The sequence below is a fragment of the Pseudoalteromonas sp. SR41-1 genome, assembly GCF_014164015.1.
Taxonomy (GTDB): Bacteria; Pseudomonadota; Gammaproteobacteria; order Enterobacterales; family Alteromonadaceae; genus Pseudoalteromonas; species Pseudoalteromonas distincta.
The window spans coordinates 1-57671 of record NZ_JACJEK010000013.1 but is presented as its reverse complement, the minus strand read 5'-3'; the positions used below and the strand labels follow the sequence as shown (position 1 = coordinate 57671).

Genomic DNA, 57671 nt, shown 5'->3' with positions numbered 1-57671 from the left:
GGCTGTAAAATAACGTAAAAAATAATGGCAAAGGCCATTGCGCTTTAACGTTGCTAGTTTATGCTGAGAATATGATGGAAAAAATCAATTATATAAATTCACTGACGGGTTTGCTGGGCGATCAATTTATTGAAAATAGCCACAGCATTGGTCAGTTAATCTATTGGCATAAATGCAGTGGCGATCACATTCAAGTACGTGAGCACGAGCCGTTACGCTGGTTACTGATTAACGACACTCTTCAATCTGTTATTGATTTAAATAACCCGGATTTATTACTTTTTCCACATTTATTATGCCTAGGTAAGCATTGGCAGGCTCTTAAGCCGCCACAAAAAGTGTTAGAACTAGGCCTCGGCGGCGGAGCAATTCGTAATTATTTACAATACAAATACCCTAAAGCACAAATAACATCGGTTGAAAAAAACGCCGATATTATTGATTGCTATACCCAATTTTTTTCGTCAAATAAAAATGAGCAACTGCTTTGCGCCGATGCGCAACAGATTTTAAAAAGTGCGCAAAATATTGATTGGATTATTTTAGATTTGTTTAGCCAGATAGATGCACCTCGATTTTTATTTGAAGAGGCATTTTATAAAAAAATTTACTCGGCTTTAAATAACAACGGTGTGCTATTTATTAACTTTTTATCGCAGCATGAGTCGCAATTAAAGCAACTTCAGCAGCTATTACTCGATGTATTTGGTTGTAATGTTAGCCCGCAAAAAATTACGGGCTATGTAAATCATATTGTCGTGGTAACCAAAAACTTAAACAGATAAGTTAAACGTAACGGGCCCATCGTTACACAAGCTTACTTGCATATCGGCACCAAACTCACCGGTGGCTATTGTAAGCCCCAACTCTTTAGCTTGAGCAACAAAGTACTCGTAAAGCTCATTAGCTTGGCTTGGCGTTGCCGCAGATGAAAAGCTAGGGCGCATACCCTTTTTAGTATCAGCCGCTAGCGTAAATTGCGAAACCACCAGTAACTCACCTTTAATATCTTTAAGGCTTAAGTTCATTTTGTCGTTTTCGTCAGTAAAAATACGATAATTACTTACCTTATGTAAAAGCTTATCGGCCGTTTGCGTATCGTCGTGTTTTTCAACGCCCAGCAACAACAATATACCTTGGCTAATTTCACCTACTACTTGGTTGTTAATTTCTACTTTGGCATGCTTTACGCGTTGTATTAAACCTTGCATTTAAACTGTGTCCTTTACTGCTGGTTCATCATCTTCTAGTTCAAGTTCTGGTGTTTCTGGAATATCATTTGGGCTAATACACGCAGTAAATTCAGCGCCAAGCAAAACAACGACCCACGATAAATACACCCATACAAACAAAATAGGAATGGTTGCTACTGCGCCGTAAATAACTTCGTACGAAGGAAAATGGCTAATATAAAGTGCAAACCCTTTTTTAGTCAGCTCAAATAAAAGTGCCGCAAAAAAAGCGCCAGGTATTGCCGCTCTGAACGATACACGCGTATTAGGCACTAAGGTGTAGAGCATAATAAAGCCCACCATCGAAATCCCATACGGCAATAACTTTAACAAAAACCCGCTAAACCCAGGAATACCCTGATCAGCAAACGATACCAAAGATACAATATAAGAGGTAACACCAATACTCGCTCCGAGTAATACAGGCCCTAAGCTCAAAACCATCCAGTACACAGCAAATGAGATCATCATTGGGCGTTTTTTCTTAATTCGCCAAATTCGATTTAGTGTGGCATCTACATTACGTATTAACAGCAAGGCTATTGCAGCTAAAAAGCCAATACCTACCGCCGTCATTTGATTAGCGTTACCGGCAAAGGAGCTAATATGCTCTCTAATAACATCGGTAGAGGTAGGGACAAAGTTGGTAAACAAAAAGCTCTCAATTTCCATGCGAGTAGATTCAAAGCCCGGAAAAGCTGAAAATATAGCAACACCCACCGCAATTAATGGCACTAAAGAAAGAAGGGTTACGTAAGCAAGGTAACCTGCATTAACCGTTATCTGATCGTCTATACAACGATTAAAATACTGCATCCACCAACCAGGCTGCTGGCGTATAAAGGACTTAACTTGCTGTTTGTAATGTGAGAGCTTATCATTCATACAATTGACTTGTGCTTATATAGTTTTGATTATAATAACAATCAGCGCCATAATTTACAGCACTAACGCTCGTAAACAGGAATTCAAATGAAAAAACAAACATTACTCAGTGTTTCAATGCTTGTAGTAACACTTACTTTAACTGGCTGCCAATCAGCTTATTATTCTGCGATGGAAAAAGTGGGTGTTCACAAACGCGATATTCTTATTGACCGCGTAGAAGAAACCAAAGACTCTCAACAAGAGTCACAAGAAGAATTTAAATCGGCATTAGAGCGCTTAACGACTCTAATTGATTTTAATGGTGGCGAACTACAAGACACTTACAATCAATTAAACGACGATTACGAGTCGAGCTTAAATGCCGCTAACGAAGTGTCAACTAACATCAATAAAGTAGAAGACGTGGCAGAAGCTCTGTTTGATGAGTGGAGCGATGAGCTAGAGCAATACAAAAGCGCATCACTTAAGCGTGAAAGCAGCAAAAAGCTAACCGCAACTAAGCGTCAATTTGATCAGCTATTACGCTCAATGCGCAGCGCAGAGAGTAAAATGGAGCCAGTATTAACCTCGCTTCATGATAACGTTTTATACTTAAAGCATAACTTAAATGCACAAGCGGTATCGGCTATTAAAGGTGAATTCACTAACCTTAAGCGCGATATTCAATTGTTGATGAACGACATGAACAAATCGATTGCCGATTCAAATAAATTTATTGAACAAATGAACAGCGCTGGCTAGTCATTTATTACTTTAACAAGCCTGCTTAATTGCAGGCTTTTTTATGTTAAAGGGAATGCTAAAAGGGATTTACAATGAAACGCTTTTTAATCGCAGCAATACTCTTATGTATATTAACGGCCTGCGGTGCACCTAATAATATTAATCGTATTACCAGCTCTGACTCAGTTGTTGTTATTAATGATAAGAACGGTCGTTATAAAAATTTATACACAGGTGAAAAAACATATCCCACTACCTGTACTGAAAACTGCTACCCAGCTCACCCAGACTTACTATGCAAAACCGGCAGCGAAAACTGCCAGTACCAAGGCCAGCAAACTAAACCACAACTTAGCACTGGCTATACCGTACGCTGGCTTGGTCACGCTAGTTTTGTTATTAACACTCCAAATGGTCAAAGTGTGCTGTTTGATCCGGTAAAAAATCAGTTTGATTCTCCAGTGGCACTTGGCTTTAAACTCGGCGGTGGCATTTATCGTAAAGCAGGCGCTTGGCCTAGTGAGCAAGCACTCGAAAATATTGATGCGGTAATGTATTCGCATATTCATTACGATCATTTTAATAAAGCCGACATACAAAGCATTGGCAATAAACCTCGCTATTTAACACCACTCGGGATGGCCGACAACTTCCCTACCGGCGGTTTTAACATTAGCGAAATGCCGTGGTACTCAACAACCAACATTGACGACTTAGTTATTAACGCCGTGCCAGCTCATCATTTTAGCGCTCGCGTATTAGTGCCCTTTATTTACGAAGATAACAATAAAGACTTATGGAATGGCTGGCTGCTTGAACAAAACGGTAGCACCTTATTTTTTGCAGGCGATACAGGCTACTCAAAACATTTTAAAGACATACAGCAAAAATATGGCGATATAGATGTATGCTTAATCCCAATCGCTTCTTACTACAGTAAAGAAAGTGGTAAATTTTATCGTTACGTTCACACCACACCAGAAGACGCGCTCAACGCAGCACAAGAGCTTAACTGCAAAGTAATGATACCGTGGGGATACGGTAACTCAAGTTGGAAAATGGGCGACCACAGCAGTCATTCAGCCTTACTTCGCTTATTGCATATGTACAATAAAATGGATTCAAAAGTGCCGCTGTATATTTTAAACGAAGGCGAAAGTATTTCACTGTAACTATTTACTTGGCTGTTTTAAGATTGTTATTACATTAAGACAAATCGACAATAAAATTGAGAGATTAATGAAGAAATTAGCACTCGCCTTAAGCTTTTTATTAAGCACGCCAGCAATGGCTATTGATGTTGAACATACATCAACTCCAATTACTATTGATGGCGTATCAGAAAGCGCATGGGATAAAGCCGCTTGGCACGACATGCCTTATCTAATGGATGGCACACTGCCATCAAACGATGCCGACTTTAAAGGGCGTTATCGTTTATTGTGGGATCAAAACTATTTATACCTACAAGCCGATATTGTGGATGATGTTCTAATAGATACACACGCAGATCCAACCTATAAATATTGGGATGACGATGCGCTTGAAGTATTTATTGATAGCGATGCATCGGGCGGTAATCATCAATTTAATCACACCGCTTTGGCGTACCATATTGGCCTTGATAACCAAGCTGCCGATTACGGACCTGATAAAAAAGCCCATTTGTATACTGACCACCTAGTTAGTAACTGGAAGCGCAACACCACCGCGCCCTTTAACATTACCTGGGAAGTAGCAATAAAACTCTACCCTAATGATTATAAAGAAGGGGCTAAAAACACGCCACTTACACTTAGCGAAAAGCAAGTAATCGGGTTTATGTTAGCGTATTGCGATAACGATGGCAGTGACGTGCGCGAGCACTTTATGGGCTCACACGAAGTACAACCAGTAAATGGCGACAGAAATCGTGGTTTTATAGATGCCGACGTATTTGGCAAAATAACCCTACTTCCTAAAAAGTAAGTTACTACCAATAAAATAATTGAACATGTATGTTGGGTTGAGCGAAGCGAGACCCAACGACCCCCCACCAAAAAACACAGATACTTTGCATTATCGGCTGTTTCAGCTCTCTCTCTCTTTCTTCTCCTTGTGCAAAAGATCTTTAAGTAAATTATTCACAAAGAGGTTAAGAGGCGCTGCGCTTTTAGAGGTAAATATATTATGGAAATTCCATCTCAAAACAGTAGTCATATAATTTTTAACTAAATACTTTCAACTGACGACTATAGCTAACAGCTCTTATTTTCATCCACAAAAAAGCCGCTGTATTTTGCAATACAGCGGCTTTTAAAATCATTATTCTAAATTAATAGATTATGACTTAGGTGCACGACCCGCACGTTTACGTTCGTTTTCTGTAAGGTGTTTCTTACGGATACGAATGTTTAGTGGAGTAACTTCAACTAGCTCGTCATCATCGATGAACTCAAGCGCTTGCTCAAGTGAGTAGTTAAGGTGCGGAGAAAGCGTTTGCGCTTCATCAGTACCAGATGCACGTACGTTAGTTAACTGCTTGCCTTTAAGGGCGTTAACTGTAAGGTCGTTATCACGGTTATGAATACCGATAACCATACCTTCGTATACTTCAACACCGTGACCGATGAATAAACGGCCGCGCTCTTGTAAGTTGAATAATGCGTTAGTAAGTGCTTTACCAGTTGCGTTTGCAATCATTACGCCGTTCTTACGAACACCGATAGCGCCACCTTTATGAGGACCATAATGATCGAACGTATGGTACATAAGACCAGAACCCGAAGTAAGCGTCATGAAATCAGTTTGGAAACCAATTAAACCACGGCTTGGGATCATGAAGTCTAAACGCATACGGCCTTTGCCATCTGGAGTCATGTTAGTAAGTTCACCTTTACGTAGGCCAACTTGTTCCATAACAGAACCTTGATGCTCTTCTTGACAGTCAATAGTCACTGTTTCAAACGGTTCTTCTAGAACGCCATCTACAGTACGTAAGATAACTTCTGGACGAGAAACTGAAAGCTCGTAACCTTCACGACGCATGTTTTCAATTAAGATACCTAGGTGTAATTCACCACGACCAGAAACACGGAAGCTATCTGGGCTAGCAGTATCTTCAACGCGAAGTGCTACGTTGTGTACTAATTCTTTGTCTAAACGCTCACGGATATTACGTGACGTTACAAACTTACCTTCTTTACCACAGAAAGGTGAGTTATTTACAGAGAATGTCATTGTTACAGTTGGCTCATCAACACTTAGTGGTGGTAATGCTTCAACGTTTCCTGGGAAACAAACTGTATCAGAAATCTTAAGCTCACCAATACCTGTTACAGTTACGATGTTACCAGCGTAAGCTCTATCAGTTTCGATACGCTCAAGACCTAGGTAGCTTTGTACTGCACCAATTTTACCATTACGTGTAGTGCCATCAGCACTGATAATAGTAACTTGTTGGTTAGGAGCAACAGAACCACGTTTAATACGACCAATACCAACTACACCAACATAAGAGTTGTAATCTAGTTGAGAAATTTGCATTTGGAAGTCACCTTCAGGATCTGCATCCGGTGGTGATACTTCTTCAACGATCATCTTGAACATAGGTTCCATGTTGTCTGATGGTTCGTCTAAATCTAGTGTTGCCCAACCGTTGATTGCTGAAGCGTAGATTACTTTAAAGTCTAACTGTTCGTCAGTCGCGCCAAGGTTGTCGAATAAATCAAAGATTTGATCCATAACCCAATCTGGACGAGCGCCTGGCTTATCAATTTTATTGATAACGACGATTGGCTTTAAGCCTTGCGCGAATGCTTTTTGCGTAACGAAACGCGTTTGCGGCATTGGACCTTCTTGAGCATCAACAAGTAATAATACTGAGTCAGCCATCGAAAGTACGCGTTCAACTTCACCACCGAAATCGGCGTGTCCCGGGGTATCTACGATATTGATATGGTAGTCATTCCAAGAAATGGCTGTGTTTTTAGCCAAAATGGTAATACCACGTTCTTTCTCAATGTCGTTTGAGTCCATCACGCGCTCTTCGTTACCGCCGCGTGTTTCTAATGTACCTGATTGCTCAAGTAGTTTGTCAACCAGTGTTGTTTTACCATGGTCAACGTGCGCGATAATCGCTATATTTCTTAACTGTTCGATGCTCATATATTTACTCAGAGAAATTAAATTCTCATTGATCCTGCAAGATCTACGCACTCATCCACGCTTTCGCGAGATGTCCCAGCATAGGATTTAAAAGGGCGCATATTATCCCTCATTAATGACATGGATGAAAGTTTATCCAATATAAATTTCAAAACTTTCTCAATACTTTTACTAAGTATCTGTTTTATATATGACAATTATATGAATTAAATTTCAAATTTTTTTTGAAAAACAGCCTTTTTGGCTATTTTGCTGATCTTTTTGGTACTCTTTTGCATTTAGGTTATGCTATTTCCGAGCGATTAAATTAGCAGCAAATTGTGCCCTGTAAATTTTGCACCAAAAAGGAAAATTTACGCACCAATATAGTGCGTTTGTACATTCCATTTTGATGCAACGATATTTTTTTAATTTATAAACAGCTAGTTATAAAAATGGCACAAAATCAGCTTAGTAAATCCCAAAGCAATTATGCAGCAATAACAAAACCCAATAGTTGGAGGACACATGTCACAATCGGTTTTAGATTTTATTAAAGAAAATGACGTTAAGTTCATTGATTTACGCTTTACTGACACTAAGGGTAAAGAACAACATGTATCTATTCCTCATCACCAAGTTGATGAAGACTTTTTTGAAGACGGTAAAATGTTTGACGGTTCTTCAATTGCAGGCTGGAAAGGCATAAACGAATCAGACATGGTATTAATGCCAGTTGCTGAATCAATCAAACTAGACCCTTTCACTGAAGAATCAACATTAATCGTACGTTGTGACGTAGTAGAGCCTTCTACGCTTCAAGGTTATGAGCGCGACCCGCGTTCTGTTGCTAAGCGTGCTGAAGATTACATGCGCTCTACAGGTATTGCAGATACAGTTTTATTTGGCCCTGAGCCAGAGTTTTTCGTATTTGACGACGTTAAATACAAATCAGATATGTCTGGTTCTATGTACAAAATTGACTCTAAGCAAGCTGCTTGGAACTCAGATAAAGAATATGCAGATGGCAACACAGGTCACCGTCCAGGTATTAAAGGCGGTTACTTCCCAGTTGCTCCTGTTGATGACTTCCAAGATTGGCGTTCAGCTACGTGTCTAGTTCTAGAAGAAATGGGCCAAGTAGTAGAAGCACATCACCACGAAGTTGCAACAGCAGGTCAAAACGAGATTGCTACTCGCTTTAATACAATGGTATTAAAAGCGGATGAAATTCAAGAAATGAAATATGTTATCCATAACATGGCTCACTTATACGGTAAAACAGCAACGTTTATGCCTAAGCCAGTTGTTGGTGATAACGGTTCTGGTATGCATTGTCACCAGTCACTTGCTAAAGATGGTGTAAACCTTTTTGCTGGTGATAAGTACGGCGGCCTTTCTGAAGATGCGCTTTACTACATTGGCGGTATCATCAAGCATGCTAAAGCAATTAACGCTTTTGCAAATGCCTCTACTAACTCGTACAAACGTTTAGTACCAGGTTTTGAAGCACCAGTTATGCTTGCATACTCTGCACGTAACCGTTCTGCATCAATCCGTATCCCAGTGGTTCCATCTGAAAAAGGTCGTCGTATTGAAGTACGCTTCCCAGATCCAACAGCTAACCCATACCTTGCTTTCTCAGCAATGCTTATGGCTGGCCTTGATGGTATCAAAAACAAGATCCACCCTGGCGATGCTATGGATAAAGATTTATATGACTTACCAGCTGAAGAAGCAGCAGAAATCCCAACTGTTGCAGCATCACTTGACGAAGCACTATCTGCACTTAGCGCAGACCGTGAATTCTTAACTCAAGGTGGTGTATTCACTGACGACTTAATCGATGCTTACATCGAACTTAAATCTAAAGAAGTTGAAAAGCTTAACATGACAACTCACCCAGTTGAGTTTGAAATGTACTACAGCTGTTAATTTAGCTGTATAAAATATGTGTGTTCTCAAGCCCGCTTTGCGGGCTTTTTTAATGGTAAAATTAATCAATCTCCACTAAAGTTAAGTTACCGACAAAAATGCAGGGCTGCAGAGTGAACAACAAGATTTTATTACTATTAATTGCTTTAGGATTAAGCAATTATGGTTACGCTGGTGAAACAAAGATATACGCTTGGAAAGATAAAAATGGCGTATTAGTGTTCTCTGACACCCCTCATAAAGGTGCTAAAGAGGTAAAGCTTACCAGCCAAGATCTTAATATGCCTGCAACAAATACTGACATTTTTGACGAGCAACCCCAGCCCCAACAAGCGGCCTTTAGTATTGCCATTTCCTCACCTGATCATAACCAGACTATTCGTGAAAATACCGGCACTGTTTATGTTACTAGCCGAATAAAACCACGCTTTGAAACTGGTTTTACTATACAACTTTTTATTGATGGCAAAGCACATGGCCCAGCCAGTGACAGTTCAACCTTTGCAATAAGAGATGTAGAACGTGGTGAGCACACACTACAATTAAAGCTTTTTAATAGTAAAAACCAAGTTATTGCTATAAGTGAGCCCTGCATATTTTTTATGCACCGAAAAGGGCTAAACCTAAGTAACTAAATTGGGGCATTACTAAACGTGCAGCAGTGTATTTTACTATATAACTTGCTTGTAAATATCCACGCACTAAAATGGTGCAGCTATGATTAATAATAAAAACTTTAGCCCTGAGCTACTCGATGCTATTTGGCAAAATCAAACAACCGCTATCATGTTGCTTGATAAAAACTTCACCGTTGTCTATGCCAATACCAGTACTAGCGAACTGCTTGGCCTTGGTAACAAGCGCCTATTAGATCAGCCTTTCGATAGTCTTTTTAATTACCATTCAATCGATTTGCAGCGTATAGAACAATACTCATTAGTTGAAGGTGTAGATTGCCAGCAGCACAGAGCTGACGTGGTTTTTAGCGATTCTCGCCATGCAAAAGTAGCCGTAAGTACACGACAAATTAAGTTTGATGGCTCACTTTATATTTTATTTGAGTGGCGCCAAACTGATGACGAAATTAAGCACGACCAAGCGTCTAATCAAATGCATCAATACCAAGCAGCCCGAAATCTAATTAGAGGCTTAGCTCACGAAATTAAAAATCCTTTAGGTGGAATTCGCGGAGCGGCGCAGTTATTGCAGTATGAGGTTGATCAACAAGAAAGAGACCAATGTGCTGAACTTATCATTGAGCAAGCTGACCGATTACGCGAATTAGTAGATAGGCTTTTAGGGCCAAATCAGCTTCCGCAAAAATCGTATGGCAATATACATCAATCACTTGAATCAGTTGCACGACTAAGTACGTTAGATAATTGTTCTAACATTAGCTTGGTTAAGGATTACGACCCAAGCATTCCTGATGTATACATTGATCAAGGTAAAATTCAGCAAGTAGTATTAAACATTGTTCGAAATGCTCAGCAGGCGCTTGTAGATGGCGGTGAAATAACAATAAAAACCCGCATTAATCATCAACATCGTCGCCCAGGTAAAGCACCTAAAAAAGCCTTGTTGATCCAAATATCTGATAACGGACCAGGTATTGATCCCAGTGTACGTGAAACACTGTTCTACCCTATGATCACCAATAAAGAAGATGGCTCAGGGTTAGGACTCTCAATAGCGCAAACGCTGATAGATCAACATGATGGCTATATAGAATGTGATAGCTGGCCTGGACATACTGAATTTAATATCTATCTGCCCTTTGCAGATTAATGTTTGGAGTTTGCATGAAAACAGTTTGGCTTGTAGATGATGATGCTTCTATTCGATTTGTACTTGAAAAAGCACTAACCCGTGCAGGGTTTAACGCAGAAAGCTTTGCTAATGCGCAAGATGTATTAAGCGCATTAAAGTTTAGTCAACCTACTGTTTTAGTTTCGGACGTACGAATGCCTGGTATGGATGGCATGGCGTTGCTTGAGCTTATAGCAGAGCAAAACCCTGGGCTGCCAGTTATTATAATGACTGCCCACTCAGATTTGGACTCTGCAGTTAATGCATTCCAAAAAGGTGCTTTTGAATACCTAGCTAAGCCGTTTGATTTAAACGAAGCAGTGGCGCTAGTCGAGAGCGCATGCAGAGCAAATTCCACTAAAAAAACTAAGCGAAAGCAAGCTCCACCAAAAAGCGCCCACATTATTGGTGAAGCACCCGCTATGCAAGAAGTGTTTAGAGCGATAGGTAAACTATCGGCCTCTAGCATGAGCGTATTAATAAATGGTGAATCTGGCACAGGTAAAGAACTTGTCGCCAGCGCCCTGCACAACCATAGCCCACGTAAAGAAAATCAATTTATTGCACTTAACATGGCGGCCATTCCAAAAGAGCTTGTTGAGTCAGAGTTATTTGGCCACGAAAAAGGCGCGTTTACGGGCGCCGATAGCGTACGTAAAGGCCGCTTTGAGCAAGCCAATGGCGGTACACTATTTTTAGATGAAATTGGTGATATGCCACTTGATGTGCAAACACGTTTATTACGCGTTCTTGCCGATGGTGAGTTTTATCGCGTTGGTGGCCATCAAAGTATAAAAGTGGACGTACGCATTATTGCAGCTACGCACCAAAACCTTGAAGATTTAGTTAAACAAGGCAAGTTTAGGGATGATTTATTTCATCGTCTTAATGTTGTGCGCCTACGTTTACCCGCTCTTCGAGAGCGTACTGAAGATATAGAAAGCTTATCGCAACACTTTTTACATAAAAGCGCTAAAGAGCTACAAGTAGAAAGTAAAGTACTGAGCCCTAAAGCGACTGAGCAATTACGTTTATTTAATTGGCCAGGTAATGTACGCCAATTAGAAAACACGTGTCGCTGGCTAACAGTTATGGCACCGGGTGAGCTTGTAAGCGAGCAAGATTTACCGCCGGAGATTCTGGATGCTTCACCAACCCAAGAAGAAGGTGATTGGCTCGATGCATTCCAACAATGGCTTAATCAAGAGCTAAAAAAAGGCAAAGAAAATATTTGGCCTGACATTCAAGCTCAACTAGAAACTCGCTTAATAAAAACAGCCCTGGCTAATTGCTCTGGTCATAAGCAAGATGCAGCTATAAAAATTGGTTGGGGACGCAACACGTTGACCCGAAAATTAAAAGAGCGCAATATTAGCTGATTAAACGCTTTTAACACATTTGGTTATTGATGAAGCTAATCGAACATATTCCATTATTCAAACAAATGGAAATTATAAACAGGCTGCACTTTTTTAAAGAATTTACGCTCAGCGAGCGCCAAGTCTTATTGGAGTCGTTCGGCCTGTTATATTTAGTAAGTCAGCATCAATTTTTATTTAAGCAATACGATAACGACAAGCGCTTGTACATTGTACTTAGCGGCGCATTATTAGTATTTAAGCATAACCATTTACTAGAACTTGGCACTATAGAGCCCGGTGAATTTATAGGTGAAGGTGCCTTTATAAATAACCGAGAGCGCAGTACCAGTGCTCGCGCTAAAACCGACACCATAGTACTTGCCATTACCCCTGAAGCACTCACCCGCTTACCTAATGTTATCCGCGAAAAAATTAAAGACCGAATTATTGAAGGTATGAGCCTGCGCATTGCCAAATTAAGCGAGCATATAGAAATCCACGGTTAGAGACTGTTTATATCCCCAAGTTGATTCTAGCTGCTACCTTTGAGTTGCACTTAACGTTTATGTATAAATATATGCAGTCGGTTACTGACACGTACTTAATAAAATGGCTAAGCACACTAAAACTATATTTTGATAAATAGCAAATCAGCTAATTTGGCTATCTAACCAAGCATCAACACTTTTGCGAGTATATAAAACTTCTTTAAACAAACGATGACGTTCAAATTCAAGTTTTGTTTTTCTCGTGGCATCACCACTAACTAAACGGCTATGGGTATCATTGAATTTTGAAATTACAGAAAAACCGCGCTCATCTTGATCAGCTTGCTTTTTTACAGAATTAGCAAGGTGCTCTCTAACATCGTCAGCAGTTAACATACCTGAATTATCTAATCCCATTAGCTCTTTTTTCATTGCTAATCTTACGCCCATTTCCTACTCCATTTAATGAAAAATATTTATTCCGCCAAAGTTTTAGCAATTAGCAGGCCATACGTAAAATTAACTGCTGCAAAGATTACTCTTCAATTGCTTCAGTTTTTTTAAAGACAGATAAAATACATAAAAACTTTCGTCGTTATTTCCCTATTACAATTAGCTAAAGTTACTTGCTTTGGTGCAAAAGTCGCTGTAAGCCTTTATACTAAAGCCTGTGCGTTACCCCACCGAGAGCAAATATGAACGAAGAATATATAGAAATAGAGTTAGAAGAAGAGCCGATTGAGCTTTGTAAATTATTAAAAGTATTAAACTTAGTTGAAGGTGGCGGCCAAGCTAAAAACCTAATCACTGAAGGCTATGTGGGTGTTAACCATGAAATTTGTACAATAAAGCGGAAAAAATTATACAGTGGCGATGTACTAGAATTCGATGGTGAGTTTTTTCAACTTGCGTTAAGTGAAGATGCAGTTCCTGCAGAAAAACCTGCGGCACAAACTCAAGCAGAATCAAAGCAAGTTGCACCACAACCAACAAATCAACCAGCTAAAAGTAAGCGTAAGCGAACTAAAAAGCCAAAAGTTGACGATAAAACAGGTCGTCGTCCTATTTCATTTGGTTAAGTATTTAAAAAACCTCTTTTTATATAAAAAGGCCACCTTGTATAGTTGGCCTTTTTGCTCTTTAATTACCTAGCTAATAATAATAAAAACAAGGTAATAATATGTCACAAAACACACCAGCCACCTGGTTTAAACCCGCTGTATGGGCGGCACTTGTATGGAACTTACTTGGCGTTATTGCATTTGCTATGCACATGATGATGACACCGGAAATGATAGGTAAACTACCGCTAGATCAACAAGCTGCCTACTCTGACATCCCTCTTTGGTCAACCATTGCATTTGCTGTAGCTGTATTTGGAAGCACTTTGGGTTGTCTGTTTTTACTTGCTAAAAACGCGCTGGCAACACCTACTTTTTGGCTATCGCTCGGCGCTATTTTAATTCAGCAATATTATAATTTTGTGGTCATAAATAGTATTGAGCTACTTGGCGCAAGTGCGGTATTTATGCCTATTTTTGTAATCATTATTGCCATCGCTTTACTTTGCTTGAGTATTAAAGGTAAGCAACAAGGTTGGTTACAGTAATTAATAAGGGTCGAAATAACTTTTGACCCTATCTCTTCTTTTAAATCATCTCTTGAAATTAAATTTTTCAGCATCATCTCTACTATAATAACTGTATAAAATTCGTTCTCTAAAGACGGCTTTTTACATTGGTATGCACTTTGCAACTCAAGTACTACAGAGGTCACTCTTCAAAATATTTTTATAATTCATAAAGGGGCAAATAATGAATAATAGTTTCGATACCCAACATCAGCTCACAATAAACGGTGAGCAATATCATATTCATTCTCTAAAAGGACTTGGCGACAAAGCGAAACGATTGCCCTTTTCCTTAAAAGTACTACTTGAAAACCTTCTTCGTAACGAAGATGGCGTAAATATAAAAGAACAAGACATTCAAGCCCTTCTTAATTGGGATCCTCAAGCAAAGCCTGCATCTGAAGTTGCCTTTACCCCCGCCCGTGTTGTTATGCAAGATTTTACCGGCGTACCAGCTATTGTAGATTTAGCCGCGATGCGTGACGCAATGGAAAAGCTAGGTGGAGATCCTGCAAAAATAAACCCGTTATCGCCTGCTGAACTTGTGATTGACCATTCGGTACAAGTAGATGGTTATGGTAATGATGGTGCATTTGATTTAAATGCCAAGCTTGAATATGACCGAAATAAAGAACGTTACGAATTTTTACGCTGGGGACAAACCGCTTTTGATAATTTAAAAGTAGTGCCACCAGCAACCGGTATTGTTCACCAAGTGAATTTAGAGTATTTAGCCCGTGTTGTTTTTAATGAAGAGCGCGATGGCAAAAAATTCGCTTACCCAGACACCCTCGTAGGTACCGACTCTCATACAACCATGATTAATGGCTTAGGTGTACTTGGTTGGGGCGTAGGCGGTATTGAAGCCGAAGCGGCTATGCTTGGTCAGCCAATTAGTTTATTGATTCCACAAGTAGTCGGTATGAAGCTAAGCGGCAGATTACCTGAAGGTACAACCGCAACCGATTTAGTATTAACAGTAACCGAAATACTGCGTAACCATGGTGTAGTGGGTAAATTTGTAGAGTTTTATGGTGACGGCCTTGCCGACCTACCACTTGCCGATAGAGCAACCATAGCGAATATGGCACCAGAATACGGCGCTACGTGTGGTATTTTCCCGATTGATGATGAAACCATTAACTACCTTCGCTTAACAAACCGCGACGAAAAACACCTAAAGGTAATTGAAGATTATGCTAAACACCAAGGTTTATGGCGTAATGATGGCGACGAAGCAAGCTACACCGATACACTCGAACTTAAATTAGACGATGTTGTACCAAGTCTTGCAGGCCCTAAACGTCCACAAGATAGAATTGCCTTAAACGAAGCTGGCAAAGTTATTGGCGATCATTTAAAAGGCTTCCAAGACGAACGTATGGCTCGTCGTGATAAAAGCGATGAAGAACAAGCTCGTATTGAGAGTGAAGGGCCGACAACAAATCCAGATGAGCCAGTTAACGAAGCGCAGTTTATGGGTGCCGCTAAGGTTAAATTTAAAGGCCAAGAGTTTGAGCTAAACGATGGCGCTTGTGTTATTGCCGCAATTACCAGCTGTACCAACACCTCTAATCCAAGTGTTATTTTAGCTGCTGGTTTGGTTGCTAAAAAAGCGAAACAGTTAGGCATTAATGTAAAACCTTGGGTTAAAACATCACTTGCTCCAGGCTCAAAAGTAGTTACCGACTACCTAGAAAAAGCAGGCCTGATGGATGACCTAGAAAGCCTAGGCTTTAACTTAGTTGGCTACGGCTGTACTACGTGTATTGGTAATTCAGGGCCACTTGCCACTGAAATATCAGACGCTATTCAAAAACATAAATTAGTGGTTAGCTCTATTTTATCGGGTAACCGTAACTTTGAAGGGCGTATTCACCAAGATGTTAAAATGAACTTTTTAGCCTCTCCTCCGCTTGTCGTAGCTTATGCCATTGCAGGTAGAACCGATATTGATGTATACAACGAACCCCTTGCTCAAGATGCTAACGGTAACGATATTTACCTTAAAAACATTTGGCCAAGCGTTAAAGAAGTAAGTGACTTAGTTAAAGAAACCGTAACTAAAGAAATGTTTGAAAAAAGCTACGCTAACGTTTACGAAGGCGATAGCCGTTGGCAGCAAATTAAAATACCGGATGGCAAACTTTACGATTGGGATGATGCATCTACCTACATTAAAAAAGCACCCTTTTTTGATGGTATGAAAGTAGAACCACCGGGCATTCCTTCTATCGAAGGTGCACGTTGCTTAGCTAAACTTGGGGATTCAGTAACCACTGACCATATTTCTCCAGCGGGTGCTATTAAAGCAGAAGCGCCAGCAGGTTTATACTTGCAAGAGAAAGGTGTAGATAAAGCGCAATTTAACTCGTACGGCTCACGCCGTGGTAATCACGAAGTAATGATGCGAGGAACGTTCGCTAATGTGCGCCTTAAAAACTTACTAGCTCCTGGTACTGAGGGCGGCGTAACACGTACTCAACCCAGCGATACGCTAGAGAGCATTTATGATGCAGCAATGGAGTATCAAAAAAATAATACTCCACTCATTATTTTAGCGGGCAAAGAATATGGCACGGGTTCATCTCGTGACTGGGCTGCTAAAGGTTCACTTTTATTAGGCGTTAAAGCCGTTGTAGCACAAAGCTATGAACGTATTCATCGCTCTAACTTAATTGGTATGGGTGTATTACCGCTGCAATTTAAAGAGGGTGAAAGCTACGAGACACATGGGTTAACAGGGCAAGAACAATTTGATATTGATGGCCTGTACGATAAAACCGATGAAGTTACCGTTATTGCCACAAATGCCGAAGGTAAAAAAGTAACCTTGAGTGCAGACGTACGTATTGATACCCCTAAAGAGTGGGATTACTACAAACACGGCGGCATTTTACAATATGTACTGCGTAATATGCTCGACTAACAAAGACAGTAGTTAATCATTTAAAAGCCCAGCTTAGTAATAAGCTGGGCTTTTTTATATGTGTTGTTTGTTGTCTTAAATCAATGCTAAGCATTTAAAGCGTGCCTACTGAGGTAACTATGTCGCAAACAATGATAATTAGGCTGCTTAAAACATCAATAATGCTTGGGTTGTGCCTTATCGTGACTGGCCATACTTTAATTGTGTCGAACTACTTTACTGTCGAGCATGGTATTAAAGGAATAATTACAACGGCGGCATGCATTGCTGTAGGCGTGCTGCTGTCGCTTCCCACTAAAATATATTCAACAGTATTATTGATGGAAGCCGAAAAACGTTATTTAAAAAACCATAAAAGCACTCACTCTAAATAATTAAAGTGCACTTAAATTATTAATTTCTTTATTACGTTTTTCTAGTTTGTCTTTTACATTTTCGGCGTCATTAAATAGCTTTTTAACCGAATCTGGGTTCAAAATACTGATCCCCTCTGGTGCAGCCGATATTGTGTTTGGAGTTGAAGAGATATTTAAAATAGACGTGTCTTCTGCAGCAATAACTGTAATATCTTTAGGATCGAGTTTTACTTCAATACTTTTTACATGCGGGTTAGGTGTATCAGAAAAGTGCCATTGGCCTGTTTCGTCTTGCCACTTAAAAATTTTACCACTTGAGGTAGCATTTGCAGCAATTGGTTCATCAGAAATACTGCTCGCAATTTTATCGCCAGCTTGCTTAACGCCCAACACTGCTTGGTCCAAAGTACTGCTAGATAGCGCGACCATTTTTTCTTTAATTTGCTGAGATTCACTGCTAATTGATGATGCAGAAAGCCATGTTTGACCATTGGGCTTTTTTAAATAAAACAAAGAGATGACTGCAATAGCCATGATTGATATAGCTAAGTAGGTAAAGTATTTCATAGCGTTCCTGCTTTAATTAATCCTTTAATGTCTTGAGTCTAATAAAAAATACTTAATTAGGCAATTTTTTGTACCCGAATAAAAGAAAATAAAAACGCAGCCGAAGCTGCGTTTTTATTTGCGATTTAACTACATCGTAGTGACGTTAAATACCGTCACCATCCATGTGTAGTCCGCACTCTCGGTTTAAACCAAAAAAGCGAGTTTCTTCCTCTGTCATTCCTGGTTCTAACTTACGTGTTGTATGTACGTCACCCATCGACACATAACCTTGTTCCCATAATGGGTGGTAAGGTAAATCATGCTTAGTCAGGTACTGATACACGTCGCGGTTAGACCATTCAATAATCGGGTACACTTTAACGGTACCACGGCTTATTTCTACAAACTGTTTATCAGCACGTGTAGATGATTGATCGCGACGCAAACCACTAAACCACGTGCCCGCTTCTATCTCTTTAAGTGCGCGGGTCATCGGCTCAACTTTATTAAGCTGGTTATATTGCTTAATGCCGTCCTCGCCTTGCTCCCACAACTTACCAAACTTAGCTTCTTGCCATGCAGGGCTTAGCTGCGCTCTATACACCTTTAAGTTAAGTGATAAACGCTCACTCATTTGTTCAATAAACTGATACGTTTCAGGAAATAAATAGCCTGTATCGGTTAATACAACGGGAATATCTGGACGTTGTGAGGTCATTAAATGCAGCATTACTGCCGCTTGAATACCAAAGCTAGATGATAAAAAAGCCGTATTAGGCAAGTTATCAAGCGCCCATGCAACACGCTGTTCTGCGCTCATATTCGCTAGCAAACCATTAGCATCAGCTAACATAGCCGCTTGGCTTTGTTTATCTAGCTGTAAAATGTTTTTAAATTCACTCATGGTAAATTCCAAACCTCACCAGCGCTTTGGCGCTGGTATTTAATTAAGCGTGAAAATCGGTTACTGATACTTTTACTTCAGCAACTATGCCTTTGCGTATAACAAAGTCACCAAAACACTCACCTTCGTTACGCTCTTTTGCCCATTGCCCAATGAGCTTATCGAATGCTTCTAGGTAAACGTCTTCGCCTACGTTCTCAAGGTACAATTTAGGAATACGTGTACCTTCTAAATTACCACCTAGGTAAACGTTGTACTTACCTGGGCCTTTACCCACTAAACCAGCTTCTGCAAGCATTGCGCGGCCACAACCGTTAGGGCAACCTACAACGCGCATAATAATGCTGTCATCTGGTATACCGTGCTTGGCAAGTAATGCTTCAGTTTTTTCTACTAGGCTTGGTAAGTAACGCTCTGCTTCGGCCATTGCAAGTGGGCACGTTGGCAGTGAAACACACGCCATAGAATTTTTACGCTGCTGCGAATCTTTGTCGTCAATCAGGCCATGACTACGAGCAATTTCTTCAATCACGGCTTTTTGATCTGCAGGTACGCCAGCAATAATTAAGTTTTGGTTTGCCGTCATACGCATGTCACCTTGGTGAACTTCTGCAATTTTACGACAACCTGTTTTAAGCGGTTTGCCTGGGTAGTCTAAAATACGACCACTTTGAATGAATAGCGTTAAGTGATGCTTACCATCAATGCCTTCAACCCAACCAATGCGATCGCCTCGGTGAGTAAACTCAAACGGACGACTTGGTGCAAACGTAACGCCTGAGCGTTTTTCTACTTCTGCTTTAAATACATCAACACCTACACGGTCTAGTGTGTATTTAGTTTTTGCATTTTTACGGTTTGAACGATTACCCCAATCGCGCTGCACAGATACAACATGCTCTGCAATTTTTAAGGTATCTTCTAGCGTAATAAAGCCAAAGTCATCAGCCTTACGCGGATAAGTTGCTGTATCGCCGTGCGTCATGGCAAGGCCACCGCCCACTAATACGTTAAAACCAACAAGCTTGCCGTTATCAGCAATTGCCACAAAGTTTAAGTCATTCGCATGCACATCAACTTCGTTATTAGGCGGAATGGTTACCGTTGTTTTAAATTTACGCGGTAAGTAATTAGACCCTAAAATTGGCTCTTCTGTGGTTTCTGCTTTTTCGCCATTTAACCAAATTTCGGCATACGCTTTCGTTTTTGGTAATAAATGCTCAGAAATTTTTGCAGCCCAGTCATAAGCTTCTTGATGTAACTCAGACTCAACTGGGTTAGTAGTACAAAGCACATTACGGTTAACGTCACCCGCTGTAGCAATAGAGTCTATACCTACGCTATCAAGCATTTGGTGCATGCCTTTAATATTAGGCTTTAGCACACCATGAAACTGAAACGTTTGACGCGTTGTTAAACGAATACTGCCGTAGCTTGTTTTGTCATCTGCAAACTTATCGATTGCTAGCCACTGCTCTGGCTTAATAATACCGCCAGGCATACGTGCACGTAACATTACATTATGTAGCGGCTCTAGCTTTTGCTTAGCACGCTCACCACGTATATCGCGGTCATCTTGTTGGTACATGCCATGAAAACGAATTAGCTGAAAGTTGTCGGCAGTAAAACCACCGGTAATCTCGTCTTTTAAATCTTTTTCTATGGTGCCACGTAAAAAGTTACTTTCTCTTTTCAAACGTTCGTTATCAGAAAGTTTTACGTTTTTATCTTGTTCGCTCATTTTAAATCCTAAATTTGTTACAGTGACGGCTGTTAGCTGTTAAATAAAATAAGAAACGTGATTAATACACGTCTTTCTGATAGCGGTTTGCGCTACGCAAATCTTTTAAGTATTGCTCTGCGTCTTCGTTACTCTTACCTGTGTTTTCTTTAACGATATCAAGCAAGGCGTTGTGTACATCTTTTGCCATACGATTTGCATCGCCACAAATATAAAAGTGAGCGCCAGCTTCTAACCATTCAAACACGTCTTTACTGTTACTGCGTAATTTGTCTTGTACGTATACTTTTTCGGCTTGGTCGCGGCTAAATGCTACATCTACTTTGTTAAGTAAACCCGATTTTAAATAACCCTGTATTTCTACTTGGTATAAAAAATCTTGAGTAAAATGTGGGTTACCAAAAAACAACCAGTTTTTGCCTTGTGCTTCACGCGAATCACGCTCTTGTAAAAATGCACGGAACGGCGCAATACCGGTACCTGGGCCAACCATGATCACAGGTGTATCATCGTTAGTAGGTAGGCGGAAATTATCGTTGTGTTCGCTAAATACTTTAACTTTACAACCTTCTTCAGCACGACGAGTTAAGTAACCAGTACAGCCACCTAAATGCTCGCTATCAAATGCATCAAACTGCACTAGACCTAGTGTTAAGTGTACTTCGTCTTCAACTTCGCTTTGGCTAGATGCAATTGAGTACAAACGAGCTTGTAGTTTACGTAAGCAATCTACTAATGTTTGCGCATCAAGCTTTGCTGGGTTTTGGCGAATCACATCATATATTTGACGAGGCTCAATGTATGCGCGCATTGCAGTTTTATCTTCAACTAGTTTAAGTAGCTCTGGCGTGCCCGTAGCAGTTGCATATTTTTCTACAAAACCAGGGTATGACTGAGTCAGCTCTAGTTTTTCAATAAGTGCATCGCGTACGCTTAGCTCTTCATCACCTACTTTTACAATGCTTGTTGCATCAATTTGAGTAAGTGTAAGTACTTCATCAACTAATACATCGTCATTTAAAAAGTACACACCTAATGAATCACCAGGCGTGTAAGTAATGTCAGAACCTTCAAGCGAAATTTCAACATGGCGTACATCTTTAGTTGAGTCGCGACCGGTAATTTTTTGAACAGTTAATAGCTCTGCTTCAAATGGATTTTGTTTTGTATATTGGCTTGCTGCAGAGGTTGGAGCGCCAAATGGCATTGATACAACTTGACCACCAGCGGCCTCTTGTTGCGCTTTTAAATCAGGTTCGAATGCGTCAATTGCGCCCGCAATCCATGTTGCAGCTTCTTCTTCATAATCTACATCTAAATCAGCACGTTGATATATGGTCTGTGCACCTAGTTTATTTAAACGCTCTTCAAAGTCTTTTGCTGTTTGGCAGAAAAACTCATAGCTAGAATCACCTAAACCAATAACGGCTATTTTTACATCGTCTAGTTTTGGTGCTTTTTTAGTTGCTAAAAATTCATAGAGTGTTTCTGCGTCTTCTGGTGGCTCACCTTCACCGTAAGTAGATACAACGATGGTTAAAAACTTTTCTTTTTTCAGGGCTGTTGGTTTGTAATCTGACATGCTAACCAATTTAACCGCTAAGCCGCGCGACTCAGCCTGCTCTTTCATTTTGCTTGCTACGCCTTTTGCGTTACCCGTTTGCGAACCATATAAAATAGTTAGCGCTGCAGCATCTCCTGCAGCCGGTACGCCAGCAGTAGGAGCACCTAATGCAGCTGAGTTAGCATTAGCGGCTAAGTAACCACTTACCCACGCTTGTTGAATTGGATTAAGTTCAGCCACTAAACCTTGCAGCTTTTGTACTTGATCTAGCGATAGCGGGCTTGCCGCAGCATTTAGTTGACCTAACAACATGAATCGATTCCCCATAACACTGAAAATTAAACACAACACACTTTGTGTATTGTTAAAAATGAGTTTTACCTCATCCAGAGCGTATCTGTTGAGGTTTTCTAAGTTAGTAGGATAACGGGCTCAGCATAGATAAAAAAAGAATAGAATCTGCTTTGATATTCCATTTAGTTATTAATTTATAAAAATACCTTCAAAAACAGATTAAAGACTTATTATTGCTTTTTACTGCACTTTAAGTTAACAATTTTGTAACCTAACTAATGTAGGGTATATTCTTCATTCAAAATAAAAATAGGAACAACTATGTTACACGGGAAATATAAAAATAAACTACTTAGTACCGCTTTGTTACTTGGCTCATTACCTGTAATGGCCAATGTAGCTAATGGCGGATTTGAACAATGGTCAGGTAATACACCTAGCTCTTGGAGCACTATTGATAGCGGAATCAGCTTAACGCGCTCAACTAGTACAGTTAAAAGCGGTAGTAGCTCTGCTGCTGTCAATGTAACAACAGGATCGCAAAGTAACACTGATTTACTACAACAGGTTGCTGTAGAAGCGGGTAAAACCTATAACTTTTCGGCTGATGTTTACCACACCGAAGGTAAAATTAAAGCGCGCTTATATGTAGATGGCTATCAAGGCTATTCAAATCAAGCACAAACTAACCAATGGCAAACAATTAGCCATAGCTATACAGCAAGCAGTGATAAAACAATTAGTATTGGGCTTAGGTTTTACGATGTAAGTGGATTTGATGGCAGCGAAACCGTATACGTAGATAACTTTTTACCAAATACTGATGGCAACGCATCAACAAGTTGCACCGACAATAGCCTTACCTTAACGCTTAACACCGATAATTACGGTAGCGAAACTAGCTGGGCCGTTAATAACAATCAAGGTAGCGCTGTTGCTAACGGCAGTGGTTACGCATCAAACACTCAGTATGATGAGCAAATATGCCTAACTGATGGTACTTACACACTTGTTTTTAGCGACAGCTACGGCGATGGCATGTGTTGTTCAACAGGTAGTGGCAGTTATGCGCTTAAGCAAGGCTCTACCGCACTTGCTAGCGGTGCAAGTTTTAATAATACAGACAGCACGGCATTTACTTTAGGTAGTGGCTCTGGTGATGGCGGCGGGACCAACCCAACACCCACTGGCTACTATGTTACTGCTCAAGGGTTATCAGGTTATGCACTAAAAACTGAGCTTTATAATATTATTAAAGATCATAATGCACAGGGTTACTCGGCTATTTGGAATTTTTACGACTCATCTGCACGTGATAAATACTTTGAAAACGATAACAGCATTTTAGATATGTATAGCGAGAAACCAAACGGCTCAGATAGCTACAATTATACTGCGGTGAGTGACCAATGTGGTAACTATAGTGGAGAAGGCGGCTGTTACAACCGTGAGCATTCATTTCCTAAAAGCTGGTTTGGCGGCACTATTGAGCCAATGAACTCAGATGTGCATCATATTTACGCAACCGACGGTTATGTAAACTCAAAACGTAGTAACTTCCCATTTGGTGAAGTAGCAAGCGCTTCATTTACATCAACCAACGGAAGTAAATTAGGCTCTGCCGCAAGTTCATTAAATTACTCAGGTACTGTATTTGAGCCAATTGACGAATTTAAAGGTGACTTTGCTCGCGCTTATTTTTACATGGCAACGCGCTACGAAAATGTAATAGGCACTTGGCAAACCAAAACGACCTCAAGTAATGCAGTGCTTAATGGTTCAAGCAACCAAGTATTCGAGAACTGGGTTGTAGCCATGCTGCTTAACTGGCATAACAGCGATCCTGTAAGCCAAATGGAACTTGACCGTAACCAAGCAGCCTTTGAATTTCAAGGTAATCGTAACCCGTATATCGACCATCCTGAATTTGTAGAAATGATTTGGTAAAAGTTAGCAGTTAAAACATAAGCCTTTGCAATTGCAGAGGCTTTTAACCTTTAGTGTGTAATATTTTTTAAAAATATGATGATTTAAGCTAATTATAAGAAACAGTTGCGATAAGTGACTTTTCAGCTCTGTTTTTCATCAACGTTAAAAGTGAATGATGAAAATCTTGAAATATCACCTCTCCCCATATTCGTGAATAAATACCAAAATTTGTATTGTCTTGCACGGTCGTTTTTAACGTTAAAATTGTATTGCCGCTTTTATCTTCACTTAGCTGATAACCACCGTAAAGTGGAGAAAAGTATTCACCGCCAAGTTTTACGTGTTTATCGAGTGCGTCATCGGGAATAGCATCTGGGTCTATGTCAAATCTATAAAGCATCTGTTTATTTGGTTGCCAGTCCGTAATAACTTCTTTAAATATAACCCCTTTTTGCCAAGTACTTGTGCGAACAGCGCCTATACCGCTTGCATTCATACTTGCCTTTAATGGCTTTGGTACACCAATTAATTGAGTGAGTGAAAAAGGCACTTCCTGTGGTTTTATATCACTCACATTAGCTAACTGTTGCCACACAACATTGATGGGCGCGTTAATAGTTATTGAATTTGTTACTTCGTATGTTTTTGATAAATTTAAAAAATTAACTTCAATAGGTGAGAGCAATATAGGTAACAACGCGATTGATAATAAAGAACTATTCGCTTTTTTTATTTCACGCTTTCTAACAAAACCCGCAAGTAATCCACCAATGCTGGCAAAAAACATAAAAGCAGGCAAAGCCATAGCCACACAAATACTGCCTTCAAGTAAAGTAATTACACTTACAAATAAAAAAACAAAAATAGGCTGCCAAGCAATCGTGACCATTTGCCTTTTAGTTAAGGTTTTTGAGCTCTTAAATTCAAAGTGAACACGAATATAACCAATTGCAACGGGCACTAAAAACATAAATGATATAGAGACTAGGCTACTTAAATTATAAGTATCAAGTAGCTCTATAAACAGCCGCATAAATATGCCGTAAAGCGTACCAAGTAAAATACCAATTGATTTAGGGGAGTTGAGTTGCATGTCTATTCTTTATTGTTATTAACAATCAGAAAGTAACAGAAGTATTATTCCACCACAAATAAAACAATATTAACGGCTCCTGCAAGCAAATAGCTTGAAATAAAACGGCTTTCACAGCCACTAAGACTAAAGGATAATAACCTGCCATTAACACTATTTCCCGCTATAAACAGTGATCAAATTCTTTAAAAATAAAAACAAGCCATTGATTTATAGTAATTTTAAATCATTTTGTGTAGTTTTATAATTTTTAACGTAAAGCTGATTGTCAGATTAACTGTATTAAAAACAACCATGCACGACCTTTTGCCTATACATAGCAGCCCAAAAGCTGATCTACCCTGCATGTTCAATATTCATTTGCTTTAACAAAAGCCGTATTTATTTGATTAAGCAACAATGTTGCAGGAGAACGCATGCAAACTACACCACCCGGTGATGCACCATCAAACACGCACAAGAATGCTCAAAGCTACGAGCAGCTTCACAAACCGAGTTCAGAGTTTAATACTCGCGACGAGTATCTCGAACATGAATTACAGATTATGCAGCCTAAACGCTGGCGTCCTAATTTACCGTTTAGAGATTACCGATTTGAATTTGAAGACACCATTCCAGCAATGGCGGGCACTATTGGTAAAGTCGTTATGGTGGGTGCTATTGCGGCAACATTTGCAGCGCCTCTTGGATTAAGCGATGCCTTTGTTTTAGAAAATGTACGTTATGAATTACTCATTGTTTCTATTTTTATCATTTTATTTTCAGGCTTTATTTTACCCACGGCCAACTTAGCCGGTACTCACGGCCCGCTTATTCCGTTAATTCCTATTGTTGTTGCTGCTGGCGGTCACCCTATGGCGTTTGGCTTACTCATTGGTGCCTTTGGTTTTATTTTGGCCATAACCAAAGGAGGAAGTATGCTCGCGCGCCTAACCAGTAAAGGTGTATGTGGCGGGCTACTCATTTATTTAGGCTTTATTGGTACTATTTCGCAGGTTAAAAAGCTGTTTGCCTGGGCTGAGGCCATTGATATGGCGCATATTGCGTTTATTGTTATTTTAGCCACCATTTTATTGTATGCGCTATTAGAGCACTTTAAAAAGCGCTGGTTAGCTGTGCCGTTAAGCTGCCTTATTGGTGGCGTGGTTGCCTTTGCTTTAGGTGCACCGTTTGAGTTTCATACTGCTCCGGGTTTACCAAATATGAACCCCGCTTACTGGTGGGGCGAAAACACGGGTTGGATGCTTGGCCTGCCAACGCTTGAAAGCTTTGTGGTTGTACTCCCATTTGCAGTGCTCGCCGTTGCTATGTGGTCACCTGATTTTTTAGGTCATCAAGTATTTCAAAAAATAAGCTATCCGCAACGTACTGAAAAAGTACAAATGAATATCGACGACACCATGCTGAGCGCATCGGTTAGACAAACATTTGGCTCACTTGCTGGTGGTGCTAACTTTACCTCATCGTGGGGAACCTACATTGTACCTGCTGCTATTGCTAAACGCCCTATTCCGGCTGGCGCCATTTTAACAGCCGTATTTTGTATTATTGCTGGTTTATGGGGTTACCCAATGGATTTAGCCATTTGGCAACCTGTGCTTTGTGTAGCGCTTATTGTAGGTGTGTTTATTCCGCTACTTGAAGCTGGCATGGAAATGACGCGCGAAGGCAAAACAACGCAATCAGCCGCTATTGTGGTATTTGCCTCAACCTTAGTTAATCCGGCTTTTGGTTGGTCGCTTACTATGTTACTTGATAACTTAGGGCTTATTGGCTGTAAAGAACGTAGCGCAGAGCTAACTAAAATGAGCCGCTGGGTGATTCCACTTATTATGTTTTTGCTACTTACTACTGTAATGGCAATTGTAGGCATGTTACCTGGTATACCTGCGTTAATGGCTGACTTTAGACATTAAGCCTTAGGTACTGAACCTAATATTTACCCACAAAAAAGCACGGCAATTGCCGTGCTTTTCAATACGTGATTTTACTATATACAAGTTAAACAATTACTGCCAAGGGCGCTCAGCTGCTAGTTGTTTTTCAAACGCATCAATCTGTGGGTTTAGTGTTTCGGTTACACCAATAAAATCTAAGCCACTTAATAGACGCTCTTTTACGTCTTTACGAATATCAAAACTAATTGGTGCAAACTTACTGCTTGTTAGTGTTTGATTTTCAAGGTCGATTTCAATGTTAATATCGTCGTGCTGCTCGCTAAGTACAAACAATTGCTCAAGCGTGTCGGCAGGTAACGCAATGGCTAACATTTGGTTGTTACCACAGTTATTAAAGAAAATATCTGCAAAGCTTTCAGCTAAAATAACTTCAAAACCATATTGCTTAAGTGCCCATGGCGCGTGCTCGCGAGATGAGCCACAACCAAAGTTATCGCGCGTTAATAATATTTGCGCGCCTTGGTAGCATGGGCGATTTAAAATAAAGTCAGGGTTTGGCTCACCGTTATCTAGGTAACGCCAATCATAAAACAAGGCAGCATCAAAACCTTCGCGGCTAGTTGATGTTAAAAACTGCTTAGGAATAATTTGGTCAGTATCTACATTGTTTTTATCAAGTGGAGCCATTAAGCCACTAAAAAATACGCTCATTATGCTTCTCCTCTAATATCAACAAAGTGACCATGTATTGCAGCGGCTGCCGCCATTGCAGGACTAACTAAATGGGTACGCCCGCCACGACCTTGGCGACCTTCAAAATTACGATTAGAAGTAGATGCACAACGCTTGCCTGCTTCTAGGCGGTCATCGTTCATCGCTAAACACATAGAACAACCTGGTTCGCGCCATTCAAAGCCAGCGGCTTTAAAAATATCAGCTAAGCCTTCGTCTTCCGCTTGTTTTTTAACTAAGCCCGAGCCCGGTACAATTAATGCCTCTATGCCGGCTACAACTTGCTTGCCTTCAACAATTTTTGCAGCAGCGCGTAAGTCTTCAATGCGGCTATTTGTACATGAGCCAATAAATACCGTGTCTACTTTCGCGCTTGATAATTTATCGCCCGCTTTTAAGTCCATGTATTTAAGTGCGCTGCGAATGGCATCAGCTTTAATTAAATCTGGCTCTTTATCTGGATCGGGTATGCACTCATCAACACCAATTACTTGCTCTGGGCTTGTGCCCCAGGTAATTTGTGGCTGAATGTCGTCAGCATTTAGCTCAACAACTAAATCAAAGTGTGCGCCTTCGTCTGTTTTTAAGGTTTCCCAATATTCAACGGCTGCATCAAAATCTGCGCCTTTAGGTGCAAACGGACGACCTTTTAAATAATCATAAGTAATTTGGTCAGATGCAATTAAACCCGCTTTTGCACCCATTTCTATGCTCATATTACATAGCGTCATACGGGCTTCCATTGAAAGCGCTTCAATGCCTGCACCACAAAACTCTGCTACATAGCCTGTGCCACCAGCAGTACCTAACTTGCCAATTACCGCCATAATTAAATCTTTAGCCGTAACTGTTGGACGCAATACACCGTTAATTTGAATTTTTAACGATTTCGCCTTTTTTTGCTGTAGCGTTTGCGTTGCTAATACGTGCTCAACCTCAGACGTACCAATACCATGCGCTAATGCGCCAAACGCACCATGCGTAGAAGTATGGCTATCGCCACATACAATGGTTGTGCCTGGCAAAGTAATACCTTGCTCTGGGCCCATTACGTGCACAATGCCTTGGTTAATTGAGTTTAAATCGTAAAGTACAATACCAAACTCTTTACAGTTTTTATCAAGCGCCATTAATTGATTTTTAGATACTTCGCTTGCGGCATCAAGTGATCGGCTCTTAGTCGATACGTTATGATCCATCGTTGCAAAGGTTTTTTCTGGGCAACGTACAGTACGGTTTTTTTCACGTAGACCTGCAAAAGCCTGCGGAGAAGTAACTTCATGCACTAAATGGCGGTCAATATAAAGTAAGTCGGTTTGCTCATTTATGCTGGCAACGGTATGTGCTTGCCAAATTTTGTCGTATAACGTTTGGGCCACTTGCTAATTCCCTAATCTGTTTGAGTTGCAGCATAACGGTGCTGCAACTTTAATATGTTATTAAATGCGTGAAACGATAGCGGCTGCCACATCGCTTGTGCTGTAACCTGCATTTGGATATATATCTGGTGTGCCAACGCCTGCTTCTACGGCTTCTGCTACTGCTTTTTCAATCGTGCGAGCAGCTTCGTCTTGCCCTAGCGAGTAACGTAGCATTAATGCGGCACTTAAAATTTGTGCTATTGGGTTTGCAACGCCTTTACCTGCAATATCTGGTGCTGAACCGCCTGCTGGCTCGTACAATCCAAAACCCGATTGATTCAAGCTTGCCGAAGGTAATAAGCCCATTGAGCCTGTGATCATCGCGCACTCATCTGACAAAATATCGCCAAATAAGTTATCGCAAAGTAGTACGTCAAATTGGCTAGGCTGTTTAACTAACTGCATAGCGGCGTTATCTACGTAAATGTAATCTAGGCTTACTTCTGGGTAGTCTTTGCTTACTTCGGTGACTACTTCGCGCCATAATACGCTTGATGCAAGTACGTTTGCTTTATCAACAGAGGTAACATGGTTACTACGTAGTTTTGCAGCTTCAAAAGCAAAACGAGCAATACGTTCAATTTCTTTACGCGAGTATGTTTGCGTATCAAAAGCAGCTTCTTCAGCGCCTTCGCCGCTACGGCCTTTTTCGCCAAAATAAATGCCGCCGGTTAGCTCGCGCACACATAAAATATCAAAACCTTTTTCGCTAATATCAGCGCGAAGTGGTGACGCTGCACTTAATGCAGGTAATAACTGTGCAGGGCGCAGGTTACAAAACAAACCAAAGTGCTTACGAAGCGGCAATAACGATGCGCGCTCAGGCTGCTCGTTTGGTGGTAGGTTTTCCCATTTAGGACCGCCTACCGAACCAAATAAAATAGCATCAGCGTTTTCACACGCTGCAAGTGTGCTCTCTGGTAATGCTTTACCAAATTCATCAATTGCTGCGCCACCAATTGCATAATGCTCACGGTTCAGGGTAAAACCAAACTTATTGCTCACAGCATCAAGTACTTGTTCTGCTGCTGCCATCACTTCTGGACCAATACCGTCGCCAGCTAATACGGCAACGCTGTAGTTTGTTTTACTCATCCTGCTTTCCTTTGTTGTTTTAAATCAGACACTTTTTGTGCACGATAAATTAAGTTATAAACACGGATCATGGCGCGTACCGACGCTTCAACCACATCCGCTGCAATGCCCGCACCGTGGTAAGGTCGGCCATCGTATTTAGCTATAATATTTACTTGGCCTAATGAGCTTGCACCTTGACCTGTCGCTTCTAAGTTATATTCAATCATTTCAACGCTCATACCGGTTAAGCGCTCAATAGCTGCAAACGAAGCTTCTACTGGGCCATTACCTGTCGCGGCTTCTTGTTTAGCTTCGCCATCAATTCGCATTCCAATGGTAGAGCTTGCTACCGATTGTGAGTTAGAGGCTGAGTTAACAAATTCTAATTGGTATTTTTCGTCTTTGTCGTTAATTTGATTAAAGTAAATCATCGCCTCAAGGTCGTAATCGTATACAGTGCCTTTTTGGTCAGCCAATTCAATGAAGCTTTTGTATAAGCCATCCATATCGTAATCAGATTTTTGATAGCCTAACTCTTCTAAGCGATGCTCAATAACATGACGACCCGAACGCGAAGTCATATTTAATTGGTTGCTTGGCACACCAACGCTTTCTGGCGACATAATCTCATAAGTATTTTGCGCTTTTAATACACCATCTTGGTGAATGCCAGAGCTATGTGCAAAGGCGTTTTCGCCAACAATCGCTTTATTTGGTTGTACTGGCATATTACAAATTTTAGCCACTTGACGAGATGCGCGGTAAATTTCTTCACTTTTAATATCGGTGTATACTTTTAAGTGGTCGTGGCGCATTTTCATAATCATCGCCACTTCTTCAAGCGAGCAGTTACCAGCCCGCTCACCAATGCCATTGATAGTACACTCAATTTGGCGCGCACCGGCTTGCACTGCGGCTACCGAGTTTGCTACTGCTAAACCTAAATCGTTATGGCAATGCACACTTAAGCGCGCTTTATCAATATTTGGCACGTTATTCATTAAATGACGGATCATCGCGGCGTATTCGTCTGGCGTTACAAAACCAACGGTATCTGGCAAGTTAATAGTTGAAGCCCCAGCATTAATTGCCTGCTCAACAATTTTACATAAATCCCAATGCGGCGTACGACCGGCATCTTCACACGAAAACTCAACATCATCAGTATAGTTACGTGCCAATTTAATTGATTTAACAGCCATTGCCGTTGCATCGTCTAGGCTCATACGTAATTTATGTTCAAGGTGCAAAGGGCTTGTAGCAATAAAAGTATGAATACGGCTTTGCTGAGCTGTGCGAAGTGCTTCGCCACAGGCTTCAATGTCTTTAGCAACTGAGCGTGCTAAACCACAAATAATCGGGCCTTTTACTTCGGTTGCAATACGTTGCACCGAGCGAAAATCAGCAGGGCTCGAAACTGGAAAACCCACTTCCATCACATCCACATTCAAGCGGCTAATTGTATGCGCTAATTGAATTTTATCATCTTCAGTAAGGCTTGCTTTAAGCGCCTGTTCGCCATCACGTAAGGTGGTATCAAAAATCCATACTTTATCTTGCTCTTGCATAACTGCCCCTCATTCCTATGTTACCCAAATTTCAATTAATCCCAGCCGCGAGATAAAAAAAACCCCGCAATTGCGGGGTTTTTAGTGTTCAACTCGATGCAAACACACTAATCCCCGCTCACTGACCATAGCAGTAAGAGGTTAAGTTTTAGTGTAATTAAACGAATAATATGCATCTTGTTTTCTTGTGTGTGTGTTCAGTGAAGCCTATTTTTAACATTACAAAGCGACGGAAGCAAGCATAAAAATTCCACAAAACACCTTTAAAACACAACCATAAAGAAAATAAAAACCAATAAAACTTAAATAACAAGATTAAAAATACCAAACACGTTTCTTGTCACCATAATTAAATCGGCTTTAAAGTGATCCCCGATTAGATAAGTTTTGTCACTTTTATTTGAGTTTATAAAGTAATCACATGTTTAATGATTAAAAAGTGCCATTACTCACTTTATGGCCGAAGGGCCGAAATGATTTGAGCCATATTGAACCTACCTTCACATCGATGGAATCGGTTTATTATTTTCAATATAACCAGTTAGTAGATACACCACAGGGCTGGCACTTCCTTTGCTAATATCGTGCATAATCAATACTACCTTTCTTGAGCTACTAAGTTTGTAATAGCGATAGGAGTTAAAGATCTCATACCCCATATATATTTTTCTTTTATTAACGTCTCTAACTGCTCATCTGTCACAATGTTTTTTGTTTTTATGACGCGCTCTGAAAGATAGAAACCTTTTTCATCACGCTCTTTTGAATGTTTTATTGTATACTCTAATAGGTAATCTTCTTCTGGAGAGAAAATAACACCATTTCCCTCCCCTTTTTCTGAGTGCTCTATTTCAGGGTTTGCAATATTCACCCAGTGGAAGTGAAAATCATCTCTACCATGCGTCATAAATGCTAAATACTTACCATCGGGTGAAATTCGGTGATTTCTCATCTCCCACGGACGTGGAAAACCAAAATTAACTTTGCGTACTACTTCACCATTAAACTTATGTATCCAAAAGCCATCGTGCTTTATGGCTAAAAATTCTTTATCGTCCGGGAGTAAAAACAGCTCATCTGAATAAATTATTTTGCGCTGTGTAAGTGTGGCTGTGGATACGTTGTAATTGTAATGTTTACCATCTGCATAAAAAATCACATTATCGCTATCTGAGGTCCAATTAAATGAAGGATGTCCTCCTCCACCTGACATGGTAATGAGTTTTTTTTCTTTGGTGTCGTATAACTGACGAGTCGCTCGGTCATTTATATAGCCCGAAATAGCGATATAACGGCTATCTGGTGAGCGAGCTACCTTATGCAGCCCAACAGGTCTGAACTCTATAAATACCTCTTCTGGAATTATGCGGCGCCTGTCTGAGCCATCTAACCGTGATGACCACAGTGTGCGCACATCACTGCCTTTATATTTATTCCAAAACATTAACCGCGGGGTTGAAAATGTATCTGCATCGCCATACACCTCTTCGCGTATTTCTAGTGGCCACTCAGGGTGGTTTTTATGCTCTTTAGCCCATGGGTATTTAGCAACATCAACGGCTGTTGTGTTTGTTGTACTTTGCGATGAGGGCTCTGAGCAACCAGTTAAAAACACAATTAAACTGAAAACTAATATAAAAACACAGTGCCTTTTTGGCGAAAACATTTAAATATCCTTTTTAAAAAACTCAATAAAAAAGCCCAAATTAATGGGCTTTTTTTGTATATTGTGGCTAATCACTTATTTTGCGTACATTGATTGCCTCTATACGCGCCTCATCTAAGCTGTTTGAATGTGTTTCAAACCACTCTTTAACTTCATCAACAGTCATGTCATTGGAGCTATAAAAGTCTTTTTGATAATCACTCAAGTGGGGCTCGAGTTTGTTATAGCGTTTACTCTTCATGGCTTTAGACCATGGCACGTTGCTGGTTATCGATTTCGGTAACTCCACCTCTAGACCAAAGCCATGGCTGTATGTATCGTCTAAAAACAAACCATCAACAGTACTAAAGTCGGCAACGCTTATTCCTGAATTACCAGCCGTTCTAAATTCTTTAAAACATAGTTTAGGTGATTCATCAACCGAGCCATTAGCGTTTATATCCACGTTACCGAAAGGGCGAATACCTTTTACGGTATTACCTTTAGGGGTTTTATAATCCAGTTTAAAACGTGCGACATACAAATGCTTTTTCTCAGTTTGGCCTTGCTTATCTAACTCAGCTTTTTTGTTATGCCAATTAAACAACGAGAGTACCTCTGGAGAATCATCTTTTAAAAATGAGATAAAATCGCGAAGTTGAAATTGCTCTTTAACTTTACGTCGTCTTGTTAGTTTATAGTGATTACCACGTATTTTGCCTCTGTTAAAACCACCTGTTAAAGAACGCTCAATTTCACCAATATTAATTAAATTACTGGGATAAGTAGGCCCTTGCAACTCACTGTCTTTGAGCCAACCCGACGAAATACCCGCCATACTCAAAGAGCAAGGAATAGTATTAGGGTTTAGGTTAATTAAATCTTTGCTGTAATTATCTTCAAGTAACTTATCAGCGGTTACCACGACAAACACTTCTATTTCAGTATCCCAATCATATTTTTTAATTTTAAGGCTATTACCGTGGCGAGTGATGGTAAGGTTGTTTTTATTTTCACTTGCCCAAAGCTCGCGCTTATAGAGCTCTTCATTAATAGTTTTTTTATAAGGTCCCTCTAAATACTCGTTGTTTAAATTCGCTAATGAGATAAATGGCGCGCCTTCGCCCCCAATTCTAATTGCCATAGTAACGGTTTTCTCACCATCAAATAACTCAGGGTAGGCAAAGCTTGAATCATAGCTCGTTAGATAGTCTTTAATTAACAGCGAGCTGTGTTTTTCTTTATCAACACTCACTAAAAAGTCATCTTCAATAAAACTAAATACCCCATCAAACTCAACAGGGCCTTGTGCAGGTGTTTGTTTAAGCGGTAAATCTTCACTCTTAGTGCCAGCCACCTGGCACGTGATTCTATAGCGCATATTATTTAGACGACCAGAGTCAGCATAGTCATCTGCGCTATTAATCCCGGGTAATAAAAAAGCTCCTTGGTGTGCGGTTGGCTTTATGCCTAAATACGTTTTAGGCCCAAGTTGATAAAATGGCTGAAATACACACCCAACCATCCCTATATAGCGCGATTCATCAAAACCGTCTTGACCTATAAACAGCTCATCTTTGGTCAACGCACGTGCAAGCTCTGAATACTTAATGCTGGTCACATCCCAGCCATCTATACGCTCCACTTCAAATGTGAGTGGTGCTATATGGGCCATTTTTTCATCAAACACCACCAGTACTCTAACCGGTGTAAATGGTGTAATTGACTCATCCCCTAAATCACTCATTAAATGCCATTTTTTAGTATTAATATCTTGGTAATACATCACACTACAATGATAGTTTGCCTCACCGTATTGCATCATTAAGGGGTCAAAAGTATCAATAAAGTTGTCAAGCTCATTGGTGCCTAAAGTATGAATCGGAAAATACTTTTGATACTGTGTTTGTAAATAACCTTGCAATGAAGACACTGGCGCTTTAGACATCATATAAAACCCAAGCGCAGGGCTAACCATGCCTATCAAACTTGATGTTGCTCTTTTATCATCCATTACTTGTACGTGGTTTTCGTATAACGTTTTACGATTACTTGCGGCGGTTAATTTAAAGTCTTGGTTTACACCGTAGGTTAATTGATATTCCTGCTCAGCGGCACCAGTGCTTTTCATGTTATTAACGTTTTCAACTAAGTTAACCCAAAAGGTATCCATTTTTATTACAGCGTTATCTATTAATGGATACGCCCACTCATCGCCGAGTAAAAAGTTTTCAATATAGGCCTGAATCTCTAATTTTTTTGCATTGTTAATGTAATCGTCTTTGCTGCTTGCATACACTTGCGCTCTTAGTAGTAAACCAACCAATCCCGCGATGGCTTCGGCTCGCACTCTGTATTGCGCCGCCCATAAAGTGCTATTAGCAATAGTATGGTTACTGTTCATTTCTGTTACTAAATCACGCATTAATGCTTGATTAGCGCTGCTTCGTTCGCTTTGCTGTTTTTGCCTATCATCAACTGCTAAATATTGTTTGCATATATTATCTGTCATTACTTCATCAGCTAAGGCAGCAACGCCACGAGTAACAACAGGCGCTGCGCCTACCACCGCTTTAGCAAGCCCAATTGAACGTGCCACAAGCGCGGTATGAGGTATTACACTTAATACAGCAAGCGCAGTGTCAAGTGCGGCCATTAATGCTTTGTCGCCCTCTTTTGAGCGTGCGATTTTTTTCTCAACACTTAAGCTACGGTAACGTTCTAAATTATTCAGCCCCTCACGAGAAGCACTTACAGCAAGGCTACTGACAATATAAGCCTTAAGGCTTACCCGCCGGTTAATTTTGCGTTGGCTTTCTGAGTCGTTATCAACCAAGTTCTCAAGCATGCCGTACCCATATACCCGCATGCGAGATTCAACTTGGTTATGATCCATACCGCGGCTAATCATCTGCTCAGCTAAAATAGTTTTAACAGCCTCAGCGCGCCTTAAAGACAGTTTTTTATTATATTCAACGCCTCCGATATCACAGGTATACCCCGAAATATCAACCATTGCATCAGGGTTTGCGAGCAGCCCTTCAACAATAATTTGGCTACGCGATATTATTTCATTTTGGTACTGCTCACTCACAACGTCACTATCAAGTTCAAACTGGCTTTGAATAACTACATCGTGGCTTACTTCGCGCTCGCTTAAACGGGCAAAATAATCATCAGCTACTCTTTTATAATGATTAACACTAGTGTTTAAAGTGTTTTTCGCCTTACCAAAGTACGATATGGTCGCCTCACTAAACGCGCTAATACTTACAGCTAAATCAACGGTATTGATAGACTTATCTAATACGTTGAGTACGCGCGCAGGCACACCTAACGTATCACCGAAGGTATTATTGAATTGCCGTTCCTGATTATCAGTTAAACCACCGTTAGCTAAACTAAAAGGTAAGAAGTATTTGCTTAATGCATCGCTTGTTGTCAGGTCACTGGGGTTAATTAACGCCTCCCTCATTTTAGCCCACGCATCAACACCGCTATCAAGTGCAAAGGTAGCATCAAGCATTGCCGATACTGCAGGGTCTTGGTTTGTTTGAAAGTGGGTATGCAGCGTTTTAGCAACTAACTTGGCAAATTTCCCTCGGTTATCATGGTGTACGCCATCGGCATCAACATATTGCTGCATGTCGGCAACTAAAAAGCCCGCAGCAAGGCTGGCGCGGGTTTTAGTTAACTCCCAATTTGTACAGTAATCTAAAAAGCCACTGGCAATTGCCGTGGGTTTGCTATTCGGCATTTTGGCATCGGGCGAGCCATATTCAGGCAAGCCTTTTTTTGGCTCATTAGGATCAAAAGCCGCAGGAGCAGAGGCCGTGTTTTTTGCAAAGTTAATTAAGTGGGTGTAATAACTCGGAAACTGCTTAATCAATGACTCTTCAACAGAAATTGGGTCGCAGTTAATAATATCAAACTCACCGGCCTCGTTTTGAATATCAAAATGCAACATTTCACTGATTTCGTAATAAGGGGTGCCACTGTTATCATAGCTCAGAGCGTTTTGGCTCCAACGGGTATTTTGTTCGTCTAATTCAAGTTTATCTAATTTAACGCGTATCTTATATAAACCAGCACTCAGCTTTTGATCATTATGATTAATTACAGCGGTGTAAACTGTAGAACCATCAACTTTTTTAAACTTACCTTCTATTGGCGCGTTCGTTCCTTTGATAATTTCAACGTTAACATCATCTGCTAGCGGAATTGATTGATTAACATTAAGTAATAATGCCCGTGTTTTAGGTATAACATAACCATAAATATGGGTTACCTTGCTCTTAATAATGTGGTCGTTATACCAATCGCTGTAGATTTTATCTTTATTATTAGTGTCGGGGCGTTTTAAATCTGCAACTGCAATCTGTTGATAGCTAAGGTTATTAGTTTTACCCTTATAGCTTTCTAGTTGAGTTTTAAATGCATCAAACCACTTATCACCTTGGCTTGCACTTAACAAGCTTATCGCATCAACTGGCGGCACAATAATAGGTCGGGTTTTATGGGCATGAAACGGTGTGCGTGTTGTTAACTGTTTGTCATCAACAGTTTCTAACACCGCACCTTCATCACTACTTAATAGTATTGGTGTGGCTTCATTGCTATCAGCCACCACCACACGGTTAAACAGTGGAGTGAGCTTACTGATTGGCTCCCCCCCATTAACATAACCCGTGAGTAAATACGCTTTAGGAAAACTAGATTGCCCTTTATCAAATTGCTCTGTCATTGTTCATCCTTGATATTAAACACGCCAAAAATACGCAAAGTTCCCATGCCCCAAATATTACTTTCTTTAAGCGGTATTTCTTTTTCTTGCTTAGTGATTAAATCCAATTCAATAAAGTAATAATCAGGGTATGGGCGGCCGTTCCCCATTAGCTCTGTCGAATCTCTTGATGCGGGACTAAACACTTTATTTTTTTTATTTGAGAAAAAAAACGTCCCTGCTTTCCTTGGTAGTATAATGCGCTTACTCGGATCTGATAAATTAATCCAGTAATTTTTAGGGTATCCAAGTCCCTCTGATACAAAATAAATATAATCACCGAAGGGGGATACTTTTAAATACTTCATAGTAAATTGAGTATTAAAGCCTAAATCGACCTTCTCTATCACATCGCCATTAAAGTCATGTAACCAATATTTATTTTTTTTATCGGCTAAAAAAGTTTTGCCGTCTGGTAATAAATACAAGCCATTAGAGTAAATAATTGGCCGCTCAGTGAGCTTTTTTGTAGGCACATGGTAGTTGTAATGCTTACCACTGGCGTAAAAAATTACATTTTCACTGTCTTTAGTCCAATTAAAATGGGCATAGCCATAGCCTTCGCTCATTAAAATAAACTGCTGGGTTTTGGCATCCCAAATCTCACGTGTATAGCCAAGTTCATTGTTGTACATTGATATTGCGATATACCGATTATCTGGCGAACGCACCGGTTTATGACCATCGACCATATTCTTACCCGTAAATACGCTTTCTGGAATAATCCTGCGCCTGTCAGAGCCATCCATGCGTGCTGAAAACAACGTTTCTATACCTATCCACTCAATCTCAGCTCTAAATAAAACCCGCGGAGTTGAAAACGTTTCTTTATCGCCATACACCTCGTCGCGCACTTCTTTAGGCCACTCAGGATGATATGTATGCCGATATGCTCTTTTATCTTTACTAAATCGACTGGGTTGCTCTTCAACAGCTTGTTTAGCAGGTGGAGCAGGCTCCTCACCACAGCCAGTTAATAGCAATGTAGCGACACTTAGTAACATTATTACTGCACGGCGTGAAAATGACTTAGTTAACAGCGGCGTTATTGGTGAGTTTTTTACTGAGATTAATGACATCAATAGTCCTTGATTGTACGGTGTAAATTGGTCGTAGAGGCAACAATGCGAAGCGTGAATGGGGTAGTTTTATGAGCATGAAACGGTGTGCGTGTTGTCAACTGCTTGCCATCAACTGCCTCAAGCACGGCGCCTTCATCACTGCTTAATAGTATTGGTGTGGCTTCATTACTATCAGCCACCACCACACGGTTAAACAGCGGGGTAAGCTTACTGATTGGCTCCCCCTTATTAACATAACCAGCGAGTAAATACGCTTTAGGAAAACTAGATTGCCCAGTATAAAATTGCTCTGTCATTGTTCATCCTTGATATTAAACACGCCAAAAATATATATTGACCCCATTCCCCAAATATTACTTTCTTTAATTGGTATTTCTCGTGTTTGCTGAGTATTTAAATCAAATTCATAAAAAAAGTCATCTATATAATACTGACCATTCCCCATTAAATCAGTCGAATCTTTAAACCCTTTACTTAACACTTTATTTTTTTTATCTGAGAAAAAATAACCCCCTGTTTTGAAAGGTTTTGTAATGCGCTTACTGGGGTCTGATAAATTAACCCAGTAATATTTAGGGTATCCAAGCCCCTCTGATAAAAAAGAAATATAATCGCCGAAAGGGGATACTTTTAAATACTGCATCGTAAATTGGGTGTTAAAGCCTAAATCAACCTTCTCAATCACGTCACCATTAAAGTCATGTAACCAGTATTTATTTTTTTTATCGGCTAAAAAAGTTTTACCGTCTGGCAATAAAAACAAGCCATTAGAGTAAATAATTGGCCGCTCAGTAAGTGTTTTAGTGGGTACGTGGTAGTTATAATGTTTACCACTGGCGTAAAAAATCACATTTTCACTGTCTTTAGTCCAATTAAAATGGGCATGGCCATAACCTTCACTCATTAAAATAAACTGTTGGGTTTTGGTATCCCACAGCTCGCGGGTAAAACCGTGATCTGTTGTATCCATAGATAAAGCAATGTACCGGTTATCAGGAGAGCGCTTTGGCGTGTGGCTACCAATAAGCCCCCTACCTTCAAAGGCAGTTTCGGGGATAATGCGGCGCCTATCTGAGCCATCCATACGGGCTGAAAACAGCGTTTTCTTTTTCATCCATTCGACTTTCGCGTTAAATAAAATACGCGGGGTTGAGAATGTTTCTTCATCGCCATACACCTCGTCGCGCACCTCTTTAGGCCATTCAGGGTGGTATGTATGACGATACGCCAATTTGTCTTTACTAAATCGGCTGGGCTGTTCTTCAACAGCTTGTTTAGCAGGTGGAGCAGGCTCCTCACCACAGCCAGTTAATAGCAATGTAGCGACACTTAGTAACATTATTACTGCACTGCGTGAAAATGACTTAGTTAACAGCGGCGTTAAAAACGGTTTAAATCGGGCTGTGTTTTTTGAGATTAATGACATAGGTAATCCTAGTATATGCAGTGTGAATTTATTAATGGATTTCTCTTATAAATCTATGTTATTTATAATAAATTTATTCATCATCTATATTAATGCTTGGCATTAATTCTGCTTGCGGTGTTTGACCACTGAGCTGTGTATAAGGCACTCGTTCAAAGATATAAAAAGGCTCAGCCCCGTCATCTGGATCTTGTATTAAATTAAAAGTACCTTCTGTAGGGATTTTTCTAAATGTTAGACGAACCCAGTCGGTATTTACAATACGCCGTTCTCCAACAGGGCATTCTTGACGCCAACAGCTTTCGACATGTTCCAAAATAATTTTCTCATTGAGCGGGTTTATAGGCTTGCTCGACGATTTGCTTAAATTTAACTGGTATTCAAAGGTGATTTTTGGCTCTGTAATATACTTTTTATTTATATTATTTATCTGCATGGGCGAACACTGTGAAATACTCATTTTAGCTCCCAAATACTTGCTGTAATTTTGCTTTGGTTTTTGCCCCTGCAATTCCATCTACTTCAAGATCATGCTCGTATTGAAAATCACTCACTCCCGCTTTGGTTTTTGAGCCGTTAATTCCATCAACTGTACCGCAGTCAAAGCCTAATAAATTACAGCGAGCTTGCACACCTGAAAGTGTATCGATGGGATCTAAATGACCAACTTGTGCGGTAAAACTTTCACTTGGTGAGCTTTGATCTTCCTTGAGGTATAAATCAACCTGCCCAGTGAGTGAATCATTTTCGTTTAACTCAACTTCTATTAAACCATTGCTTGGTAATACAGTGTCTATTGTTTGGCTACCAATAGTAATTACGATGCGCTTACCCGTAATATCGTCGCCATCTTCATGAATAATTTGCAGGCGAAAATACTCTTTTTCGTTTTGTACAACAAAACTATTAATGCTGTTGGTGCGCAGCGGAATAAACTTTTCTTTTTTTGGCGGAATCGTAATTTTATCGCCCGGGTAAATTAAGTTTGGATCGGGGCGTAGGGCTTTAAACTCTGCATTGCTTGGGTGGTTGTAAAGCGCTTTAGATGTTTGGTAGCCGTATTGTTTTGCTATGCGCAATAGCGTTTCACCTTGGGCTACGGTGTGTTGTTGGGTCATTGTGTATCCTTAAACTTTGCCTACAGACCAATCTTCGCTGTCGAGTTCAAAAAAGCTGACTTTAGCATTTTCAAAGTCGGGGCCTGATACGTTGGCATAACCGTTTTGATCAAGTTGCCCGGTAATAATGTGGCCGTTGCGTAGGCGTATTTTGTAGCCCATATTAGCTTGTGGTTCGCCAGCTTCGTCGAGTAGTTCTATTTCGTAGGCTAAAGTGGGTTGTTCAACAGTAAATGTGGTGGTGTCGGTTGCGCCGCTGGCTGTTACCGTAACATTATAAATACCTGGTTTTACTTCAGCGTAGTGCTGCCAAAACGAGACTTCGTCGGGGCGTTTTTTTTCTAGTTGTAGCGTTATTTGCCCACTTGTTGGCCCTTGCCACTGAATAACTACACTGCGGCTGTTACTGCATGAGCCTTCTATATTGAGTTTCCAACCACTGGGGACTGTTAAGCTTGTGCCTGCTTTAGCGGGTTTGCGCTCGCTATAACCTAGGTTGTAATCGTAAATTAAATTGGCATTTTTATAGCCGGTATATTGCTGCGCGAGTTGCTCTACGGTTTCGGCGGCGCTAAGTACGTGGGTTGTAAAATTTTGCCTAACAGTGTGCGATGCTTTTAGTAGCATTGTGCTGTTTAGCTCTGGCTTATAAATACGTACAGCGGGCGCATGCTGTTGTATAGGTTGCGCTGCTTTTTTAGGTTTTTGATTATAACTTTGCTGGTTTATAAATTGCGGACTATTTTGCGCAGCTGATTGACTGTTTATAAATGCAGAAGTGCTTGGCGTCATTACTGTGTTATTTATAAAAGTATTGTTTTGCAACGCTGTTTGCGATGATGTAATTGAACCATTATTAACCGCACCCGAGTATTTTGTTGGTGCTTGAGTTTGTTTTGGGTAAACAGCCAAACGTGTAGTAGCTTGCTTAAAGAGAGAATACGGTACTTTTTTCCACTCTTTGTCTTTAGCCCAATACTGGCATTTATTATCGTCGCGTAAACGCGCAGCTTGGTGTTTATCTAGCGCACCAAATAGGTTGTCTTGCAGTTGCCTTTGCAACGCTTTAGGAAGTTTGCAAAGCTGAGCACGACTTAAATAAGAGAATGTAACCACAGGCTCTGAATTTTCAGGCTCATTATGTGGTTGTTCAAATAGTGGGGGGTAATTTAAGTTCACCGGATCCTTGGTGAGCATTTGCATCCTCGCTTTCTCTTAATAAGAGACTTATTTATTATTTAGTTACGGCTAAAAGGTATGCCGTTATTATAGTGCGTTAATATAAAGAAATAGGCACAAAAAATCTACAATGAATTTTTAAATTTGCTAACTTTGTTCAGTGTTTTCTCTTACGTAATGCCCGGCTCCACGAGTAATATAACGCAGCTGCCAAATAACGCGCTCAATTAATTCGTCGCGTTGCAATCCTTCTATATCGAGCGCTTCTGCACCCGCATTAAATACGAGCGTTACCATAGATTCCGCCTGAATATAGGCATGCATAGCATTACATTTAGTTTCACTTTCTAAATAATGAGCTAGCTCTAAAATAAAATGTTTTACCTCGCGGGCTACAGCGGCTCTAAATGCTTTAGAAGTCCCAGAGCGTTCTCGCAGCAACAACCTAAATTGGTTACTTGAGTTATCAATAAACTCCATAAAAGTAACCACTGAGGTATTTATAACACTGCCGCCATCGTTAGCTATTCGTCTGCGTGCTTGACGCATAAGTTGGCGAAGAGTTAAACCGGCTTCGTCTACCATGGTTAAACCTAGCTCATCCATGTCTTTAAAATGACGATAAAAAGAAGTTGGGGCAATACCAGCTTCTCGTGCTACTTCGCGTAAACTTAAATTCGAAAAACTATGATCAGCACTCAGCTGATTAAATGCCGCTTGAATTAACGCCTGTCGTGTTTTTTGTTTCTGTTGTGCTCTAACACCCGACATCAACAGCTCCCTGAATTATTTTATATGAATATTTAGTGATATTAGCTCAATTGTACAGTCTAATACTTGACGACGAGAGTTTGAAATACTATTTTAGCTTACAGTTGTACGCTGAGATTGAGAATTATGAATAAACCACCGATTATTTGGACAAACGTCCTATTTTTTAGCCTAACCTTTTTGGCGGCTGCCACACTTGTACCTTGGTACGCCATTAGCTACGGATTTACCAGCGCGCATTGGATTGCTTTTGTAGCCTGCATGTTTTATGCGGGCTTATCAATTACTGCCGGCTACCATCGATTATGGGCACATAAAACCTATAACGCACACCCTGCAGTTGAATTTATTTTTGCGCTTGGCGGTGCTTTTGCGCTGCAAAACAGTGCATTGCATTGGAGTAGCGATCACCGTATACATCACGGTCAAGTTGACGACCCAATAAAAGACCCTTACGCGGCGACCAATGGTTTTTGGTATAGCCATATCGGATGGATGTTACGTGACTACCAAGGCGATAGCTACGGTGATTATAGTAATTGTCGTGATTTACAGCGCAATAAAATAGTTATGTGGCAACACAAACATTACTTAAAGCTTGTGATTGCTATGAACGTAGGCTTGCCTCTAGCACTTGGTTTATTGGTTGGTGATGTGTGGGGGATGTTAATTCTTGCAGGTTTACTACGCTTAGTACTGAGTCAACACTTTACCTTTTTTATAAACTCAGTTGCACATATTTGGGGCTCTCGCCCATACACCGAAAAAAATACGGCACGTGATAACGGCTTTTTAGCGTTATTTACATACGGTGAGGGGTATCACAACTTCCACCATATTTTTGCAAGCGACTACCGTAACGGTATTAAGTGGTTTCATTACGATCCAACAAAATGGATGATTCGCTCTTTAGCAGCTGTTGGTTTAGCCAATAAGTTAAAGCGTACTCCTGTTGAACGTATAGAAAAAGCGAAGGCCGAAACGCTCATGAGCAAAACGCAAACGCGTCTTGCAAAATTGCCTTTAGCACAAGATAAGATTACATTATTACAACAAGAGTACGATTTACTGCTGAAAAAACTGCAAAATTATTGTTCACTACAAAAACAAGTGTTAGAAGTTAAAAAAAATAACATGGCAAAGCAGTGTGAACGCTCAGCATTAATGGCACAATACCATGAGTTGGAAGCCGCCTGGGAAAATCAAAAACAGGCATGGCTAGCACTTAATGCGAGGTTATTAAAAGCCTCTTTTAATTAATTTAGGAGTGGCTGTGGCCAAACAACCAGAACAAAAAAAAGTACCCGTGACATACCAATATGATGCAATAATTATTGGCACGGGTCCTGGCGGTGAAGGTACCGCCATGAACCTTTCAAAAAACGATAAAAAAGTAGCGGTTATTGAACGCCAAGAATCAGTTGGTGGCGGTTGTGTACATTGGGGAACAATTCCTTCAAAAGCGCTTCGCCACTCTGTTAGCCGCTATATTGAATACAAAGCAAACCCGTTATTTAATATTGGTGAGCGCCCTAGCCGCTTAACTTTTCCTGATATTTTACGTCACGCCAGTTCGGTTATTTCTAAGCAATCTAATTTACGTAGTAGTTTTTACGACCGTAACCGCATTCATATGTTTCAAGGTGATGCGAGCTTTGTAGATAAGCACACGATTGAAGTAAAAAGAAATGACGGCTCAACCGAGCGACTAACGGCTAAAACGATTGTTATAGCAACGGGTTCACGCCCTTATCGCCCACCAGAAGTCGATTTTACGCATTCTCGTATTTACGAAAGTGACACAATACTTGGCCTTGAGCATGACCCTCACCGCGTACTTATATACGGCGCTGGTGTAATTGGTTGTGAGTATGCTTCTATATTTAAAGGTTTAGGCGCTAAAGTTGATTTAGTTAATACACGCGACCGACTACTTGCTTTTATGGATGCTGAAATATCTGACGCGCTTAGCTATCACTTTTGGAACAGCGGTATTGTTATTCGTCATAACGAAGAGTTTGACCGAATAGAGACCCGTGACGACTGCGTTATTATGCATTTAAAATCAGGCAAACGCGTAAAAGCTGACTGTATTTTATTTGCTAATGGCCGTACTGGTAATACAGATACATTAAACCTTGAAGCCATTGGTTTAAAAGCCGATAGCCGTGGCCAATTAAAAGTTAACGAAACATATCAAACAGAAGTTGATAACGTTTACGCTGTAGGTGATGTAATTGGCTACCCAAGCCTTGCTAGTGCTGCGTTTGACCAAGGTCGTATAGCTGCTGATGCAATTGCATGTGGTAACTGCGATGACAGGCTGATTGTTGATATTCCGGCTGGTATTTATACCATTCCAGAAATGAGCTCAGTAGGTAAAACCGAGCAAGAGCTTACAGCCGCTAAAGTACCGTATGAAGTAGGCCGTGCTCAGTTTAAGCATTTGGCTCGCGCGCAAATTGCTGGTACTGAAGTAGGTAGTTTAAAAATATTATTCCACACCGAAACCAAAGAAGTACTTGGCGTACATTGTTTTGGCGAACGTGCCTCTGAAATTGTTCACATTGGCCAAGCTATTATGGAACAAAAAAATGGTGGCAATAATATCGACTACTTTGTAAATACCACATTTAACTACCCGACCATGGCTGAAGCCTACCGTGTTGCGGCATTAAATGGCTTAAATCGCTTATTTAAATAAGTAGTTTTAAAAGCCTTTATAAATAGGTAACAAAAAACCCGCAACTTAGCGGGTTTTTTACTTTTAAACAGTTTTAAAGCTCGTTTAAGTGACTATTACTTATGGTACTTAGCACTTAGCTCATGTACTGCATTAATAAATACGCCAGCATTTTCAGGGTCTACATCTGGTGTAATGCCGTGGCCTAAGTTAAACACGTGGCCATTGCCTGTACCAAAGTCTTCTAAAATAGTGCCGACTTCTTGGCGAATACGCTCTGGTGTACCGTGTAACATAGATGGGTCCATATTACCTTGTAGAGCAACTTTATCACCCACGCGGCGCTTAGCGTCGCTGATATTAATAGTCCAATCAAGACCGATTGCATCACAGCCTGTTGCTGCAATAGCTTCAATCCATTGACCACCATTTTTAGTGAACAAAGTAACCGGTACTTTACGACCGTCGTACTCACGAATTAAGCCATCTACAATTTTATGCATGTATTGTAATGAAAACTCATTGTAATCGCGCGGGCTTAATACACCACCCCATGAGTCAAATACCATTAGCGATTGCGCGCCTGCTTTAATTTGAGCATTTAAGTAATCAATAACTGAATCAGCTAGCTTATCTAGTAATAAATGAAGTGTTTGGGGCTCTGCAAACGCCATTTTTTTGATTTTACCAAATACTTTGCTGCTACCGCCTTCAACCATATAAGTTGCTAGTGTCCAAGGTGAACCAGAAAAACCAATAAGTGGTACTTCACCTTTAAGCTCACGACGAATAGTGCTTACTGCATTCATTACGTAGCCAAGCTCGTCTGTAGGGTCTAACTTTGGAATTTTTTTAACATCAGCAAGAGATGAAATAGGACGTTCGAACTTAGGGCCTTCGCCAGTTTCAAAGTAAAGACCTAAACCCATCGCATCTGGAATCGTTAAAATATCACTAAATAATATAGCGGCATCTAACGGGTAGCGACGAAGTGGCTGCAGTGTTACTTCACATGCAAGCTCAGCATTACGGCACAGGCTCATAAAATCGCCCGCTTGTGCACGTGTAGCGCGATACTCTGGTAAATAGCGTCCTGCTTGGCGCATCATCCATACCGGAGTTACATCAACAGGTTGTTTTGCAAGTGCACGTAAATAACGGTCGTTTTTTAATTCGCTCATGGCGTAAATGATCCTAAGACTTGTATAAATTGTGCAAGATTGTACCACCATATTCTCCGACCCTCTATTGCTTAGGGACGAAAACAGCTTTACCTAGAGGTAGATCAATAGAATAGAGTTTTTTAATCCATTTTGACTATAAAATAAACAAAAATAAATAACATTTAAAACTTTTTATTAATATGTTTGCAACATTACAAAAACCTTGTTATTGTTTGTCCCGCGTTAACAAAAACAATAATAAAAATCTTAAAACAATAAAAATAAATGTTTTAAAATAATAACAATAAAAATCATCTCATAAAAATAAGAAAGCTTGTTATAACAAGTCACTGAAAGAAATTAGACCACCGTAACTGGTGGTTTTTTCTTGCCTAAAATAAAATCCCTCGCCTCGGTTTATATAAAAAGGTACAACCCTCAAAGTAGCTCAACTTTACTTGTTGATATACGCGCAAATTAAATATATCTTGATGTACATAAACTTATTATATTTTAAATTAAAAACCAACCCAGCTAGGAGAACAGTTATGCTGACGCGTGTAGAAAAAGCTCAACAGAAATGGGGTGGTAGCCACACAGTAATTGATAAATGGCTAAACGAACGCCAAGAACTTATTGTACTTTACTGCAAAATTGCAGGCTTTACGCCATACGAAAAGCAAGATCAAGCATTGCCAGAGCCAAAACTAATTGAATCATTTTGCCAGCTTTTAATGGATTACCTATCTGCAGGCCATTTTGAAGTATATGACGATATAGCAAAAGCATGCGAAAAAAAGGGCTTACAAAGCCAAGAGCTTGCAAACTCTATTTACCCGCGTATTTCTAGCACAACCGATGTGGCGTTAGATTTTAATGATAAGTACGCAGAAGTAGATAAAGAAGACTTATTGAAAGATTTTGATAATGACTTATCTGTTATTGGTGAGGCATTAGAAGCTCGTTTTGCACTTGAAGATGAGCTTATTGATAACTTGTTTTCTAATCACACGAATTAATACGTTACTTACGCATATTAAAAAAGGGACCTAAGGTCCCTTTTTGCATTTACACAATAAGCTTATTATTGTGCTGGTGCTTCTTCATTTTGAATTTCAAGTAATTCAACTTCAAATACAAGTGTTGAATTAGCTGGAATCTTACCTAAGTCACGGTCACCGTAAGCAAGTTCTGAAGGAATAGTGAACTTGTACTTAGAACCCACTGACATAAGTTGTAAACCTTCAGTCCAACCCGCAATTACGCGGTTAAGAGGGAAAGTTGTCGGTTCGTTACGCGCATATGAGCTATCAAACTCAGTACCGTCTAATAAAGTCCCTTTGTAGTGTACTTTAACTACATCAGTTGCCACTGGCTTTTCGCCATCGCCTTCGCTAAGTACTTCGTACTGTAGACCCGACTCAGTTACTGTAACGCCTTCTTTTTTAGCGTTGTCAGCTAGGTATTTAGCGCCTGCTTCTTTACTTTTTTCAGACTCTACTTTAGCTTTTTCTTCTTGCTTAGTACGTACTGATGTATCTAGTGCAGTTAATACTTCGCGAATTTTTTCTTCGTCAATTTTTGCATTACCAGCAAGCGCATCTTCAAAACCACGAATTAAAAGTGCTTGGTCTAGTTCAATACCAATTTCTGATTTGTCTGCTAGGTCTTTATTTAAAAAGTTACCTACAGATGCACCAATACCGTATGCTTGTTGCTGTTCTACAGTGTCTAATTTAACTTCAGCTTGTTCTTTTTTTGCTTCTTGATTACAAGCTGTAAGCGCTAAAACTGACGCTGCAATCAATGACAATCTAATCGTCTTTTTCATTTTAAATCTCCGACATACTTTGCAGTTGTCATTTTAATGTATTATTACTAGTGAAAGATTAACGGCCCACATGATAGGCTGCTTGTTTAATGACTAAATTCCATATTGTTAGCTAAACTAAAAACATATCCAGTGATTAGACAAACAACCTAGGCATTTAACGCGTCCTAGTCTAACCTCTCAGTCACTAAGAGTTAAGGGGAAATACCTGTAATATGTCGATATTTCGTACTTTTTTAATCGTATTTAGCTGTTTTTTAGCCATCGCCTGTACCGATAATCAACAACACGCTGTAGCAAGTTACGAACATGCTGCACAAGGTGCGTTTTCATCAACAGTTTCAAACGATGGTAAATACAGTTTGATCTCCTCTATCAACCATGGGGTCGCCCTGTGGGATAATCAACAGCAAGTGCTAAAATACCAATGGTTTCAGCAGCAGTCACAAGACAGCCTAGTGTACGCTGTTGCCATTGCTTTTGATAACAGCGTGGCAGTTACCGCCGAAAAAACCACATTTGCTGTGTGGGATATAACCACAGGCAAAAATAAAGGTTATTACAAAATACAAAAAGCCAGTATTCGCGATATTGCTATTAGCAATCAAGGCCGTAGTGTTTTATACGGCCGTAGCGACGGCGTTGTCGTATTTGTAAACCTAGAAACTGGGCGTCGTATTGAGTTTTTAGGTCATCAAGATAAAGTTAACACCGTTGACCTATCACCTAACGGACGCTTTGCCTTAAGTGGTTCTAACGATTATGTTGCTTACTTTTGGGATACACGTACAGGACAAGTAATTCATCGTTTTAATCACCCAACGCGTGTTACCCAAGTGACGCTCGATCCACAAGGTCGCTATGCGTTTACGGCCGATAGTATGGCACAAGCAAATGTATGGAAGCTGACTACAGGTGATCTTGTGAGTAAACTGAAGTATATTGCGCGTCAGAAAATTTTTACTGCTGTGCGTTTTAACGAACAAGGCACTTTGCTTGCAACCGGCTCGCCAAATAAGCGCGTAGATTTGTGGCAAATACCAAGCGGTGAAAAAATTCAAACTTGGCAGGTTACCCCGCGCGAAGGCAGTAAGCCTAAATCGGCGGTGGTGCTAGATGTGACATTTACAGATAACGGTAAGTCGTTGTTAACCGAAAGCTCCAGCGGGATCGCAGAGCGATTTATTATACGAGAGAATAATGAACACAATTGAACATCGCTTAATGGAACTTGAAGCCAAAGTGGCTTTTCAAGACGAAACGATTGAAGTCTTAAATGATGAAATAAAAGTGCACCAACAGCTGTTAGCAAAAATGAAACGCCAAACCGAGCTGCTAGCAGAGAAAATTAAAGAGTCGCAGTCATCATCGTCTATGATGTCTGAAGTACCTGAGCCACCTCCACCGCATTACTAAAACCGGTAAAAATTAGGCAATAAAAAAACCGGGTTAGTCGCCCGGTTTAAACACACCAATTACTTGTTCAAATTGGCGAGTAGACGCCTGAACAGCGTTATCGGGTTGCGCCATTTTATGACCACACTCAACACACTCTACTTTTTCAACATCATGTTCTCTGTATAGCATCATAGTATCCATGGCTTTGCAGTCAGGGCACGATGCTCCAGCAATAAATCGCTTCTTTTGTCTCACAACATTTTTCCTGTGGTTTGAACTGTTGTCATTTTATCGTATAACTTCACTTGTTGATACGCTTGATAAGAGCATTAAGTTCTATGTTATGATAGCGCCAACTTAACAAGGGCACAGCAAAGTAACGCATTCATGATCCAAATCTCAGAAATAGAACTACTTCGTGGCGGTAAAGCCTTATTAAAAAACGCATCAGCTACGTTATTCCCAGAACACAAAGTAGGCCTTGTTGGCGCTAATGGCTGTGGAAAATCAACGTTATTTGGTTTACTAAAATCAGAACTACAACTAGATGCCGGTAACTGCAGCATTCCAAAAGATTGGTCTATCGCCTCTGTTAAGCAAGAGACACCTGCCCTTGAAATAAGCGCGATTGATTATGTACTTCAAGGCCACCCAGAATACTACGCAATGCGTATAGCACTGCGTGAGGCCGAGAAAAACAACGATGGCGACACACAAGCTAAAGTACATATTCAGCTTGAAAACATTAAAGGCTATAGCATTGAATCAACCGCAGGTGAGCTATTACACGGCTTAGGCTTTGCTAATAACCTTATAGAAAATCCTGTAAGCTCGTTTTCGGGTGGTTGGCGTATGCGTTTAAACCTTGCCCAAGCATTAATACGCGACGCCGATTTACTATTACTCGATGAGCCAACAAACCACCTTGATTTAGATGCCGTTTATTGGCTTGAACGCTTTTTGCGTGCTTATACCGGCACCCTTGTACTTATATCGCATGACCGTGAGTTTTTAGATGCGGTGGTTGATCAAATTTGGCATGTAGATAAGCAACTTATCAACGTGTACAAAGGTAACTACTCGCAGTTTGAGCGCCAAAAAGCAGAGCGCTTACTACAACAACAAGCAATGTTTGATAAGCAACAAGATCAAATTGCCCACCTTGAGCAGTTTATAACGCGCTTTAAAGCAAAAGCCAGTAAAGCTAAACAAGCACAAAGCCGTGTGAAAGCACTTGAACGCATGGAAAAACTAGCGCCGGCACATGCCGACTCGCCATTTAACTTTGAGTTTGCAGAGCCAAAAACATTACCAAACCCACTAATGACAATAGATAAAGCCAAAGCGGGTTATGGTGACGTCACCATTTTAAATAATATAGAGCTAAACCTTGTACCAGGTAGCCGAATTGCTTTACTTGGTCGAAATGGCGCAGGTAAATCAACGTTAATTAAACTGCTTTCTGGTGATTTAGAGCCGCAAGCGGGCGAAGTTGTTCAGCATCACGGATTAAATATTGGTTACTTTGCGCAGCATCAACTTGAATCTCTTGATTTAAAAGCCAGTGCAATAATGCACTTACAACGCCTCGACCCAAAAGCCACTGAGCAATCACTACGTGACTTTTTAGGTGGTTTCGCCTTTATTGGCGATAAAGCACTTGAGCCTGTAGCCCCTTTTTCGGGCGGCGAAAAAGCACGTTTAGTACTTGCCATGTTGGTATATCAAAAGCCAAACTTATTACTACTCGATGAGCCAACTAACCACCTTGATTTAGAAATGCGCCATGCACTTGTTATGGCACTGCAAGGCTTTGAAGGCGCTATGGTTACCGTATCACACGACCGCCACATGCTTAAAAATACCGCCGATGAGTTTTACTTAGTAGATGACGGCAAAGTAACCCAGTTTGGTTACGACTTAGATGCGTATTACCAGTGGTTACTCAATGCCAATAAAGAAGCGGTTAAAGCGCAGCAAAGCGACGAGCCTAAAGCAAATCCAGGTGTTAACCGTAAAGAGCAAAAACGCCTAGAGGCTGAGTTTAGAAAGGCCACTCAACCACTTAAAAAGCAAATTGAAAAGCTTGAAAAGCAACTCGATAAATTCACCGCCGAGTTAAGTGAAGTTGAAGTGACCTTAGGTGATAACGAACTCTACAACGACGACAACAAAGCCAAGCTTAAAGAGTTATTAGCCAAGCAAGCAACCCTTACGCCTAAACTTAACGACGTTGAAGAAGAGTTACTTATGGCACTTGAAGAAATGGAAGAAAAAGAGCAGGCATTCGCCGATGAACTTGCTCAATAGCGACCATTTTTGGCAATTTGCGTGCACTTTGTACGCAAAGCCAGAGCAACAAACAACCTTGCTGGCACTACAAAACCAGCAAGGAAAAAATGTTAATTTATGCTTATTACTGCTTTATTTAGACTCATTAAATTTAAGTGTTAATACCCAACAGCTAAACGAGTTAACGCAAGTAGTTAGTGACTTTGATACTCGCGCATTACAACCTCTGCGCGCCGCTCGTAGCTATTTAAAAGCTAACCAGAATGCGATAAGTGATTACGCCACAATACGTGCAGAGTTGCTAAGCGCTGAGCTGAAGCTTGAAAAACAACAGCAACATATGTTGATTGAAACGGTAAATGAGCTTGAATTAGTCAAACTTTCAGAGCCAAACAACATTGAGCTATATGTGAAAGCCACTTAGGGTGTTAGTTTTTGTAGCCTCCTCCACTTTTTATACTCTTTTCTTTGTGCAAAAAAACTTCAAGTAATTACTCACAAAGAGGTTAAGAGGCGCTTCGCTTTTAGAGGAAAACAAACTAAATTACCCAGGTGAAAATGGGTAACTGTCAGATCAAGTCTGAGCTAGTACAGCTCAAGTAGTTCATTGATCTCCCCGCATTTACTTCTCATTCTTTTCTCTTTGTGCAAAAAATCTTTAAGTGGCTTACTCAAAAAAGTTTAAAGCGCTACGCTTTTAGATAAAGTGAAAAAAAATGAGTTACGATCAGCTTACTATTTTAAGAGAAAACTCTCTTAGCTCTCAGTGGTAATAACTTACCAACCCTTAAAACATGATCTAAATCAACTTAGCTTCACTCCTACACCTGCTTAGAAAAATAACTTGATCTCGATCACGTTGCGACCTGCAAACACCGCTTATGATTAACCCATCAACAACGAGGGGAGCAACTCATGAACGTATTCTTTAGAGACTTTTTTACAGATCCAGTTTTATTTATGTCTTTTGGGTTTTTAACCATCGTTGTTTCTTTGTGTATCTTTTTTGCTTTTTTCTTTTTGAAAAAAATACATGATGCAGAAATTCCCGAACAAAATTAAGCACGACGCACTAAAGCGCCTTATTAGTTTACTAGTTAGGCGCTTTTTATTTTCTGAAGCGAAAAATTTGATACACTAGCTTTTCGTTTAATACAAAGTGCGTAGTACAAACATGATCTCTCAGTTCAAACCAGCATGGTGGATGACCAATCGTCACGTTCAGACCATAATGCCGCGTTTTTTCCGCCCATTTCACAATACGTCCTACGAACTTGAGCAACTTGATACACCTGATGGTGACTTTATTGAGCTTGCATGGTCACTTCCACATAATGAAACCGCACCACTTGCTGTTGTTTTACATGGCCTTGAGGGCAATATAAATAGCTTTTATGCCAAAGGCATGATGAAGGCATTAAAAAAACAAGGTTATGCAGTTGTGCTTATGCACTTTAGAAATTGCTCAACCGAAGTAAATCGCCTACCACGTGCTTATCACAGCGGTGACACCGCCGATTTAGCTTTTTTTATAAATCACTTAAAGCTGCAATTTCCTAAGCGCACTATGGTCGCTGTTGGTTTTTCATTGGGCGGTAACGTACTTGCCAAATACTTAGGTGAAGAACGCGAAAAATGCCCATTAAGTGCAGCTGCGGTGGTATCTGCTCCTTATGATTTATCGTCATCGAGCGATGTTATTCGTAAAAGCTTAGGTAAAATTTACCAAAAATATCTGCTCGATCGGATGAAAAAATCAATGCAGCGAAAGCTGCCACAAATTAAGCAACAAATTTCATTAACGCCAAAACAGTTAATGAAAATTGACGATTTATTAGAGTTTGATAATCAGTTAACAGCCCCTCTACACGGTTTTGAAAACGCACACGATTACTACCGTAAAGCCAGTGCTATGCCGTATTTGAAAGATATCGCTGTGCCCACACTTATTATTCATTCCAAAGACGACCCTATGCTCTCAATTAAAGCCGTACCGAGTAGGCAAGACGTAAGTGAGCATGTTACGCTGCGCATCTCTGACAAGGGCGGGCATGTTGGTTTTATTAGCGGTAAAAATCCGTTTAAACCTATATTTTGGTTAGAAAAAGCCGTCCCTCATTATTTTAGCCAGCACGTATCAAATAAAGCGAGTAATAAGTAGTAATGATTATCCCTTTTGAACAACTCGATCAAGACACTCTTTATAACTTAATCGAAAGCTACGTATTACGCGAAGGTACCGATTATGGTGAAGTAGAGGCAAGCATCGAATCTAAAGTAAGCCAAGTAAAGCTGCAGCTTAAAAATGGCGAAGCGATGGTGTTTTTCTCAGAATTACACGAGTCTGTAACTATAATTTCAAAAGGTGAGTTTAAAGCGCTGCAAAGTGAAGAGCATCAAGCACAGTCGTTTGATTAGGGCGTAGTACTTGTAACTTTTGAATTGAACGTACACAATGGCTTTTTACCCAAAGAGCCAAAACATGATAAAACTCAGCACTCTAGTGGTAGCCATATCACTAGCTTTAACTAGTCAAGCCCAAGCAGAACAAACAATAACAGCATCTGATAAGGCAATTAAACTCGCTAAAGATACCATTTTAATTGATACCCATATTGACGTACCTTATCGAATTCACGAAAGCTGGGTTGATGTAACCAAAGCAACTAGTGATGGCGATTTTGACTATCCTCGCGCTGTAAAAGGCGGTTTAAACGCCCCATTTATGTCGATTTATATTCCTGCGCATTTGGAATTTGAAGGTAAAGGAAAAAGCTACCAGCTAGCCAATCAAATGATTGATAGTATGGAAGCCATAGTCCAGCGCGCACCCGATAAGTTTGCTATTGCGAGCTCAAGTACTGATATTGAAGAGCAATTTAAACAAGGTAAGCTGTCTATAGCCATGGGTATGGAAAATGGCTCTCCAATCGAAGGTGATATGAAAAACCTTCAGCACTTTTACGACCGTGGCATTCGTTACATCACGCTAGCGCACTCGCAAAGCAACCATATTTCGGATTCGTCTTACGATATACGCCGTAAATGGAAAGGCTTAAGCCCATTTGGTAAAAAGCTTGTCACTGAAATGAATAATATAGGCATGCTAATTGACGTATCGCATATTTCTGATGATGCGTTTTATCAGGTTATGGAGCTTTCTAAAACACCAGTAATTGCCTCTCATTCATCACTTCGTAAATACACGCCTGGCTTTGAGCGTAATATGAATGACGATATGCTATTAGCGCTGAAAGAAAATGGCGGCGTTATTCAAATCAACTTTGGATCAAGCTTTGTTACCGCTAAAGCAGGTAGTTGGGGCAAGCAATTAAAAAGTACAAAAGAGTCAGCTAAAAAAGAAGGCACTAAGTTAAGTAAAGATTTTGATGCTGCGTACCGTGCTAAAAATCCGTATCCATTTGCAAGTCTTGAGCAAGTACTTGACCATATTGATCACGTAGTTGAGCTAATTGGTATTGATTATGTAGGTATTGGCTCTGATTATGATGGAGTTGGCGACTCATTACCTATCGGCTTAAAAGATGTATCTAGCTACCCAAATCTTGTCCAAGGTTTAATGGATAGAGATTACAGCGACAAAGATATTAAAAAGATTTTAAGTGGCAATTTATTAAGAGTTTTAAAACAAGCGCAAGAGTATGCGAAGAAACACTAAAGCTTTTATCATATATTAGTAATTGGCTAAAAGACCAAGAGCTAACTCAATATAAGCGCGGCCTAGCCGTGCTTTTTTATATTTAACAGCATAGTTATCTTCGGTACTATTTTCCCCTCGGGTTTCGTAAAACTCAACCCAAGCTCGGCAATAATTCTATACCTAGGAGCAAATCACTTTTCCTCAGGCATTAAAAAAGGCCACCTGAGTGACCTTTTTCTAACAATTAACTTTAAAGTTAATTATTACTCTACGATAGTTGCTACAACACCAGCACCTACAGTACGACCACCTTCACGGATAGCAAAACGAAGACCTTCATCCATCGCGATTGGTGCGATTAGAGTTACTGTCATCTTGATGTTATCACCAGGC

The 57671-nt window shown here is 40.3% G+C and carries 50 protein-coding genes and 1 pseudogene; 25 read left to right on the top strand and 26 right to left on the bottom strand.

Annotated features, from left to right (window positions below):
* The first annotated feature begins 71 nt into the window (after window positions 1-71).
* Window positions 72-785 (top strand): spermidine synthase, encoded by a 714-nt coding sequence (locus H5118_RS12655; protein ID WP_024597210.1) that lies wholly within the window; start codon window positions 72-74, stop codon window positions 783-785.
* Here H5118_RS12655 and dtd read toward each other — a convergent pair.
* A complete protein-coding gene (dtd, locus tag H5118_RS12650) occupies window positions 774-1211 on the bottom strand; it encodes a D-aminoacyl-tRNA deacylase (protein WP_024597209.1) in 438 nt (145 codons plus the stop codon). The genes H5118_RS12655 and dtd overlap by 12 nt on opposite strands.
* Entirely contained in the window at window positions 1212-2117 is a 906-nt protein-coding gene (locus H5118_RS12645) for a virulence factor BrkB family protein (protein WP_002961130.1), read from the bottom strand.
* Between the two features lie 87 nt (window positions 2118-2204).
* Here H5118_RS12645 and H5118_RS12640 point away from each other — a divergent pair, with 87 nt between their 5' ends.
* The 3 genes from H5118_RS12640 to H5118_RS12630 all read left to right on the top strand — a co-directional run bounded on the left by H5118_RS12640 (window position 2205) and on the right by H5118_RS12630 (window position 4811).
* Window positions 2205-2861 (top strand): DUF2959 domain-containing protein, encoded by a 657-nt coding sequence (locus H5118_RS12640; protein WP_002961128.1) that lies wholly within the window; start codon window positions 2205-2207, stop codon window positions 2859-2861.
* A 74-nt stretch (window positions 2862-2935) separates the two neighbouring features.
* Window positions 2936-4015 carry an MBL fold metallo-hydrolase gene (locus H5118_RS12635; protein ID WP_182749026.1) on the top strand — a complete coding sequence of 360 codons (1080 nt, stop codon included), beginning with the start codon at window positions 2936-2938 and terminating at the stop codon, window positions 4013-4015.
* Window positions 4016-4082: 67 nt separating this feature from the next.
* Window positions 4083-4811 carry a CBM9 family sugar-binding protein gene (locus H5118_RS12630; protein ID WP_182749024.1) on the top strand — a complete coding sequence of 243 codons (729 nt, stop codon included), beginning with the start codon at window positions 4083-4085 and terminating at the stop codon, window positions 4809-4811.
* A 354-nt stretch (window positions 4812-5165) separates the two neighbouring features.
* Here H5118_RS12630 and typA read toward each other — a convergent pair whose 3' ends face one another.
* Window positions 5166-6989 (bottom strand): translational GTPase TypA, encoded by a 1824-nt coding sequence (gene typA, locus H5118_RS12625; RefSeq protein ID WP_002961123.1) that lies wholly within the window; start codon window positions 6987-6989, stop codon window positions 5166-5168.
* A 507-nt stretch (window positions 6990-7496) separates the two neighbouring features.
* On the opposite strand from typA, the gene glnA reads away from it, so the two are divergent.
* From glnA to H5118_RS12600, 5 genes are all read left to right on the top strand, one after another.
* Entirely contained in the window at window positions 7497-8903 is a 1407-nt protein-coding gene (gene glnA, locus H5118_RS12620) for a glutamate--ammonia ligase (protein WP_002961121.1), read from the top strand.
* A gap of 113 nt (window positions 8904-9016) precedes the next feature.
* Window positions 9017-9538 (top strand): DUF4124 domain-containing protein, encoded by a 522-nt coding sequence (locus H5118_RS12615; RefSeq protein ID WP_182671859.1) that lies wholly within the window; start codon window positions 9017-9019, stop codon window positions 9536-9538.
* An 82-nt stretch (window positions 9539-9620) separates the two neighbouring features.
* Complete coding sequence (glnL, locus tag H5118_RS12610; protein WP_002961118.1) at window positions 9621-10691, top strand: nitrogen regulation protein NR(II); 1071 nt, start codon at window positions 9621-9623, stop codon at window positions 10689-10691.
* Between the two features lie 14 nt (window positions 10692-10705).
* On the top strand, window positions 10706-12091 hold the full coding sequence (gene ntrC, locus H5118_RS12605) for a nitrogen regulation protein NR(I) (RefSeq protein WP_002961117.1): 1386 nt from the start codon (window positions 10706-10708) through the stop codon (window positions 12089-12091).
* Between the two features lie 29 nt (window positions 12092-12120).
* A complete protein-coding gene (locus tag H5118_RS12600; RefSeq protein WP_182674046.1) occupies window positions 12121-12579 on the top strand; it encodes a cyclic nucleotide-binding domain-containing protein in 459 nt (152 codons plus the stop codon).
* A 144-nt stretch (window positions 12580-12723) separates the two neighbouring features.
* Here H5118_RS12600 and H5118_RS12595 read toward each other — a convergent pair whose 3' ends face one another.
* Window positions 12724-13011: a hypothetical protein gene (locus H5118_RS12595; RefSeq protein ID WP_033021452.1), complete on the bottom strand. Its 288-nt coding sequence runs from the start codon at window positions 13009-13011 to the stop codon at window positions 12724-12726.
* 245 nt (window positions 13012-13256) lie between these two features.
* Between H5118_RS12595 and H5118_RS12590 the strand changes: the two genes are divergently transcribed.
* The 4 genes from H5118_RS12590 (at window position 13257) to H5118_RS12575 (ending at window position 17494) form a co-directional block, all read left to right on the top strand.
* Complete coding sequence (locus H5118_RS12590) at window positions 13257-13640, top strand: RNA-binding S4 domain-containing protein (RefSeq protein ID WP_182749023.1); 384 nt, start codon at window positions 13257-13259, stop codon at window positions 13638-13640.
* A gap of 101 nt (window positions 13641-13741) precedes the next feature.
* Complete coding sequence (locus tag H5118_RS12585) at window positions 13742-14170, top strand: hypothetical protein (RefSeq protein ID WP_182749022.1); 429 nt, start codon at window positions 13742-13744, stop codon at window positions 14168-14170.
* 205 nt (window positions 14171-14375) lie between these two features.
* A complete protein-coding gene (gene acnA, locus H5118_RS12580) occupies window positions 14376-17120 on the top strand; it encodes an aconitate hydratase AcnA (protein ID WP_182749021.1) in 2745 nt (914 codons plus the stop codon).
* Window positions 17121-17239: 119 nt separating this feature from the next.
* Window positions 17240-17494 (top strand): hypothetical protein, encoded by a 255-nt coding sequence (locus H5118_RS12575; protein WP_182749020.1) that lies wholly within the window; start codon window positions 17240-17242, stop codon window positions 17492-17494.
* Here H5118_RS12575 and H5118_RS12570 read toward each other — a convergent pair whose 3' ends face one another.
* From H5118_RS12570 to H5118_RS12555, 4 genes are all read right to left on the bottom strand, one after another.
* Window positions 17495-18043 (bottom strand): DUF4124 domain-containing protein, encoded by a 549-nt coding sequence (locus H5118_RS12570; RefSeq protein WP_182749019.1) that lies wholly within the window; start codon window positions 18041-18043, stop codon window positions 17495-17497.
* Between the two features lie 145 nt (window positions 18044-18188).
* Entirely contained in the window at window positions 18189-18929 is a 741-nt protein-coding gene (locus H5118_RS12565) for a phosphoadenylyl-sulfate reductase (protein ID WP_002961106.1), read from the bottom strand.
* A gap of 43 nt (window positions 18930-18972) precedes the next feature.
* Entirely contained in the window at window positions 18973-20670 is a 1698-nt protein-coding gene (gene cysI / locus H5118_RS12560) for an assimilatory sulfite reductase (NADPH) hemoprotein subunit (protein ID WP_182712457.1), read from the bottom strand.
* Between the two features lie 61 nt (window positions 20671-20731).
* On the bottom strand, window positions 20732-22546 hold the full coding sequence (locus H5118_RS12555; protein WP_182749018.1) for an assimilatory sulfite reductase (NADPH) flavoprotein subunit: 1815 nt from the start codon (window positions 22544-22546) through the stop codon (window positions 20732-20734).
* Window positions 22547-22849: 303 nt separating this feature from the next.
* On the opposite strand from H5118_RS12555, the gene H5118_RS12550 reads away from it, so the two are divergent.
* A complete protein-coding gene (locus H5118_RS12550; RefSeq protein WP_182749017.1) occupies window positions 22850-24475 on the top strand; it encodes an endonuclease in 1626 nt (541 codons plus the stop codon).
* Window positions 24476-24563: 88 nt separating this feature from the next.
* On the opposite strand, the gene H5118_RS12545 is transcribed toward H5118_RS12550, so the two are convergent.
* Window positions 24564-25550, bottom strand: coding sequence for a hypothetical protein (locus H5118_RS12545; protein ID WP_182693232.1), 987 nt, complete (start codon window positions 25548-25550; stop codon window positions 24564-24566).
* Window positions 25551-25966: 416 nt separating this feature from the next.
* On the opposite strand from H5118_RS12545, the gene H5118_RS12540 reads away from it, so the two are divergent.
* Window positions 25967-27466 carry a DUF3360 family protein gene (locus H5118_RS12540; protein ID WP_182693233.1) on the top strand — a complete coding sequence of 500 codons (1500 nt, stop codon included), beginning with the start codon at window positions 25967-25969 and terminating at the stop codon, window positions 27464-27466.
* A gap of 93 nt (window positions 27467-27559) precedes the next feature.
* On the opposite strand, the gene leuD is transcribed toward H5118_RS12540, so the two are convergent.
* The 13 genes from leuD to fabR all read right to left on the bottom strand — a co-directional run bounded on the left by leuD (window position 27560) and on the right by fabR (window position 44250).
* The gene (gene leuD / locus H5118_RS12535) at window positions 27560-28159 is read right to left on the bottom strand and encodes a 3-isopropylmalate dehydratase small subunit (RefSeq protein WP_002961095.1); all 600 of its coding nucleotides are present in this window, start codon (window positions 28157-28159) and stop codon (window positions 27560-27562) included.
* Window positions 28159-29559: a 3-isopropylmalate dehydratase large subunit gene (gene leuC, locus H5118_RS12530; protein WP_039488648.1), complete on the bottom strand. Its 1401-nt coding sequence runs from the start codon at window positions 29557-29559 to the stop codon at window positions 28159-28161. Before leuC ends, leuD begins: the two co-directional genes overlap by 1 nt.
* Window positions 29560-29619: 60 nt before the next feature.
* Window positions 29620-30696, bottom strand: coding sequence for a 3-isopropylmalate dehydrogenase (leuB, locus tag H5118_RS12525; protein ID WP_002961092.1), 1077 nt, complete (start codon window positions 30694-30696; stop codon window positions 29620-29622).
* Window positions 30693-32246, bottom strand: coding sequence for a 2-isopropylmalate synthase (gene leuA, locus H5118_RS12520; protein ID WP_008171909.1), 1554 nt, complete (start codon window positions 32244-32246; stop codon window positions 30693-30695). The genes leuB and leuA overlap by 4 nt, the downstream gene beginning before the upstream one ends.
* 598 nt (window positions 32247-32844) lie before the next feature.
* Window positions 32845-33912, bottom strand: a complete 1068-nt coding sequence (locus H5118_RS12515) for a hypothetical protein (protein ID WP_182749016.1) — start codon at window positions 33910-33912, stop codon at window positions 32845-32847.
* A gap of 67 nt (window positions 33913-33979) precedes the next feature.
* Complete coding sequence (locus H5118_RS12510; protein ID WP_182749015.1) at window positions 33980-38635, bottom strand: OmpA family protein; 4656 nt, start codon at window positions 38633-38635, stop codon at window positions 33980-33982.
* Window positions 38632-39753: a hypothetical protein gene (locus H5118_RS12505; protein WP_182749014.1), complete on the bottom strand. Its 1122-nt coding sequence runs from the start codon at window positions 39751-39753 to the stop codon at window positions 38632-38634. Before H5118_RS12505 ends, H5118_RS12510 begins: the two co-directional genes overlap by 4 nt.
* Entirely contained in the window at window positions 39753-40052 is a 300-nt protein-coding gene (locus tag H5118_RS12500; RefSeq protein ID WP_182749012.1) for a hypothetical protein, read from the bottom strand. Before H5118_RS12500 ends, H5118_RS12505 begins: the two co-directional genes overlap by 1 nt.
* Window positions 40049-41182 (bottom strand): hypothetical protein, encoded by a 1134-nt coding sequence (locus H5118_RS12495; protein WP_182749010.1) that lies wholly within the window; start codon window positions 41180-41182, stop codon window positions 40049-40051. Before H5118_RS12495 ends, H5118_RS12500 begins: the two co-directional genes overlap by 4 nt.
* 73 nt (window positions 41183-41255) lie before the next feature.
* A complete protein-coding gene (locus H5118_RS12490) occupies window positions 41256-41642 on the bottom strand; it encodes a hypothetical protein (RefSeq protein WP_182749008.1) in 387 nt (128 codons plus the stop codon).
* A gap of 1 nt (window position 41643) precedes the next feature.
* On the bottom strand, window positions 41644-42300 hold the full coding sequence (locus H5118_RS12485; RefSeq protein ID WP_182749006.1) for a peptidoglycan-binding protein: 657 nt from the start codon (window positions 42298-42300) through the stop codon (window positions 41644-41646).
* Between the two features lie 9 nt (window positions 42301-42309).
* Window positions 42310-43479, bottom strand: a complete 1170-nt coding sequence (locus H5118_RS12480) for a hypothetical protein (protein ID WP_310736100.1) — start codon at window positions 43477-43479, stop codon at window positions 42310-42312.
* Between the two features lie 147 nt (window positions 43480-43626).
* Window positions 43627-44250, bottom strand: coding sequence for an HTH-type transcriptional repressor FabR (gene fabR / locus H5118_RS12475; protein WP_007582233.1), 624 nt, complete (start codon window positions 44248-44250; stop codon window positions 43627-43629).
* 126 nt (window positions 44251-44376) lie between these two features.
* Between fabR and H5118_RS12470 the strand changes: the two genes are divergently transcribed.
* Window positions 44377-45510, top strand: a complete 1134-nt coding sequence (locus H5118_RS12470) for a fatty acid desaturase (RefSeq protein WP_033021447.1) — start codon at window positions 44377-44379, stop codon at window positions 45508-45510.
* A 13-nt stretch (window positions 45511-45523) separates the two neighbouring features.
* On the top strand, window positions 45524-46954 hold the full coding sequence (gene sthA / locus H5118_RS12465) for a Si-specific NAD(P)(+) transhydrogenase (protein ID WP_182749003.1): 1431 nt from the start codon (window positions 45524-45526) through the stop codon (window positions 46952-46954).
* Window positions 46955-47049: 95 nt separating this feature from the next.
* Here the strand turns inward: sthA and hemE are convergent, their stop codons facing one another.
* The gene (gene hemE / locus H5118_RS12460) at window positions 47050-48114 is read right to left on the bottom strand and encodes a uroporphyrinogen decarboxylase (RefSeq protein ID WP_002961084.1); all 1065 of its coding nucleotides are present in this window, start codon (window positions 48112-48114) and stop codon (window positions 47050-47052) included.
* Window positions 48115-48644: 530 nt separating this feature from the next.
* Between hemE and rsd the strand changes: the two genes are divergently transcribed.
* On the top strand, window positions 48645-49115 hold the full coding sequence (rsd, locus tag H5118_RS12455; RefSeq protein ID WP_138489928.1) for a sigma D regulator: 471 nt from the start codon (window positions 48645-48647) through the stop codon (window positions 49113-49115).
* Window positions 49116-49180: 65 nt separating this feature from the next.
* On the opposite strand, the gene fkpA is transcribed toward rsd, so the two are convergent.
* Window positions 49181-49927, bottom strand: a complete 747-nt coding sequence (gene fkpA, locus H5118_RS12450; RefSeq protein WP_182696587.1) for an FKBP-type peptidyl-prolyl cis-trans isomerase — start codon at window positions 49925-49927, stop codon at window positions 49181-49183.
* Between the two features lie 215 nt (window positions 49928-50142).
* On the opposite strand from fkpA, the gene H5118_RS12445 reads away from it, so the two are divergent.
* Together H5118_RS12445 and H5118_RS12440 are read left to right on the top strand one after the other, a co-directional pair.
* Window positions 50143-51141 carry a WD40 repeat domain-containing protein gene (locus tag H5118_RS12445; protein WP_182749001.1) on the top strand — a complete coding sequence of 333 codons (999 nt, stop codon included), beginning with the start codon at window positions 50143-50145 and terminating at the stop codon, window positions 51139-51141.
* Entirely contained in the window at window positions 51128-51343 is a 216-nt protein-coding gene (locus H5118_RS12440; RefSeq protein WP_004335946.1) for a SlyX family protein, read from the top strand. The genes H5118_RS12445 and H5118_RS12440 overlap by 14 nt, the downstream gene beginning before the upstream one ends.
* Before the next feature lie 33 nt (window positions 51344-51376).
* Here H5118_RS12440 and H5118_RS12435 read toward each other — a convergent pair whose 3' ends face one another.
* Window positions 51377-51580, bottom strand: a complete 204-nt coding sequence (locus H5118_RS12435) for a YheV family putative zinc ribbon protein (protein WP_007378899.1) — start codon at window positions 51578-51580, stop codon at window positions 51377-51379.
* Between the two features lie 132 nt (window positions 51581-51712).
* On the opposite strand from H5118_RS12435, the gene H5118_RS12430 reads away from it, so the two are divergent.
* The 5 genes from H5118_RS12430 (at window position 51713) to H5118_RS12410 (ending at window position 57296) form a co-directional block, all read left to right on the top strand.
* Complete coding sequence (locus tag H5118_RS12430; protein WP_182748999.1) at window positions 51713-53635, top strand: ATP-binding cassette domain-containing protein; 1923 nt, start codon at window positions 51713-51715, stop codon at window positions 53633-53635.
* On the top strand, window positions 53619-54041 hold the full coding sequence (locus tag H5118_RS12425) for a TIGR02444 family protein (protein ID WP_182748997.1): 423 nt from the start codon (window positions 53619-53621) through the stop codon (window positions 54039-54041). Before H5118_RS12430 ends, H5118_RS12425 begins: the two co-directional genes overlap by 17 nt.
* 750 nt (window positions 54042-54791) lie before the next feature.
* Complete coding sequence (locus tag H5118_RS12420; protein ID WP_024606596.1) at window positions 54792-55778, top strand: hydrolase; 987 nt, start codon at window positions 54792-54794, stop codon at window positions 55776-55778.
* 2 nt (window positions 55779-55780) lie between these two features.
* Window positions 55781-56035, top strand: coding sequence for a YheU family protein (locus tag H5118_RS12415; protein WP_004335925.1), 255 nt, complete (start codon window positions 55781-55783; stop codon window positions 56033-56035).
* Between the two features lie 64 nt (window positions 56036-56099).
* Window positions 56100-57296, top strand: a complete 1197-nt coding sequence (locus H5118_RS12410; protein WP_154903728.1) for a dipeptidase — start codon at window positions 56100-56102, stop codon at window positions 57294-57296.
* 245 nt (window positions 57297-57541) lie between these two features.
* Here H5118_RS12410 and H5118_RS12405 read toward each other — a convergent pair.
* Window positions 57542-57671, bottom strand: a pseudogene (locus H5118_RS12405) (elongation factor Tu); the annotation flags it as partial.

Bases quoted from the DNA above. Each gene is read 5' to 3' on its own strand.
- H5118_RS12655 (WP_024597210.1), top strand. From the start codon at position 72: ATGATGGAAAAAATCAATTATATAAATTCACTGACGGGTTTGCTGGGC.
- dtd (WP_024597209.1), bottom strand. From the start codon at position 1,211: ATGCAAGGTTTAATACAACGCGTAAAGCATGCCAAAGTAGAAATTAAC.
- H5118_RS12645 (WP_002961130.1), bottom strand. From the start codon at position 2,117: ATGAATGATAAGCTCTCACATTACAAACAGCAAGTTAAGTCCTTTATA.
- H5118_RS12640 (WP_002961128.1), top strand. From the start codon at position 2,205: ATGAAAAAACAAACATTACTCAGTGTTTCAATGCTTGTAGTAACACTT.
- H5118_RS12635 (WP_182749026.1), top strand. From the start codon at position 2,936: ATGAAACGCTTTTTAATCGCAGCAATACTCTTATGTATATTAACGGCC.
- H5118_RS12630 (WP_182749024.1), top strand. From the start codon at position 4,083: ATGAAGAAATTAGCACTCGCCTTAAGCTTTTTATTAAGCACGCCAGCA.
- typA (WP_002961123.1), bottom strand. From the start codon at position 6,989: ATGAGCATCGAACAGTTAAGAAATATAGCGATTATCGCGCACGTTGAC.
- glnA (WP_002961121.1), top strand. From the start codon at position 7,497: ATGTCACAATCGGTTTTAGATTTTATTAAAGAAAATGACGTTAAGTTC.
- glnL (WP_002961118.1), top strand. From the start codon at position 9,621: ATGATTAATAATAAAAACTTTAGCCCTGAGCTACTCGATGCTATTTGG.
- ntrC (WP_002961117.1), top strand. From the start codon at position 10,706: ATGAAAACAGTTTGGCTTGTAGATGATGATGCTTCTATTCGATTTGTA.
- H5118_RS12600 (WP_182674046.1), top strand. From the start codon at position 12,121: ATGAAGCTAATCGAACATATTCCATTATTCAAACAAATGGAAATTATA.
- H5118_RS12595 (WP_033021452.1), bottom strand. From the start codon at position 13,011: ATGGGCGTAAGATTAGCAATGAAAAAAGAGCTAATGGGATTAGATAAT.
- H5118_RS12590 (WP_182749023.1), top strand. From the start codon at position 13,257: ATGAACGAAGAATATATAGAAATAGAGTTAGAAGAAGAGCCGATTGAG.
- H5118_RS12585 (WP_182749022.1), top strand. From the start codon at position 13,742: ATGTCACAAAACACACCAGCCACCTGGTTTAAACCCGCTGTATGGGCG.
- acnA (WP_182749021.1), top strand. From the start codon at position 14,376: ATGAATAATAGTTTCGATACCCAACATCAGCTCACAATAAACGGTGAG.
- H5118_RS12575 (WP_182749020.1), top strand. From the start codon at position 17,240: ATGTCGCAAACAATGATAATTAGGCTGCTTAAAACATCAATAATGCTT.
- H5118_RS12570 (WP_182749019.1), bottom strand. From the start codon at position 18,043: ATGAAATACTTTACCTACTTAGCTATATCAATCATGGCTATTGCAGTC.
- H5118_RS12565 (WP_002961106.1), bottom strand. From the start codon at position 18,929: ATGAGTGAATTTAAAAACATTTTACAGCTAGATAAACAAAGCCAAGCG.
- cysI (WP_182712457.1), bottom strand. From the start codon at position 20,670: ATGAGCGAACAAGATAAAAACGTAAAACTTTCTGATAACGAACGTTTG.
- H5118_RS12555 (WP_182749018.1), bottom strand. From the start codon at position 22,546: ATGTTGTTAGGTCAACTAAATGCTGCGGCAAGCCCGCTATCGCTAGAT.
- H5118_RS12550 (WP_182749017.1), top strand. From the start codon at position 22,850: ATGTTACACGGGAAATATAAAAATAAACTACTTAGTACCGCTTTGTTA.
- H5118_RS12545 (WP_182693232.1), bottom strand. From the start codon at position 25,550: ATGCAACTCAACTCCCCTAAATCAATTGGTATTTTACTTGGTACGCTT.
- H5118_RS12540 (WP_182693233.1), top strand. From the start codon at position 25,967: ATGCAAACTACACCACCCGGTGATGCACCATCAAACACGCACAAGAAT.
- leuD (WP_002961095.1), bottom strand. From the start codon at position 28,159: ATGAGCGTATTTTTTAGTGGCTTAATGGCTCCACTTGATAAAAACAAT.
- leuB (WP_002961092.1), bottom strand. From the start codon at position 30,696: ATGAGTAAAACAAACTACAGCGTTGCCGTATTAGCTGGCGACGGTATT.
- leuA (WP_008171909.1), bottom strand. From the start codon at position 32,246: ATGCAAGAGCAAGATAAAGTATGGATTTTTGATACCACCTTACGTGAT.
- H5118_RS12515 (WP_182749016.1), bottom strand. From the start codon at position 33,912: ATGTTTTCGCCAAAAAGGCACTGTGTTTTTATATTAGTTTTCAGTTTA.
- H5118_RS12510 (WP_182749015.1), bottom strand. From the start codon at position 38,635: ATGACAGAGCAATTTGATAAAGGGCAATCTAGTTTTCCTAAAGCGTAT.
- H5118_RS12505 (WP_182749014.1), bottom strand. From the start codon at position 39,753: ATGTCATTAATCTCAGTAAAAAACTCACCAATAACGCCGCTGTTAACT.
- H5118_RS12500 (WP_182749012.1), bottom strand. From the start codon at position 40,052: ATGACAGAGCAATTTTATACTGGGCAATCTAGTTTTCCTAAAGCGTAT.
- H5118_RS12495 (WP_182749010.1), bottom strand. From the start codon at position 41,182: ATGTCATTAATCTCAAAAAACACAGCCCGATTTAAACCGTTTTTAACG.
- H5118_RS12490 (WP_182749008.1), bottom strand. From the start codon at position 41,642: ATGAGTATTTCACAGTGTTCGCCCATGCAGATAAATAATATAAATAAA.
- H5118_RS12485 (WP_182749006.1), bottom strand. From the start codon at position 42,300: ATGACCCAACAACACACCGTAGCCCAAGGTGAAACGCTATTGCGCATA.
- fabR (WP_007582233.1), bottom strand. From the start codon at position 44,250: ATGTCGGGTGTTAGAGCACAACAGAAACAAAAAACACGACAGGCGTTA.
- H5118_RS12470 (WP_033021447.1), top strand. From the start codon at position 44,377: ATGAATAAACCACCGATTATTTGGACAAACGTCCTATTTTTTAGCCTA.
- hemE (WP_002961084.1), bottom strand. From the start codon at position 48,114: ATGAGCGAATTAAAAAACGACCGTTATTTACGTGCACTTGCAAAACAA.
- rsd (WP_138489928.1), top strand. From the start codon at position 48,645: ATGCTGACGCGTGTAGAAAAAGCTCAACAGAAATGGGGTGGTAGCCAC.
- fkpA (WP_182696587.1), bottom strand. From the start codon at position 49,927: ATGAAAAAGACGATTAGATTGTCATTGATTGCAGCGTCAGTTTTAGCG.
- H5118_RS12445 (WP_182749001.1), top strand. From the start codon at position 50,143: ATGTCGATATTTCGTACTTTTTTAATCGTATTTAGCTGTTTTTTAGCC.
- H5118_RS12440 (WP_004335946.1), top strand. From the start codon at position 51,128: ATGAACACAATTGAACATCGCTTAATGGAACTTGAAGCCAAAGTGGCT.
- H5118_RS12430 (WP_182748999.1), top strand. From the start codon at position 51,713: ATGATCCAAATCTCAGAAATAGAACTACTTCGTGGCGGTAAAGCCTTA.
- H5118_RS12425 (WP_182748997.1), top strand. From the start codon at position 53,619: ATGAACTTGCTCAATAGCGACCATTTTTGGCAATTTGCGTGCACTTTG.
- H5118_RS12420 (WP_024606596.1), top strand. From the start codon at position 54,792: ATGATCTCTCAGTTCAAACCAGCATGGTGGATGACCAATCGTCACGTT.
- H5118_RS12415 (WP_004335925.1), top strand. From the start codon at position 55,781: ATGATTATCCCTTTTGAACAACTCGATCAAGACACTCTTTATAACTTA.
- H5118_RS12410 (WP_154903728.1), top strand. From the start codon at position 56,100: ATGATAAAACTCAGCACTCTAGTGGTAGCCATATCACTAGCTTTAACT.